General features: G+C 58.5%; 55 protein-coding genes and 2 tRNA genes (1 of these 57 running past the window's edge). 35 read left to right on the forward strand and 22 right to left on the reverse strand.

Translation table 11 applies throughout. The features are described 5' to 3' along the window. On the reverse strand, positions 1-166 hold a 166-nt coding region (locus tag DI396_RS00005; protein WP_162617109.1), incomplete at its 3' end, for a transposase. 274 nt (positions 167-440) lie between these two features. On the opposite strand from DI396_RS00005, the gene DI396_RS00010 reads away from it, so the two are divergent. The 5 genes from DI396_RS00010 to DI396_RS00030 all read left to right on the forward strand — a co-directional run bounded on the left by DI396_RS00010 (position 441) and on the right by DI396_RS00030 (position 6,130). Beyond that, positions 441-1,160, forward strand: coding sequence for an ABC transporter ATP-binding protein (locus DI396_RS00010; protein ID WP_110794143.1), 720 nt, complete (start codon positions 441-443; stop codon positions 1,158-1,160). Positions 1,161-1,195: 35 nt separating this feature from the next. Next, positions 1,196-1,933 carry a transporter substrate-binding domain-containing protein gene (locus tag DI396_RS00015; protein ID WP_110794144.1) on the forward strand — a complete coding sequence of 246 codons (738 nt, stop codon included), beginning with the start codon at positions 1,196-1,198 and terminating at the stop codon, positions 1,931-1,933. 81 nt (positions 1,934-2,014) lie between these two features. Next, on the forward strand, positions 2,015-2,896 hold the full coding sequence (locus DI396_RS00020) for an ABC transporter permease (protein WP_110794145.1): 882 nt from the start codon (positions 2,015-2,017) through the stop codon (positions 2,894-2,896). Next, positions 2,893-3,699, forward strand: a complete 807-nt coding sequence (locus DI396_RS00025; RefSeq protein ID WP_110794146.1) for an ABC transporter permease — start codon at positions 2,893-2,895, stop codon at positions 3,697-3,699. Before DI396_RS00020 ends, DI396_RS00025 begins: the two co-directional genes overlap by 4 nt. Before the next feature lie 229 nt (positions 3,700-3,928). Beyond that, positions 3,929-6,130: an NADP-dependent isocitrate dehydrogenase gene (locus tag DI396_RS00030; RefSeq protein WP_110794147.1), complete on the forward strand. Its 2,202-nt coding sequence runs from the start codon at positions 3,929-3,931 to the stop codon at positions 6,128-6,130. Positions 6,131-6,336: 206 nt separating this feature from the next. Here DI396_RS00030 and DI396_RS00040 read toward each other — a convergent pair. After that, positions 6,337-6,412 (reverse strand) — tRNA-Val (locus DI396_RS00040). A 47-nt stretch (positions 6,413-6,459) separates the two neighbouring features. Here DI396_RS00040 and DI396_RS00045 point away from each other — a divergent pair. Both DI396_RS00045 and DI396_RS00050 read left to right on the forward strand, forming a co-directional pair. Next, complete coding sequence (locus DI396_RS00045) at positions 6,460-7,254, forward strand: HAD-IIB family hydrolase (RefSeq protein WP_110794149.1); 795 nt, start codon at positions 6,460-6,462, stop codon at positions 7,252-7,254. Positions 7,255-7,279: 25 nt separating this feature from the next. Continuing rightward, positions 7,280-8,500, forward strand: a complete 1,221-nt coding sequence (locus DI396_RS00050; RefSeq protein ID WP_110794150.1) for a glycosyltransferase family protein — start codon at positions 7,280-7,282, stop codon at positions 8,498-8,500. Between the two features lie 3 nt (positions 8,501-8,503). Here the strand turns inward: DI396_RS00050 and DI396_RS00055 are convergent, their stop codons facing one another. From DI396_RS00055 to DI396_RS16645, 4 genes are all read right to left on the reverse strand, one after another. Then, on the reverse strand, positions 8,504-8,971 hold the full coding sequence (locus tag DI396_RS00055; protein WP_110794151.1) for a hypothetical protein: 468 nt from the start codon (positions 8,969-8,971) through the stop codon (positions 8,504-8,506). Positions 8,972-9,005: 34 nt separating this feature from the next. Then, positions 9,006-10,760: a sugar phosphorylase gene (locus DI396_RS00060; protein WP_110794152.1), complete on the reverse strand. Its 1,755-nt coding sequence runs from the start codon at positions 10,758-10,760 to the stop codon at positions 9,006-9,008. Between the two features lie 217 nt (positions 10,761-10,977). Next, a tRNA-Val gene (locus DI396_RS00065) sits at positions 10,978-11,052 on the reverse strand. Between the two features lie 43 nt (positions 11,053-11,095). Then, on the reverse strand, positions 11,096-11,596 hold the full coding sequence (locus DI396_RS16645) for an HU family DNA-binding protein (protein WP_235851683.1): 501 nt from the start codon (positions 11,594-11,596) through the stop codon (positions 11,096-11,098). Between the two features lie 149 nt (positions 11,597-11,745). Here DI396_RS16645 and DI396_RS00075 point away from each other — a divergent pair, with 149 nt between their 5' ends. After that, positions 11,746-11,934, forward strand: coding sequence for a hypothetical protein (locus tag DI396_RS00075; RefSeq protein WP_110794153.1), 189 nt, complete (start codon positions 11,746-11,748; stop codon positions 11,932-11,934). Positions 11,935-12,093: 159 nt separating this feature from the next. Here the strand turns inward: DI396_RS00075 and lon are convergent, their stop codons facing one another. From lon to DI396_RS00090, 3 genes are all read right to left on the reverse strand, one after another. After that, positions 12,094-14,499, reverse strand: coding sequence for an endopeptidase La (gene lon, locus DI396_RS00080; RefSeq protein WP_110794769.1), 2,406 nt, complete (start codon positions 14,497-14,499; stop codon positions 12,094-12,096). Between the two features lie 337 nt (positions 14,500-14,836). Further along, positions 14,837-15,355 (reverse strand): VPLPA-CTERM sorting domain-containing protein, encoded by a 519-nt coding sequence (locus tag DI396_RS00085; protein ID WP_110794154.1) that lies wholly within the window; start codon positions 15,353-15,355, stop codon positions 14,837-14,839. A 354-nt stretch (positions 15,356-15,709) separates the two neighbouring features. Continuing rightward, positions 15,710-16,420: a VPLPA-CTERM sorting domain-containing protein gene (locus DI396_RS00090; protein ID WP_162617110.1), complete on the reverse strand. Its 711-nt coding sequence runs from the start codon at positions 16,418-16,420 to the stop codon at positions 15,710-15,712. A gap of 272 nt (positions 16,421-16,692) precedes the next feature. Here DI396_RS00090 and DI396_RS00095 point away from each other — a divergent pair, with 272 nt between their 5' ends. After that, positions 16,693-17,292 (forward strand): VPLPA-CTERM sorting domain-containing protein, encoded by a 600-nt coding sequence (locus tag DI396_RS00095; protein WP_110794156.1) that lies wholly within the window; start codon positions 16,693-16,695, stop codon positions 17,290-17,292. 68 nt (positions 17,293-17,360) lie between these two features. Here DI396_RS00095 and tgt read toward each other — a convergent pair whose 3' ends face one another. Continuing rightward, complete coding sequence (gene tgt / locus DI396_RS00100) at positions 17,361-18,506, reverse strand: tRNA guanosine(34) transglycosylase Tgt (protein ID WP_110794157.1); 1,146 nt, start codon at positions 18,504-18,506, stop codon at positions 17,361-17,363. Between the two features lie 378 nt (positions 18,507-18,884). Between tgt and DI396_RS00105 the strand changes: the two genes are divergently transcribed. The 6 genes from DI396_RS00105 (at position 18,885) to DI396_RS00130 (ending at position 22,648) form a co-directional block, all read left to right on the forward strand. Then, entirely contained in the window at positions 18,885-19,775 is an 891-nt protein-coding gene (locus tag DI396_RS00105) for an SPFH domain-containing protein (RefSeq protein WP_110794158.1), read from the forward strand. Further along, positions 19,775-20,071, forward strand: coding sequence for an NfeD family protein (locus tag DI396_RS00110; RefSeq protein ID WP_328588313.1), 297 nt, complete (start codon positions 19,775-19,777; stop codon positions 20,069-20,071). The genes DI396_RS00105 and DI396_RS00110 overlap by 1 nt, the downstream gene beginning before the upstream one ends. Before the next feature lie 292 nt (positions 20,072-20,363). After that, positions 20,364-20,723 carry an SUF system Fe-S cluster assembly protein gene (locus DI396_RS00115; protein ID WP_110794159.1) on the forward strand — a complete coding sequence of 120 codons (360 nt, stop codon included), beginning with the start codon at positions 20,364-20,366 and terminating at the stop codon, positions 20,721-20,723. A 184-nt stretch (positions 20,724-20,907) separates the two neighbouring features. After that, entirely contained in the window at positions 20,908-21,552 is a 645-nt protein-coding gene (locus DI396_RS00120) for a hypothetical protein (protein WP_110794160.1), read from the forward strand. Continuing rightward, positions 21,549-22,268, forward strand: coding sequence for a DUF3307 domain-containing protein (locus DI396_RS00125; RefSeq protein WP_110794161.1), 720 nt, complete (start codon positions 21,549-21,551; stop codon positions 22,266-22,268). Before DI396_RS00120 ends, DI396_RS00125 begins: the two co-directional genes overlap by 4 nt. A 29-nt stretch (positions 22,269-22,297) precedes the next feature. Further along, positions 22,298-22,648, forward strand: coding sequence for a HesB/IscA family protein (locus tag DI396_RS00130; protein WP_110794162.1), 351 nt, complete (start codon positions 22,298-22,300; stop codon positions 22,646-22,648). A 237-nt stretch (positions 22,649-22,885) separates the two neighbouring features. Here the strand turns inward: DI396_RS00130 and DI396_RS00135 are convergent, their stop codons facing one another. Further along, the gene (locus DI396_RS00135; RefSeq protein ID WP_110794163.1) at positions 22,886-23,797 is read right to left on the reverse strand and encodes an isopenicillin N synthase family dioxygenase; all 912 of its coding nucleotides are present in this window, start codon (positions 23,795-23,797) and stop codon (positions 22,886-22,888) included. A gap of 180 nt (positions 23,798-23,977) precedes the next feature. Here DI396_RS00135 and tpiA point away from each other — a divergent pair, with 180 nt between their 5' ends. From tpiA to DI396_RS00150, 4 genes are all read left to right on the forward strand, one after another. Next, complete coding sequence (gene tpiA, locus DI396_RS00140) at positions 23,978-24,727, forward strand: triose-phosphate isomerase (RefSeq protein ID WP_110794164.1); 750 nt, start codon at positions 23,978-23,980, stop codon at positions 24,725-24,727. A gap of 110 nt (positions 24,728-24,837) precedes the next feature. Beyond that, positions 24,838-27,333 (forward strand): putative bifunctional diguanylate cyclase/phosphodiesterase, encoded by a 2,496-nt coding sequence (locus DI396_RS00145; protein WP_110794165.1) that lies wholly within the window; start codon positions 24,838-24,840, stop codon positions 27,331-27,333. Positions 27,334-27,516: 183 nt separating this feature from the next. Then, entirely contained in the window at positions 27,517-27,693 is a 177-nt protein-coding gene (locus DI396_RS16370; RefSeq protein ID WP_162617111.1) for a hypothetical protein, read from the forward strand. Positions 27,694-27,765: 72 nt separating this feature from the next. Beyond that, complete coding sequence (locus DI396_RS00150; protein WP_110794166.1) at positions 27,766-28,110, forward strand: TfoX/Sxy family protein; 345 nt, start codon at positions 27,766-27,768, stop codon at positions 28,108-28,110. Between the two features lie 21 nt (positions 28,111-28,131). On the opposite strand, the gene ndk is transcribed toward DI396_RS00150, so the two are convergent. Continuing rightward, positions 28,132-28,554, reverse strand: coding sequence for a nucleoside-diphosphate kinase (gene ndk, locus DI396_RS00155; RefSeq protein WP_089946822.1), 423 nt, complete (start codon positions 28,552-28,554; stop codon positions 28,132-28,134). A 160-nt stretch (positions 28,555-28,714) separates the two neighbouring features. Between ndk and DI396_RS00160 the strand changes: the two genes are divergently transcribed. The 4 genes from DI396_RS00160 (at position 28,715) to DI396_RS00175 (ending at position 32,834) form a co-directional block, all read left to right on the forward strand. Continuing rightward, complete coding sequence (locus tag DI396_RS00160) at positions 28,715-30,586, forward strand: ABC-F family ATP-binding cassette domain-containing protein (RefSeq protein WP_110794167.1); 1,872 nt, start codon at positions 28,715-28,717, stop codon at positions 30,584-30,586. A 142-nt stretch (positions 30,587-30,728) separates the two neighbouring features. Beyond that, complete coding sequence (locus DI396_RS00165) at positions 30,729-31,496, forward strand: VPLPA-CTERM sorting domain-containing protein (protein ID WP_110794168.1); 768 nt, start codon at positions 30,729-30,731, stop codon at positions 31,494-31,496. 48 nt (positions 31,497-31,544) lie between these two features. Further along, complete coding sequence (locus DI396_RS00170; RefSeq protein WP_110794169.1) at positions 31,545-32,180, forward strand: MarC family protein; 636 nt, start codon at positions 31,545-31,547, stop codon at positions 32,178-32,180. Positions 32,181-32,228: 48 nt separating this feature from the next. Then, positions 32,229-32,834, forward strand: a complete 606-nt coding sequence (locus DI396_RS00175; RefSeq protein ID WP_235851684.1) for a retropepsin-like aspartic protease family protein — start codon at positions 32,229-32,231, stop codon at positions 32,832-32,834. A 29-nt stretch (positions 32,835-32,863) separates the two neighbouring features. On the opposite strand, the gene DI396_RS00180 is transcribed toward DI396_RS00175, so the two are convergent. From DI396_RS00180 to DI396_RS00190, 3 genes are all read right to left on the reverse strand, one after another. Beyond that, on the reverse strand, positions 32,864-35,401 hold the full coding sequence (locus tag DI396_RS00180) for a methyl-accepting chemotaxis protein (RefSeq protein ID WP_162617112.1): 2,538 nt from the start codon (positions 35,399-35,401) through the stop codon (positions 32,864-32,866). A gap of 71 nt (positions 35,402-35,472) precedes the next feature. Beyond that, entirely contained in the window at positions 35,473-35,946 is a 474-nt protein-coding gene (locus DI396_RS00185) for a DNA polymerase III subunit chi (protein WP_110794171.1), read from the reverse strand. Between the two features lie 9 nt (positions 35,947-35,955). Then, complete coding sequence (locus tag DI396_RS00190; RefSeq protein ID WP_110794172.1) at positions 35,956-37,425, reverse strand: leucyl aminopeptidase; 1,470 nt, start codon at positions 37,423-37,425, stop codon at positions 35,956-35,958. A gap of 229 nt (positions 37,426-37,654) precedes the next feature. Between DI396_RS00190 and DI396_RS00200 the strand changes: the two genes are divergently transcribed. The 6 genes from DI396_RS00200 (at position 37,655) to rsmA (ending at position 45,539) form a co-directional block, all read left to right on the forward strand. Then, positions 37,655-38,965: an LPS export ABC transporter permease LptF gene (locus DI396_RS00200; protein ID WP_110794174.1), complete on the forward strand. Its 1,311-nt coding sequence runs from the start codon at positions 37,655-37,657 to the stop codon at positions 38,963-38,965. Beyond that, complete coding sequence (gene lptG / locus DI396_RS00205) at positions 38,962-40,056, forward strand: LPS export ABC transporter permease LptG (protein ID WP_110794175.1); 1,095 nt, start codon at positions 38,962-38,964, stop codon at positions 40,054-40,056. The genes DI396_RS00200 and lptG overlap by 4 nt, the downstream gene beginning before the upstream one ends. After that, positions 40,056-42,308, forward strand: coding sequence for an LPS-assembly protein LptD (locus tag DI396_RS00210; RefSeq protein ID WP_110794176.1), 2,253 nt, complete (start codon positions 40,056-40,058; stop codon positions 42,306-42,308). The genes lptG and DI396_RS00210 overlap by 1 nt, the downstream gene beginning before the upstream one ends. A 20-nt stretch (positions 42,309-42,328) precedes the next feature. After that, positions 42,329-43,630 carry a peptidylprolyl isomerase gene (locus tag DI396_RS00215; protein WP_235851685.1) on the forward strand — a complete coding sequence of 434 codons (1,302 nt, stop codon included), beginning with the start codon at positions 42,329-42,331 and terminating at the stop codon, positions 43,628-43,630. Then, positions 43,627-44,622, forward strand: a complete 996-nt coding sequence (gene pdxA, locus DI396_RS00220) for a 4-hydroxythreonine-4-phosphate dehydrogenase PdxA (protein ID WP_110794177.1) — start codon at positions 43,627-43,629, stop codon at positions 44,620-44,622. The genes DI396_RS00215 and pdxA overlap by 4 nt, the downstream gene beginning before the upstream one ends. 80 nt (positions 44,623-44,702) lie before the next feature. Beyond that, positions 44,703-45,539 (forward strand): 16S rRNA (adenine(1518)-N(6)/adenine(1519)-N(6))-dimethyltransferase RsmA, encoded by an 837-nt coding sequence (rsmA, locus tag DI396_RS00225; protein ID WP_110794178.1) that lies wholly within the window; start codon positions 44,703-44,705, stop codon positions 45,537-45,539. 261 nt (positions 45,540-45,800) lie between these two features. Here the strand turns inward: rsmA and DI396_RS00230 are convergent, their stop codons facing one another. The 5 genes from DI396_RS00230 to speB form a co-directional block, all read right to left on the reverse strand. Continuing rightward, positions 45,801-46,502: a DUF4167 domain-containing protein gene (locus DI396_RS00230; RefSeq protein ID WP_110794179.1), complete on the reverse strand. Its 702-nt coding sequence runs from the start codon at positions 46,500-46,502 to the stop codon at positions 45,801-45,803. A gap of 283 nt (positions 46,503-46,785) precedes the next feature. Beyond that, positions 46,786-47,673, reverse strand: a complete 888-nt coding sequence (gene prmC / locus DI396_RS00235; protein ID WP_204362763.1) for a peptide chain release factor N(5)-glutamine methyltransferase — start codon at positions 47,671-47,673, stop codon at positions 46,786-46,788. Then, on the reverse strand, positions 47,666-48,715 hold the full coding sequence (gene prfA / locus DI396_RS00240) for a peptide chain release factor 1 (RefSeq protein ID WP_110794181.1): 1,050 nt from the start codon (positions 48,713-48,715) through the stop codon (positions 47,666-47,668). Before prfA ends, prmC begins: the two co-directional genes overlap by 8 nt. A 178-nt stretch (positions 48,716-48,893) precedes the next feature. After that, positions 48,894-49,301 (reverse strand): DUF1499 domain-containing protein, encoded by a 408-nt coding sequence (locus DI396_RS00245; protein WP_110794774.1) that lies wholly within the window; start codon positions 49,299-49,301, stop codon positions 48,894-48,896. A 5-nt stretch (positions 49,302-49,306) separates the two neighbouring features. Continuing rightward, positions 49,307-50,269, reverse strand: coding sequence for an agmatinase (gene speB, locus DI396_RS00250; protein ID WP_110794773.1), 963 nt, complete (start codon positions 50,267-50,269; stop codon positions 49,307-49,309). Positions 50,270-50,373: 104 nt separating this feature from the next. Between speB and mazG the strand changes: the two genes are divergently transcribed. The 5 genes from mazG (at position 50,374) to DI396_RS00275 (ending at position 55,481) form a co-directional block, all read left to right on the forward strand. Then, positions 50,374-51,234, forward strand: coding sequence for a nucleoside triphosphate pyrophosphohydrolase (gene mazG / locus DI396_RS00255; protein ID WP_110794775.1), 861 nt, complete (start codon positions 50,374-50,376; stop codon positions 51,232-51,234). Positions 51,235-51,308: 74 nt separating this feature from the next. Next, complete coding sequence (locus DI396_RS00260; protein WP_407936285.1) at positions 51,309-52,319, forward strand: Fe(3+) ABC transporter substrate-binding protein; 1,011 nt, start codon at positions 51,309-51,311, stop codon at positions 52,317-52,319. 276 nt (positions 52,320-52,595) lie between these two features. Beyond that, on the forward strand, positions 52,596-53,549 hold the full coding sequence (locus DI396_RS00265; protein ID WP_110794776.1) for a nucleoside hydrolase: 954 nt from the start codon (positions 52,596-52,598) through the stop codon (positions 53,547-53,549). Next, on the forward strand, positions 53,546-53,992 hold the full coding sequence (locus DI396_RS00270; RefSeq protein WP_110794183.1) for a GNAT family N-acetyltransferase: 447 nt from the start codon (positions 53,546-53,548) through the stop codon (positions 53,990-53,992). Before DI396_RS00265 ends, DI396_RS00270 begins: the two co-directional genes overlap by 4 nt. 31 nt (positions 53,993-54,023) lie before the next feature. Beyond that, positions 54,024-55,481, forward strand: coding sequence for a protein adenylyltransferase SelO (locus DI396_RS00275; protein WP_110794184.1), 1,458 nt, complete (start codon positions 54,024-54,026; stop codon positions 55,479-55,481). 29 nt (positions 55,482-55,510) lie between these two features. Here DI396_RS00275 and DI396_RS00280 read toward each other — a convergent pair whose 3' ends face one another. Both DI396_RS00280 and DI396_RS00285 read right to left on the reverse strand, forming a co-directional pair. Next, positions 55,511-56,413 carry a DMT family transporter gene (locus tag DI396_RS00280; RefSeq protein WP_110794185.1) on the reverse strand — a complete coding sequence of 301 codons (903 nt, stop codon included), beginning with the start codon at positions 56,411-56,413 and terminating at the stop codon, positions 55,511-55,513. A 51-nt stretch (positions 56,414-56,464) separates the two neighbouring features. Further along, positions 56,465-57,100: a DUF2238 domain-containing protein gene (locus DI396_RS00285; protein WP_110794186.1), complete on the reverse strand. Its 636-nt coding sequence runs from the start codon at positions 57,098-57,100 to the stop codon at positions 56,465-56,467. 152 nt (positions 57,101-57,252) lie between these two features. On the opposite strand from DI396_RS00285, the gene DI396_RS00290 reads away from it, so the two are divergent. Continuing rightward, positions 57,253-57,671: the 5' portion of an endonuclease/exonuclease/phosphatase family protein gene (locus DI396_RS00290; RefSeq protein WP_110794187.1), read on the forward strand. Its footprint extends 280 nt past the window's final position; the window shows 419 of its 699 coding nt (coding positions 1-419); its start codon is at positions 57,253-57,255; its stop codon lies off the right edge, out of view.

Below are 57,671 nucleotides of genomic sequence, written 5' to 3' on the forward strand. Positions count from 1 at the left end.
AATCCTCTTTCGAAACCACATCTGTATCTCGGTGCGCTGTGATCCATTTGTTCAGCGTCGACATCCCGACACCCAAATCATCAGCCACCTGCTTACGCGTTAGCCCACTGGTCAGCGCGATACGCACCGCATCCTGGCGGAATTCGTCCGTCCGTTTCAATCCCATAGTCAGTCTCCTTTGTTGCAGTAAATGCTATCAAAGGAGCGGCATCAAACCGCGACAGGTCCAGTTTGGGTCCGACAAACCGCGTGCAGAGCAGCATCATGGTGAAACCAACTGCCTAACCTTTAGTCACTTTCGCATCCTTGATGTGAGAACCCGTTGCAATTGCGGGCAACTTATCGCCTTATCAGGGACGGAACCAACAAGAGCAAAGACCGTGAGCACCTCTCCTCCCCCAGTCATCCAGATCGACGGACTCCATAAAGCCTATGGCGGTATGGAGGTGCTCAAGGGTGTCAGTCTACGCGCAGAGCGTGGGCAGGTGATTTCGCTCATCGGATCATCGGGATCGGGCAAATCGACCCTGCTGCGCTGTTGCAATCTGCTCGAAGACAGCCAACAGGGCGAGATCCTGTTCAAAGGCGAACCTGTGACCTGGAAGGGGCATGGCCATGATCGCCGCCCCTCGGACGCCAAACAGGTCCTGCGCATCCGCACCAACCTGAGCATGGTGTTTCAACAATTCAACCTTTGGGCGCATATGACAATTTTACAAAACGTCATAGAAGCGCCTTTGACGGTGCTGCGACGGGACCGGGACGAGGTCGACGACGCCGCGCGCGCTTATCTGGACAAGGTCGGGATCGGCGACAAATGCAATGTCTATCCGGCGCAGTTATCCGGCGGACAACAGCAACGCGCCGCGATCGCCCGCGCGCTGTGCATGGAGCCCGAAGCCTTGCTGTTTGACGAGCCGACCTCGGCGCTTGATCCCGAGTTGGAGCAAGAAGTCGTCAAGGTGATCAAGGATTTGGCCACCGAAGGCCGGACCATGATCATCGTCACCCACGACATGAAGTTGGCCGCAGATGTGTCCGACCATGTCATTTTCCTGCATCAGGGATTGATCGAAGAAGAAGGTCCGCCAGAAACCCTATTCAATGCGCCAAAATCCGAAAGGTTGCGCGGCTTTCTATCGGCCACCCTTGCCACTTAAACCATAACACGCACCAGTAAACGGGAGTATGACCCATGAAAACGATCCTTCTTTCCACCGCCGTATTGGCGTTTAGCGCAACCTTTGCCTTGGCCGAAAGCCACGCACAAACCGTTCGTTTGGGCACCGAGGGGGCCTACCCTCCCTATAACTTTCTCAACGATGACGGCGAGGTCGATGGCTATGAGCGCGAGATCGGTGATGAGCTTTGCAAACGTGCCGAACTGACCTGTGAGTGGGTTACAAATGAATGGGACAGCATCATCCCGAACCTCACTTCGGGCAATTATGACGCCATCATCGCGGGCATGTCGATCACCGCAGAACGCGAAGAGGTGATTGACTTTACGCAAAATTACATCCCGCCCGCCTCGTCTTCCTATGCCGCGCTCTCCGAAGATGCCGACATCACCGGCGGCGTGATTGCCGCCCAAACCGGCACGATCCAAGCAGGCCATGTGGCGCAATCAGGTGCAACCTTGCTGGAGTTTGCCACCTATGATGACACCATCGCAGCGGTAACCTCGGGCGAAGCGGACGCCGTTTTCGCCGACAAGGATGCGCTTATCCCGACGGTCGAAGCGTCAAGTGGCGAGATGGTGTTCACGGGCGAGGACGTGCAATTGGGCGGCGGCATCGGCATCGGCCTGCGCAAAAGCGATACCGAATTGAAAGACAAATTTGATGCCGCCATCACCTCGATGAAAGCCGATGGCACGATCAACGCCGCCATCGTCAAATGGTTCGGCCCCGACGCGGTCGTGTATGAGTAAGAGAGATCGGGGTGGGGTGACCGGCCCACCCTATTATCATGCGCCTGATCGTGTGTCCCACCCCGCTGCAATTGCTCCGTAATGTTTGAATATTGCGTTGATCCGCCCTCGCTTGAGGGGCTGGCATGGCTCAGCTGTTATTTGACCACGGGCAAACATATGGCCTTTTATTCGGCCTTCGGCACGGTGTTGTTGTTGTTGGCGATTACGGCACCTGCGGCTTTGGCTTTTGGCTTTGGCGGCGCTATGGCGGCACGGACGCGGATTGCGCCGCTGCGCTGGCTCGGGAAGGGGTATATTGCCGTGGTGCGCGGCGTGCCAGATATCGCGTTCTTTCTGTTCTTCGTCATCGCCCTGGATCAGGGGCTGGAATATCTGCGCCACAAGGTCAAATGCCCGGATTGGCAGGAACCGATCCGCCAAGGCAGCGATTTCATCGTCTGCCAAGCCGCCAAAATCCCCTTGGGCAATAGCCCGCAATGGGTGCATGAGGTATACGGGTTTTCCTTGGCGGTGCTCACATTTGCGATTGTGTTTGGCGCCTTTGCGGCCAACGTTCTTTATGGCGCGATGCGCGCCGTGCCGCGCGGCCAGATCGAGACCGCAGAAGCCTATGGCATGACCCCGCGCCAGACCTTTTGGCGCATCACCGTGCCGCAAATGTGGGTGTTCGCCCTGCCCGGCTTGTCCAACCTTTGGATGGTCCTGATCAAAGCCACGCCGCTTTTGTTTCTTCTGGGCGTCGAAGACATTGTCTATTGGGCCCGCGATCTGGGCAGCGCCAAGACGCCGCGATTTACCGAATATCCCCATGGCGATTGGCGGATCTATTATTTTCTCGTGCTCTTGGTGTTCTACCTCGCCTTCACACGGGTCTCCGAAGTGGTGCTTGACCGGCTTATGGCGCGGCTCACTCGCGGGCAGGCCACCACCGCCGGCGAAGCGCAAAGGAAAACCGCATGAGTTGCCTGCAAACCATTCAGGATTACGGATTGCGCGCGCTGGGCTATGGCGAACGCTTGCTGCCACGGGACGGTTTTACCCTCTGCGAACAGGTGACCTTGATCGGGTCGGGCATGATCTGGAATATCTATTTCGGGGTGTTTGCCTTGGCTTTCGGTTTTTTATTGGCAACGGCCTTGGGTCTCGGCAAAGCCAGTCAAAACCGTTTTGTGCGTAAATCGGCGTCTTGGTTCATTTTCCTGTTTCGTGGCTCGCCGCTGTTTATCCAATTCTTCTTTGGCTACTTCTTGTTCCTGTCGCTGAAACAATATGCGCCGTTGTTCGACAACTTTTCTGCGGCTTGGCTTGGCGCGCTGATTGTACTGTTCCTCAACACCGCCGCCTACACCGGCGAGATTTTCTATGGCGCGCTGCAATCCATTCCCAAGGGCGATGTCGAGGCCGCAGATGCCTACGGTCTCACCGGGTGGAGCCGGTTCCGGCGGGTGATCTGGCCGACCATGCTACGGCTGGCGTGGCCTGCCTATACCAACGAGGCGATCTTTTTGTTTCACGCCACCACCTTGGTATTTTTTAGCGGCTTTCCCGCACGGCAACAGCGCGGCGATGCGCTCTATTACGCCAGCTATTTTGCCGATAAAACCTTTAACCCCTTTATCCCCTACCCGATCCTTGCCGGCTATTTCATTTTGCTGACGCTGGTGATCATCACTATTTTCGGCGCGGTGAACCGACACCTGAACCGCCACCTTCCGCGCACAGACACCCCAAAAATGCGGCTGCGGTTTAACCTGATCCGCTAAGCCGATGAGAGCATCCTGCGCGCCATCTTGGTCGTGCCGATTAAGGTGCGTGTAAAAACCTGCCAAATTCCATTGTATACAACGGCACACATTGACTATCGCGCCCGTCCCATTTAATCGGAAGCCAATGGCGCGGCGTTGGGGCGGATTCCCCGCTTTCGACCTCCCGCGCGGGCCCGTTTTGCCGTTTCAGCGGCGCGGAGCACAGACCTGCGGAGATTGACACCAGATGGCCAAGACCGAAACCCCCGACATCATTTACACCACCGTTGACGAGGCCCCCGAATTGGCCAGCGCCTCTTTGCTGCCGATCATCCGCGCCTTTGCCGGCGCCGCCGATATCAGCGTCGAAACCCGCGACATTTCGGTCGCCGCGCGTATCCTGTCGGCCTTTCCCGATGTCCTGACCGAAGATCAACGCGTGTCGGACGATTTGGCGGAACTCGGCCAATTGGTTAAAACTCCTGAGGCCAACGTGATCAAATTGCCGAACGTGTCGGCATCGGTGCCGCAACTTGTGGCGGCAATCAAGGAATTGCAAAGCCAAGGCTTCGCCCTGCCCGACTACCCCGAGGATCCCCAAACCGACGCGGAAAAAGATGTGCGCAAGCGCTATGACGCGATCAAAGGGTCTGCGGTAAATCCGGTCCTACGCGAAGGCAATTCGGATCGCCGCGCCGCCAAAGCGGTCAAATCCTACGCCATGCAGAACCCGCATTCCATGGGCGATTGGTCCGCAGACAGCAAAACCCATGTTGCTTCGATGGATGGCAATGACTTTTTCGCCAATGAGACTTCGGCGACCATCACCGCCGCACAGGCCGGCGGCGCGAAGATCACCTTTACCGGCTCAGACGGCAGCGAAACGGTTCTCAAAGACGGGCTGTCCTATGCCGAGGGCGAGGTTGTCGATGCAACCTTCCTCAGCGCCACCGCCCTGCGCGATTTCGTCAAAGCCGAAGTCGCCTCGATGGAACCGGGCGTGCTCTTCTCGGTGCACCTCAAAGCCACGATGATGAAAGTGTCCGACCCGATCATTTTCGGCCATTTTGTCTCGGTCTACCTCGAAGACTTTCTGGCCAAACATGGCAGCGCGGTTGAAGCTCTGGGATGGAACCCGAATGCCGGTATCGGGGATCTGGAAGCGCGGATTGCCGATAATGCCGAATTGAAGGCCGATCTGGCCGCTGCATTGGCCGACAAGCCACCGCTCTATATGGTCAATTCCGACAACGGCATCACCAATCTGCACGTGCCCTCCGATGTGATCATCGACGCCTCGATGCCGGCCGTGATCCGCGCCGGCGGTATCGGTTGGGGTCCGGATGGCAAGGCCGCCGACACCAAATGCTGTATCCCCGACAATTGCTATGCGACCGTCTATGACGAGACGATCAATTACTTCAAAGAAAATGGCAAATTGGACGTGACCACATGTGGTGCCGTGTCCAACGTCGGCCTTATGGCGCAAAAAGCCGAAGAATACGGATCGCACCCCACGACCTTTGAAGCGCCTGCAAAGGGCGTGATCCGCATCGTTTTGGACAACGGCGAGGTTCTGCATGCGCATGAGGTCGAAACCGGTGATATCTGGCGTTCGGCCACGGCGAAAAAAGCCCCTATTCTGGATTGGATCAAACTGGGGATTGAACGCACCAAAGCCACCGGAAAAGCCGCCTTTTGGCTGGATGCAAACCGTGCCCACGACGCGGAGATCATCAAATATGTAACGCCTGCTTTGAAAGCGGCAGGCATCGACATCCCGATCATGGCCCCACGCGAAGCCACCCGTTTCACCCTCGACGTGATGACCAAGGGCGAAGATTGCGTGACCATCACCGGCAACGTGTTGCGCGACTATCTCACCGATCTTTTCCCGATTTTGGAATTGGGCACATCGGCGAAAATGTTGTCGATCGTGAAATTGATGAATGGTGGCGGATTGTTTGAAACGGGCGCGGGCGGCTCGGCCCCCAAGCACGTTCAACAGTTGATGGAGCAAAACCACCTGCGTTGGGACAGCCTCGGCGAATTCTGCGCGCTTGGCGAAAGCTTCAAATTCCTCGCCGAATCCAAGGGCAAAAAGGCCGCCGAGATTTTGGGCACCGCGATCGAAGATGCGACGCAGAAGGTGTTGGAAAACGGCAATAGTCCCGAACGCAAAGTCGGGCAGAACGACAACCGGACATCGCATTACTGGTTTGCGCGTTACTGGGCCGAAAGTCTGGCCGCACAGGGCGAAGATGCTGCCTTGGCGGCGCATTTCGCACCGATTGCCGAGAAACTCGCCGCAGGCGAATCCACGATTTTGGCAGAACTCCAAGGCGCCGAAGGCAATGCCGTGGACCTCGGCGGCTACTACCACGGTGATCCGGCCAAGACCGCAGCCGTGATGCGCCCCTCGGCGACGCTGAATGCCATCATCGGCTAAGCACCCGGCCTTATGAATTGAACCGGCGCGTTGCTTTTGGCAGCGCGCCGTTTTTTGTGGCAGATGATGCGGCCAACGCATGCGCCGACACCGGCGCGTTTGGCGACAAAGTATCTAGCATTTCAAACGAATGTGGCATCGCAGCGGGAACCACATCGCCAATATGGCGTTGATCGCGCGATGGTCCGCAAAACATGAAATGAGAATGGTGGGTGATGAGAGGCTCGAACTCCCGACATCTTCGGTGTAAACGAAGCGCTCTACCAACTGAGCTAATCACCCGTGAGGGGGCGTTTAGCGCAAAAGAAGACAGGGGCGCAAGAGGCAAGATGACAAAAAAACGTATCATTGTTTTTTCCGATCTAGATGGCACGCTTTTGGATCATGAAACCTATGATTGGTCCCCTGCGCGCCCTGCGCTTGAGGTTATGAAAAAACAGGGCATTCCCTTGATCCTCGCCTCGTCCAAGACGGCAGCAGAGATCGCGCCGCTGCGGGCGGCCATGGGGTTTGATGCCTGCCCTGCCATCGTTGAAAATGGCGCGGGGTTGCTCGAATCGGGGGCCGCGCCGGATGCGGCTGGCGAGTATGTGAAATTGCGCGCCGCTTTGGATGCCCTGCCCGCCGCCCTGCGCGCGCCTTTCACCGGATTTGGCGATCTCGACGTGGCCGAGGTCGCCGCATTGACCGGACTGCCTCAATCGAATGCAGCCCTTGCCAAGGCGCGCGGTTTTTCCGAACCGGGCGTTTGGAACACCGACATGGCCAAGGCGCACGGCGTAACAGAGGCGGATTTTTTCGCCGCGCTGGCCGATATGGGCATTCGGGCGCGTATGGGGGGGCGGTATTTGACCTTGAGCTTTGGCGCTACCAAAGCCGACCGTATGGCGCAGATCGCAGCACAGTATGGCGCCGATACGATGATTGCCCTTGGCGATGCGCCCAATGACAGCGAGATGCTTGCCGCTGCCGACATCGCCGTGGTGATCAGCAACCCGCATGGCGCACCTCTCCCTGACTTGCCTAAAAATGAGGCACGTCGCACGATAATCAGCCAAAAGGCAGGGCCAAGCGGTTGGAACGCCGTGATGTTAGGGCTAACCTCTGAGCAAGACGAGCAGTAAATACGATCCAAAAGGAGCCCCCCGCGTGGCTGATTTTCACCAGAACGGTAATATCGCAACCCTGCACAACCTGCGCACCCGCAGCGCGGATGAATTGACGCATGAGCTGCAAACCTTTGCAACGACGCGGAAAATCTCGCTCATCCTGCCCTCGCTTTTTTCCGAGCTTGAAGGCGATGCCTTGCCCAATATCTTGAACGAGCTGGCGCAGGTGCCCTATTTGCACCGCATCATCATCGGGCTCGACCGTGCCGACGAAGCGCAATACCGCCATGCACGGCAATTTTTCTCGGTTCTGCCGCAAGAGCATGTGGTGATCTGGAATGACAGCCCGCGAATGAAGGCGATTGATGCGCGTTTGACCGAATTGGGCCTTGCCCCCAAGGAGCCGGGCAAAGGTAAAAACGTGTGGACCTCGCTTGGCTATCTGATGGCGCAACAAGACAGCGCCGTGGCGGCCATTCATGATTGCGATATCTTGACCTATGACCGCGATATGTTGGCGCGGCTGATCTATCCGGTGGTTAACCCCGCCTTCCCCTACCAAGTCGCCAAAGGGTATTATCCTCGCATTGGCGAGGGCAAGATCAACGGGCGGGTTAGCCGGCTTTTGGTCTCGCCGCTTCTGATCGCGCTCAAACGGGTGATCGGGGACCGCGATTATCTCGATTTCCTGCGAAGCTTCCGCTACCCGCTGTCCGGCGAATTTGCCATGCGCACCGGCATCCTGCCCGATCTGCGCATCCCGTCCGATTGGGGTTTGGAGATCGGAGTATTGTCCGAAGCATGGCGCAATCTGGCCCCCAAATCCGTGTGTCAGGTCGAAATTTCCGATGCCTATGACCACAAACATCAGGTCCTGTCGCCCGAGGATGCCTCCAAAGGGTTGTCGCGCATGTCGATCGACATTTGCAAAGCGATCTACCGCAAACTGGCCGCCGATGGCACGGTGTTCACCGAAGAGATTTTCCGCACGCTCAAGGCGACCTATTACCGTTCGGCCCTCGATCTTCTGGATTGCTATTACAACGATGCGAAAATGAACGGGCTTAGCGTTGACCGCCATAGCGAAGAGAAAACCATCGAACTCTTCGCCAATAACATCATCGAGGCCGGACATGTGTTTTTGGAATTCCCCTCGGACACGCCGTTTATCCCGACGTGGAACCGCGTCCATGCCGCCGATCAATCCCTGATGTCCGATATCATCGACGCCGTTGATGCAGATATTGCGGAATTCGGTTAGGGGTTAATCCCCGACGCGGTGATGATCCACCCGCGAATGGAGGGTGCAATCGGCCCCCGTGCCCAACATTTGCGCCATCGCCTGCGGCAAACTCACATTGACCGTGGACAGCTGTCTTAAGTCGATCTCGCTGTCCACATGCAGGTTATGCGTAAACGACATGCGCAGTGCGCCCATCGGCGTGGGCCGGTTTTGTGTTTGCTGGGCACGCCAATGGTTTTCGGCCACGCGCACCCATGTGAAATCGCCGGGAATGGCCGATCCGTCAAAGACATCCGGAAATTCAATCCGGCGCGGCGCATAGCCCATATCGCTTGGGGCACTGGCGGCCATCTCCGGTGGGCATCCGCTATGACCGGTCAACTGCGCCCCACCTTGCCACAGCCCCGTCAGCGGGCGGATATCGGCCTGCGCGGCGGTGGTTTGGACCGTGGCGCCGATGATTGCGGCAATGAAAATTCTGTTTCGCATGAGATACCCCAAAGTGACCCAAGGGCACCCTACCCTAGCCGCGATTGCTGATCCAGCGACATTGATAGGGCGCAAATTCGATTTCTTGCGCGGCAGGGTCAATCACTTCGCCGCTCAGCAAATCCGTCCAAACCGCGCCTTCGATCAGGTTCATTTGCATGGGCGAAAGGCGCAGATGATCGGCGCTGACGTTATGCAGGGCAAATATGGATTGTCGCCGGTCGATGCTTTGCCGCCAGAGGCCAAAGATCCGGTCGTCAAGTTGCAAGGTGAATTGCGTCGCATTGGGATGAAACGCCGCCTGCGCCCCCCGAATACCGATACGGCGGCGCATTTCCGACAGAACCCGCGCTGTGCGGCTGTTTGCATTGGCCAATTCCGCCTGAAGCGCCGGATAATCCAACCGCGCACGGTTGATCGCGCGATTCTGGCCGGTCTTTTCCACCCCCTCGATGTCATTGGACGTGCCAAGCAGCGCGTGAATGTAAAACGCCGGAATCCCTTCAAGCGCCATAACAAGGCTCTGACTGGCGATGAACCGGTCGAATTGATGCTCGTCCTCGCCCGCGAAGGTCCCCTTCATCGCCTCATACCAGGTGATGTTCAACTCATAGGCCGACTGCCCCCCGCCGGGCAGCGCGCGCATCGACACGTTGCCGCCGAATTGCTGCACTGCATCAATCACTTGCAGAGTTTCGTCAGGCGTTAACTTGCCCTCGGCGGGCCGCATCCCGATGCCATCATGCGAGGCGGTGAAATTGAGATAAGCACATCCCATTTGCGCCGGTGGCATCGCGCCTTGCCAGCGTAAAAGGTGCTCGGCTGATCCCGACAACATGGCATGTAAAACCAACGGCGGCAGAGTGAAATTATACACCGCATGCGCCTCTTCACCGCGCCCGAAATAGGACAGGTTCTCGGCATTCGGCACATTGGTTTCAGTGAGCAATATCACCGGTTCGGTGGCGTAATCCGCCAAAAGCCGCATCAATTTCACGATCGCATGGGTTTGCGGCAGATGGATGCAACTGGTGCCGACCTGTTTCCACAAAAACGCCACCGCATCCAATCGGATGATCCGCACGCCTTGGTCGATATGCAATCGCATCACCCGCAAAAATTCGAGCAATACCTCGGGGTTCGAGAAATCGAGATCAACCTGATCATGGCTAAAGGTGCACCAAACATGGCGCGGGCCATTGGCGGTTTCCACCTCGCGCAGCAGGGGTTGCGTGCGCGGGCGCACCACTTGGCTCAGGTCATCGGCGGGATCGGCTTCGAAGAAGAATTTATCATATGGTTCATGGCCTTGCAGGTATTCATTAAACCAAACTGATTGCGACGACACGTGGTTCAACACCAAATCGGACATCAGCAGAAATTCCGATCCGATGCGCGCGATATCCTCCCAGTCGCCCAGCATCGGATTGACCGCACGGTAATCCGTCACGGCAAATCCGTCATCAGAGGTATAGGGAAAGAACGGTAGAATATGCACGCCGTTGACGACACCCGCGAGATGTTCATGTAGAAAATCACGCAGCAAATCGAGCGGTTTATGCACACCATCAACGATGGTATTGCCATAGGTAATCACCATCGCGTCGGCTTCGGACCATTGCCCGTTGCCAGCGGCACGGCGGCGTTTGCGGCGGTGACGTTCTTCGGGCCAAAAGGCTTCGACCACCTGCGAGACGAGGATCGCGCTGTCCACCTGCGGATAGATCTGCCCGACAAGCTGCGCCAACCGTGCCGCGAAACCGGATGCTTGTTCTGTCGCGCCGCACATGTGTTGCTCCCTGCCTGACCTATCCCTTTGATTTCAAATCATAGCATCAGGTTCAACCCTGCAACGCGCAGAGCCGCCTAATATTGCACCAATGCCTGTTATTTACGCAGTCCGAACACCCGTGACCCGCAAAATGAAAACAGTTTGAGACGGCACGGCCGCCAACAGCGTGCAGTGCAAGTCGCAAGACGAGCAAGATGTTTCAAGCCGGATAAAATGGTGGGTGATAAGAGATTTGAACTCCTGACATCTTCGATGTGAACGAAGCGCTCTACCACTGAGCTAATCACCCATTGGCGGGCTATTTAGCCGCCCGCGCGGGCCATGGCAAGCCCTTAGTCATCACTATCATCAATGACGTTACCGCGCCGCTTGCCGCCCAGACTTTGCCGCACACGGCCGATGATCACCTTGCCGTTTCCGGTGTCCTTGATGCGGTTGATCTTGAATTTGCCAAAGGGTTGCAGCTCCAATTCACGCCCTTCGCCCAAAGCCTCACCCATCACCGCCATCATGGCTTCGACCACGGGTTTTGCATCTTTCTTCTTGATGCCGGAACGGGTTACGACCGCTTCGAGCAGCTCCTTTTTTTGCAAGGGTGCAAGGGCCACATTCGGCGCCGCATCGGTGACCAAAACCGGTTTGGGCATCGCGGCGTCTGGCGTATCGGGGCGCAAAACACCGGTGGTGGACATCCCCGCCAACGCCGGATTTTGTTGCGGGGCGGCGGCGGGAGTGCTGGCAGCCGCTGTCTTTTTCATCGGTGTTTTGGATGTTTTGGACGCGGTGGTTTTCTTTGCCGGAGTACGTTTAGGCGAGCTGGGGACCTTGGCCATCGGAATGTCTCTTTCGCTTGGGGTCGCGGGGATTGCTGTTACGCTACAGCTTAGCGTCAATAATTTTCCCAAACCAGTGCAGAGTTGACCCAACACCACATATGCGCATATTGGAGCGCATCTAACCTATATATACAGGGATATTCTATATGCGCCGTTTTCTTGCCGCCACCGTAATTGTCACTGCCTTCACTGCCCCCCTTGCCCATGCCGGCACCCTTTCGGACCCGGTTATGGAAACCGAGATCGTGGCCACAGACGCCGCGACAAGCTCGGTTGATCCGCAAGTGTTCTTGGTGATGCTCACCGCCTTGGTGGCAATTGCAGCCACAAATTAATCCTGACGCGCCTGCCGCGCGCAGAATTTTGATCTCTTCACCGACAAAAGGCGCACCCGATGGGATGCGCCTTTCTTGTTTTATAACAGTGGGTTTGCACTGAACATTAATGCATAAATCAGCGATGCGGCACCACGCCGCGCCGCCGATCATGCTGGATCAATGTGCGGTGGCTTGCGGCCCCTCTTTGGTTGCCAATGCAGCCGCAGCAGCGGCCTCTTCGGCCTCCTCATCCCATTCCACGGGTTCGGGCCGTCGCACCAAAGCATGCTCCAAGACTTCCGACACATGTTTAACCGGAATGAGCTCCAGCCCCTCTTTCACATTGTCCGGAATATCCGCCAGATCTTTGACATTCTCATCGGGGATCAACACGGTTTTGATCCCGCCCCGAAGTGCCGCGAGCAGTTTTTCCTTGAGGCCGCCGATCGCCAAAGCATTGCCGCGCAGGGTCACCTCGCCGGTCATGGCGATATCCTTGCGCACTGGAATACCGGTCAAAACCGAAACGATCGAGGTCACCATTGCAAGGCCGGCGCTTGGCCCGTCTTTGGGGGTCGCGCCTTCGGGCACGTGAACGTGGATATCCCATTTCTCGAACTTTGGCGGCTTTACCCCGATTTGTGGGCTGATCGAACGCACGTAGGAACTCGCCGCGTCGATGCTTTCTTTCATCACATCGCCGAGCTTACCGGTGGTTTTCATCCGCCCCTTACCCGGCAAGCGAAGCGCTTCGATTTGCAACAAATCGCCCCCCGCAGAGGTATAGGCAAGACCGGTGACAACGCCGACCTGATCCTCGGTTTCGGCAAGTCCGTAGCGGAATTTCTTCACCCCGAGATAGTCGTCGAGGTTCTCTTCCGTGACAGATACGGTTTTGACCTCGCCTTTGACGATCTGGGTCACGGCTTTACGGGCCAGTTTCGCCAATTCGCGCTCAAGGTTACGCACGCCCGCCTCGCGGGTGTAGCGGCGGATCATCTCGTTGAGCGCACCATCGGTGACCTCGAACTCGCCCTTCTTCAGGCCATGGTTCTTGATCTGTTTGTCGAGCAAGTGCTGCCGCGCGATTTCACGTTTTTCGTCCTCGGTATAACCGGCCAGAGGGATGATCTCCATCCGGTCCAACAAAGGCCCAGGCATGTTATAGCTGTTCGAGGTGGTCAGGAACATCACGTTCGACAGGTCGTATTCGACCTCCAAATAGTGATCCACAAAAGTAGAGTTCTGTTCCGGATCAAGCACTTCGAGCATGGCCGACGCCGGGTCACCACGGAAATCCTGACCCATCTTGTCGATCTCGTCGAGCAGGATCAGCGGATTGGTGGTCTTGGCTTTTTTCAACGCCTGAATGATCTTGCCGGGCATCGATCCGATATAGGTCCGGCGGTGGCCGCGGATTTCACTTTCATCACGCACGCCGCCAAGCGAGATGCGGATAAACTCGCGCCCCGTGGCTTTGGCAACCGATTTCCCAAGCGAGGTTTTGCCCACACCCGGAGGGCCGACAAGGCACATGATCGGGCCTTTCAGCTTTTGGCTGCGCTGCTGCACCGCAAGATATTCGACGATGCGCTCTTTCACCTTATCAAGACCATAGTGATCAGCATCGAGCACCTCTTGCGCCTTGCTCAGGTCCTTTTTGGTGCGCGATTTAACGCCCCATGGGATCGCCAACATCCAATCGAGATAATTGCGCACGACGGTGGCTTCGGCGCTCATCGGGCTCATGTTCTTGAGCTTTTTGATCTCCGCATCGGCTTTTTCGCGTGCTTCTTTGCTCAGCTTGGTGGCCGCGACGCGCGCCTCCAATTCGGCGACCTCGTTCTGCCCGTCTTCGCCGTCACCCAATTCTTTCTGAATGGCCTTCATTTGCTCATTCAGGTAATATTCGCGCTGGGTGCGCTCCATTTGCGATTTGACGCGGGTTTTGATTTTCTTCTCGACTTGAAGCACAGACATTTCGCCCTGCATCAATCCGTAAACCTGCTCCAGCCGCTCGGATACGGTGAGACTTTCAAGCAGAGCCTGCTTCTGCTCGACCTCAATGCCGAGGTGCCCCGCAACCAAATCGGCCAACTTTTCCGGCTCCGTGCTGGCTTCGACGGCTGACAGCGCCTCTTCGGGGATGTTCTTTTTGACCTTGGCATAGCGTTCGAATTCATTGGCAACCGTGCGCACCAAAGCTTCGATCGTTTCGGGATCGCCCATTTCTTCGGTCAGGTATTCGGCCTTGGCTTCGAAGAAATCATCGTTTTCGATATAATCAGTGATGCGCACACGGGCCTGACCTTCGACCAGAACCTTGACCGTGCCATCGGGCAATTTCAACAATTGCAGCACATTGGCCAAAACGCCGACATCGTAAATACCCTCTGCGTCGGGATCATCGACACCGGGGTCGATTTGGCTCGACAGCAGGATTTGCTTATCATCCGCCATCACCTCTTCGAGCGCACGCACAGATTTCTCGCGGCCGACAAAAAGCGGCACGATCATATGCGGAAACACGACAATGTCGCGCAACGGCAGGACGGGATAGGATGAATTGAGAGACTCTTGCATGCTCATTCCTTCGTTATGGGCAGATGATCCAAAGGTCCCGATTGCGGCAACCTCGTCATCTCCTCTGTTCGCTCTTTGTATTTGGGGCGCGGCCTGTCGGGTTTCAACCGCCCTACCCCAAATCCGGCTTGGCTCCAGAATGCCTTTGCGCGCCGAGGGGTGCAAGCCGTGAAATCGGAGTAATCCTATGGATTGCGTTGACCACGGGTTAAGGAGTGCGACTGCGCCCTGACAGATGCTGCCCTGTCATGAAAAGATAAGCGACCTAACGACAAACATGAAAAAAGCGGCACATCTCAGTGCCGCTTTCCAGTTTTTTAGGCAATCGCGTCAGCGATTACGATTTTTTGCGGCGCTTCATCATGCCAAAGCCAGCCACGCCAAGTGCCAAGAGGGGCAAGGACGCAGGCAGCGGCACGGCAGGTGCACTGTCAAGACGGGCATAGAAGCCAGCGGGTGCGCCACCAGCAGCATCGCCGGTGATGATGATAGTGTAGGTGCCCGCCGTCAGGAGCGTTTCAAAGCTCGCGTAGGCGGACGAGTTCCAGTAGACATCGATCGCAGCATCGCCGAAGGAAGACGCCATCGCATCGCCCGAGCTATTGCCGATCAAGCCGAGGCCGGAGTCGAAAGCAGAGAGGCTATCGCCAACCAGAAAAGCGTCTGTCACGCGGAAGTATGCGTCGCTTGTCAAAGTGAAGCTATAGGGCGACTCCGCCGAAGGTGCATCGGGGTCGGTTTCGTAATCGATGGAATCGTATTCCCAACCCGCATCAAGGGTCAGTGCGGCGGCAGGGCTCACAGCAAGAAGCGCTGCGACGGCCGTGGCACCGAGAAGTGAAAAAGCTTGTTTCATATATCTATCTCCAATGTCTGGTCACTGGCTGTAAGTTAACCCACGGTTAACCTAACCTCCACAACAAAATGTGCCGGAAATGTGGCGGCTGCTACAAAATTATGCATACGGGAGCTAAATGCGCCCCAAAAGCGGCACATTGTCGCCAAATTGGAACCAATATTATGTCACTCGTTTGACCACAGATTCTAAATTCGCATGCTGCGCGTATGATTCGGGCGTGAAACACACGGCGGTGCCAATACGTCACATCCCGTAAAAACGGCCGCCCTTGGGGCCGCCGGGCGGCGACCAACAAGACGCTAACAAGATCAAGATGCTAACACGATAACGTCTTGCCGCGATTCTATGGCTCTACCGGCGCTGGCGGCGACGCAAAACGCACATGCTGCCCAGCCCTAGAGCCAGCAATGGCAAGCTGGCGGGCAAAGGCACATTGGGGACAGGATCGACCGGGAGAGGCGTCACCATAAACCGTGTCACATTTCCATATAGCGGGCCGGCGTATCCATCGGTCAGGCTGCTGATGGAATAGGCGCGCGAATATTCTTGTCCGGTATCGCCTGCGATATTGTAATAGACATCCGGCCCGCCGGGCATCCCGCGCACCCGGACAATATCGACCAGAAGATCGCCCTGTGACGGATCATAAACATAGCTTCCGGAAAATCCGAAATAGCTGTCGGCCAATACCGATCCCGTGAAGCCGCGCAATTCGAACCGGGCCTCTTGTGCGCCGATATTCTCATCCAGTTGCGCGCTCAAAGCGTTGACGCCATTGCTGACCACGCTGAACCGCGCCTCATACTGCGCCTCGCGCCCCCAATACCCGGCACTCGAACTGAGAAAGTCGATACTGTCGATGGTCACGGGGCCGGAGAAAATGTCAGAGGTATAGACCTGTTGGTAGCGCAAAACGCAGGCGAACGTGCAATCGCCCGCCGTCATATGCCCCGATCCGTCTGCGATGACAGTGGCCGCGGCGGCAGTCGTGCCATGCCCCGCAGCGGTCGCCGCCGCCAAAGCCAGTGTCAGAGCAGGAAAGCGCAGGAAGCGTGGGAGCATGATGAGCCTCATTTCGTTCAATTCGAGCCGCGTTTTGGCAACGGCCCGTCGGGTTTAAAACAAACAAGGTTAAGAATGTTATAATGGGGTCAGTATCCCCCCTTCGTTCACAACAGATATCCCATTCCACCCTGCGGTGGCGCGCCGCGTCTTGCGGTCTGCGGCTTCGGCACTGTGATTTGGCTAGCCAGCAGCCTTGACTTGAGGTAGTCTGCTCCTGCCAATTTTCGGCATGCAATATATTCAACGCTTATTATAAAAAGGGGATAACTATGCGTATCCGTTCTATTTTTCTCACAACCACCACGGCTGCCGTGCTTTGCGCCGGTTCGGTCTCTGCGGCCACCATCACCAACCTTGTCGGGGATATCGACGGGTTTGGCGGACAAACTGCGGCGGGCGCGGTTGGCGCCGAGACCGGTTTCGGTTTTAACAACACCACGGGCAGCGATCCGTCCTTCACCGACGCTTGGCTCTACGAGCAAGACGGCGGCGCGGGCGGCTCTCCTGTGGATTACACCCATAGCTATGCGTTGACCGGAACGGCGCTATCCGCCACGCTCAGCCTCATGGAAAGCGGCATGTCCGATGGGCGCGGCCCATGGGAAGTGCGGTTCAATGGCAATCTTCTGGGTGAAATCGCCGACGGCGACGTAAGCACCAGCACGCTGCACAGCTTTGGCGTCGATGTATCGTGGCTGACAGGAAGCGATGTAATCAGCCTGATTTATCTCGACACAAGTTCCGAAGGCTATGCCATCGACTATAGCATGCTCAGCATTGAAACCGCGCCTGCGGTGCCTCTGCCGGCAGCAGGGTTTTTGATGATCGGAGCGCTGGGTGCGCTCGGATTTGCGCGCAAGCGCCGTTAAACCTTGCAGAGCCTTTACACGATCGAAAGCGGCGCCCCTTGTGGCGCCGTTTTTTTTGACGCGCGCGCCTAAATCGGGTCGATGTCCCCCATCGCACGCGTGGCGTGAAATTCGGCTTCCCATGCGCCAAAGGCGTCGATCTCGATTGCGTCGCGCATGCCCTGCATGATCTCTTGGAAGTAATGCAGGTTATGCCATGTCAAAAGCATACCGGAAATCATTTCCTGCGCACGGAAGACGTGGTGCAGATAGGCGCGGCTGTAGTGGCTACAGGCGGGGCATGTGCAATTTTCGTCAATCGGGCGCGGATCGTCTTGGTGGCGGGCGTTTTTAATGTTGAGAACCCCGCGGCGGGTGAAAACCTGCCCCGTGCGGCCGGAACGGGAAGGCAGCACGCAATCCATCATATCGACGCCGCGTTTGACCGCGCCCACGATGTCGTCGGGTTTGCCGACGCCCATCAAATAGCGCGGCTTATCGGCGGGCAGCATATCAGGCGCATAATCAAGCACGCCGAACATCGCCTCTTGTCCCTCGCCCACGGCCAAACCGCCCATCGCATAGCCGTCAAAGCCGATCTCGCGCAGGGCCTCGGCGCTTTCGGCGCGCAAATCCTGTGTCACGCCGCCCTGTTGAATGCCAAACAACGCATGCCCCGGACGGTCGCCAAAGGCGTCTTTGGAACGCTGCGCCCACCGCATCGACATTTGCATCGATTTGGCCACTTCGGCGTCGGTGGCCGGCAAGGCAGGGCATTCGTCGAAACACATCACGATATCAGAGCCAAGCAGGCGTTGGATTTCCATCGAACGTTCCGGCGTCAACTCATGCTTTGACCCGTCGATATGCGATTTGAACGTCACGCCCTTTTCGGTGAGCTTGCGCAATCCGGCGAGGCTCATCACTTGAAACCCACCGCTGTCGGTCAGGATCGGGCGATCCCAATTCATGAATTTATGCAAGCCGCCCAACCGGTCGATGCGTTCCGCCGTGGGGCGCAACATCAAATGATAGGTATTGCCCAAAAGGATATCCGCCCCCGTCGCGCGCACATTCTCGGGCAGCATTGCCTTGACGGTGGCCGCCGTGCCGACGGGCATAAACGCGGGCGTGCGAATATCGCCGCGCGGGGTCGAGATCACGCCGCGCCGGGCTTTGCCGCTTGTGTTCAAGAGGGAAAATTGGAATTTCTGCGAGGTGGTGCGCTCTGTCATATCGTTCCCTGCTCTGCCCGTCTGTGTCCGCTGATCATGCGCGCTGATACCAAAGCCGCATGACTTTGACCATCTGGGAAACTCGACCGCGTCGCCAAATTGATCGGCAGGTGACTTGGTAGGGCCGTGGCTCCGCATCGCCCCCCCCGTCAACAGCAGGGCCGTATATAGAGGGCTGCGCATCCCGTTGGCCCGCCCCAAAACGGCAGATCGCCGCAGATGAAACGCCGACACAAATGGGCCACGGTTGCCCTATCTCATACGCGCAGCAGTAGTTGGCGGCTTGAAATCCCGAACAATACCGCGTGTTGTCTTCTTGTGCCTGCTGATACTGGCCCCATATGTATACAATAGCATACATTTATTTGAGGACTACACATGACCGAAGACCTTCTGCTCTCGCTTCTGGCCAGCAATTTCATTTGGCTGCTGCTGGCCGCATTGATCATCATCACCATTGTCAAAAGCGTCTTTATCGTTCCGCAAGCGCAGAAATTCGTGGTTGAACGCTTTGGCCGGCTGCATTCGGTATTGGGGCCGGGGATCAATTTGATCGTGCCGTTCCTCGATAAAATCGCCCACCGCGTGTCGATCCTGGAACGGCAATTGCCGACCTCGGGCCAAGACGCGATCACCCTTGATAACGTGTCGGTTCAAGTCGAAACCTCGGTGTTTTACCGCATTATCGAGCCGGAAAAGACCGTCTACCGGATCCGCGATATCGACGCGGCAATCTCGACGACCGTGACAGGGATCGTGCGGTCAGAGATTGGCAAAATGGAATTGGATCAGGTGCAATCGAACCGCTCCACCCTGACCGCGACAATCAAGGAACAGCTTTTCGCCGTGGTCGATGATTGGGGGATCGAAGTGACCCGCGCCGAGCTTTTGGATGTGAACCTTGACCAAGCCACGCGGTCGGCCATGTTGCAACAGCTCAACGCCGAACGCGCCCGCCGCGCACAGGTCACCGAGGCCGAAGGCAAGAAACGTTCGGTCGAATTGTCGGCGGATGCGGAATTATACGCCGCCGAACAGATCGCCAAAGCCCGCCGCATCCAAGCCGACGCCGAAGCCTATGCCACCGGCGTTGTGGCGCAGGCGATTGCGGAAAACGGTATTGAGGCCGCGCAATATCAAGTCGCGCTCAAACAGGTTGAGGCGCTTAATGCGCTGGGCGCGGGTGCGGGCAAACAAACCATCCTTGTGCCTTCGGCGGCGCTCGAAGCTTTTGGTGATGCGTTCAAAATGCTCAAAGGCGGTCAGTGATGATGGAATTGACAGAGGCCTTTTGGGCCAATTGGTTGGTGTGGATGGCGGCGGCGCTCATCCTCGGTATTCTTGAGGTCATGGTGCCGGGATCCATCTTTCTCGGCTTCGCCATTGGCGCGGCGCTGACGGGGCTTGTGCTGCTCTTGCTCGGCCTGATCCCTGCGGCCCTCACCGCCCCCGTCATCGCGGTGCTTTTCGCCGCGCTGTCCTTTGCCGCATGGGTTGGCCTCCGCCAACGCTTTCGCATGAAGGGCCGCGACGTAAAGCGGATTGATGATGATATTAATGATTGAAGAGATCAGCAGCGGATTGGTCCTTTATCCGCCGCCATAATGGGCAGGGGGATGTCTACCCTGATCGTCTATGTTACGGTCAAGACGCATATAAATTCAAAAGGCGCGATCGCGGAGCGTCAAAAACGGCGGGAGACGATTGCGCCCCATGTGCTCTTGGCCCTCACAGATGCTGAAACCCAAAACGATGCCCTGTAGAGACGGACAATAAACGCAACTGTCCTCGCCGCCTCTGGACCTTCGGCCACGCAAACCCTATATGAATGCTCAGGATAACGCAGGTGAGACAGACATGACCGATACCGCCCCGATGGAAGGCACGCCCCTTATTGCCCCCTCCACCACCGATCACGCGCTGTATGATGCGGTGGTTGAAGCCTGCCGGACGGTCTATGACCCCGAAATACCGGTCAATATTTATGACCTTGGGTTGATCTACACCATTGATATAAATTCCGAAAACGAAGTGCGCCTGATCATGACGCTCACCGCGCCGGGATGTCCTGTTGCGGGCGAAATGCCCGGATGGCTGGCCGATGCGATTGAACCGCTGGACGGGGTCAAACAGGTAGATGTGCAACTCGTCTGGGAGCCGCCATGGGGCATGGAGATGATGAGCGACGAGGCACGGCTCGAATTGGGATTTATGTAGTCCCCCGCCTGCTCTGCTGCGATGCGCCCAGATCACCAGAATTCAGAACGCGCGTCCCATCGGGACGCGCGTTCGTCGTCGGACCACCGCATGCGACGGTCAGCCCGCAACTCAATCCGCCTGCGCAAGCCTAAAAGCACCCAAAAAAGGTTGCATATACCATAACGCACTCTATTATGGATGCATGAAAAGCGCACAGACACATCATATTGCCGTCCTGACCGGCGACATCGTCGGCTCCACCGCGCTGGGCGCGGCGCGGCTCGAACGGGCGATGAAGGCTTTGGAGGCCGAGGCCGCGCGCCAAGAGGCATGGCACGGGGGCCCCTTGCATTTCACCCGCCACCGCGGCGACGGGTGGCAAGTGGTGCTGATGCGCCCTGCCCTCGCCTTACGATCGGCGCTTGCCTTTCGCGCGGCCTTGAAGGCCGCAGATGAAGGCTTCGACAGCTATATCGGTCTGGCCATCGGTGACCGCCCGCGCCAACTGACTGGCGACCTCAACAGCCAGAACGCGGCGGTTTTCATGGCCTCCGGTCATGCCCTCGACGATATCAAGACCACCGCGACCAGCGTCCGCATGGCGACCAATACCGGTGGCGATTTCAACGCGCTGACCTTGATGATGGATCACAAATCCCAAGATTGGACCCAAGCGCAGGCCAAAGCGGTGATGTTGGCAATCCCGCCCGATGCGGATTTATTCTATACCGACATGGCCAAAACGCTGGATATCTCGCGGCAAGCCGTGACAAAATCGCTTAAAAGCGCCTGGTTCGAAGTGATCGATATGGCGTTGACCAGCAGCGAACAGGCGCGAGAAACATGATCGAAACCATCACCGCTTTGACCCTTGCGCATATGCTAGCCGATTTTCCGCTGCAAAGTGGTTGGATGGTGCGGCGCAAACGCAATATCGGCGTGCTGTTGTTGCATGGGGCGATTGTATTGCTGACCGCGCAGGCGGCGCTTGGCACGGTCTATGCGCCGGAACTGTTGATCCTTGCGGGGGTGCATTTGGTGATTGATGCCGGCAAAACCTATAGCGGAGCGCGCGGATTTTGGCCCTATCTCGCGGATCAGGCGGCGCATTTTGCGGTGATCGTTGCGGTCGCGGGCTATGCGCCGGATCTGTGGTCCGGGGGGCTTTGGGCCGGCTATGATATGGTTTTGCCGCTGATGGCGGTGACGGCCGGATTGGTTGCGACGTTACAAATGGGCGAATATGCCATCGGTTTCCTGATGGCGCCGCATGCCCTGCGCATACGCAATCAGGGGCTCAACAACGGCGGACGGTTGATTGGCACCCTAGAGCGCGCGATGATCTTTACTTTGATTGGAATGGGGCAACCCTTGGGTGTTGGTTTTCTCGTCGCGGCGAAATCGATCCTGCGCTTTGGCACCGCCACGCGCGACCAACGGACTGCCGAATATGTGATTATCGGCACATTGGCCTCGTTTTTATGGGCACTTCTGGCCTCTTATGCGACGTTTGCATGGGTCACATTGTTGCCAGCCATTGAGATTACCGGCGCCCTACCCTAAGTATAGGCCAAGCGAAAAGGACAACACCCATGTTCGGAATCCCCGGAAAACAAGCCCTCACCATGACGCCTGCGGCGGCGGCGCAAATCATGAAGCTGATGCAAAAGGACGGCTCAATGGGGCTGCGCATTGGCGTGAAAAAAGGCGGCTGCGCAGGCATGGAATATACCATGGAATACGTGGACGCCGTTGATCCCGCCGACGAAGTGGTGGAACAGGACGGCGCACGGGTGATGATCGCGCCGATGGCGCAAATGTTCCTGTTCGGCACGCAAATCGATTACAAAACCTCGCTTTTGGAATCCGGTTTTCACTTCAACAATCCCAATGTCACCGAAGCCTGCGGCTGTGGCGAGTCGATCAAATTCGCCGGCATGTAAATGCCCCCCCGCAAGGTGCGGTTACATTGCGGTTCTCTTTGCCAATTCAGGTCCCATACGGGGGTGCCGCCCCATGCGGCCTCCCCAAAAGCGACATGCGCGCTCTAACCAAATCCGATGCCCCCACTGACGGCGACGACATAAGACACCGCACACCCAACTTCGATTAAGCATTTACTATTAAAGACTTACGGATTAAAGCTCGGGCGCAATCGATACGCTGTTTGGCGCATACCTCTACGGGTTTTTCAAGTGCAGATAGGTCTCGTCAAAGCGTTTCTTCAAATGCCGTCCCGCCAGAACCTCTTCGCCCGATCCCAAAGGCGCAACATTGGTGTCATAATTGGGGTTAAAGAACATCGGCACGGAAATCCGCTCCGCGCCGGACCCACGCACGCGGTGCACCGTCGCGGTGACGCGCCCGCGCGTCCACATTTGTAACATTTCGCCAAAGTTGATGATGAAACTGCCCGGGCGGGTTTCGACCGCCCGCCATGTCCCATCGGCGGTCTTGACCTCCAACCCCGGGACACCATCGGTGGCCAAAAGCGTCACGCAGCCGTAATCGGTATGGGCGGCGATCCCGAAATCCTTCTCGCCCGCCCAATCGGGGCGCGCCGGATAGAAATTGCCGCGCAGCAAAGCCATGGGCCGCGAAAACTTGTCATCGAAATATCCGTCATCCTCACCAATCGCCGCTGCGATTGCGCGCAAGAGCGTACGGCAAACCTCTAGCGCCTGATGGTAATAGCCTTCGATCGTGGCGCGAAACTCAGGCATATCGGCAGGCCAAAGGTTCGGCGCATAGACCGACAGGTTTTTCGCCGTTAGCACATCCCCCGCGGGCAATTCGAACCCGCAATCATACACTTCTTTGTAATCGGGATTGGCCATCGGATCGACTTGCTCCGCGCCGCCGGCGCCCCACCCGCGATTTGCGCCGGTGCGGGCCATATTAACGGCCTGTTTGAAGGCCTCGTCCCGATGAAAAAAATCAGCATAAGCGGCGATAACCTCATCGATGCGCGCTGCATCGATCGCCGTGTTATAAAGGATCAAAAACCCGATATCCTCCGCCCCACGGCGCAAATCAACCATGGTTTGCGGATCGCGTTTAACAAGTTTTTGCATGTCTATGCGGGGGATCATCGGCGGCTCCTGCGTGGCAAATCCATCTCCCTTCGCAGGGATCGCCGCCTGTCTAACGACTTGCCCTTGCGGATGCAAAGCGCGCCTGCCAAGGATGGGTCTTGACTGTCCGGTGCCCCTGCGCAGGATGGAACATGAGGCGAAATCATTCACGATCGTTCAATCATAACGGAGTAGGCAATGCGGCGGAAACTGGCAGCGGGCAATTGGAAAATGAACGGGCTGCGCACCGATTTGGCCGAATTGGAGGCCTTGGCAGCGACCTTTGCCGCACCAAAGGTCGATATTTTACTCTGCCCGCCCGCGACCTTGTTGGCGCCAGCCGCAGCCTGCAGCGGCCCGATTGCCATTGGCGCGCAAGATTGCCATGCCCAAGACAGCGGCGCGCATACGGGTGACGTTTCGGCCCCCATGATTAAGGACGCTGGCGCAAATGCGGTCATTTTGGGCCATTCCGAACGTCGCACCGACCATGGCGAAAGCAGCGATGCGGTCCGCGCCAAGGCCGTAGCCGCACAGGCGGCAGGGTTGACCACGGTGATCTGCCTTGGCGAAAGCTTCAAACAACGCGAAGCCGCCAATACGCTCGATATCATCGGCGGACAATTGTCGACCTCTGTGCCCGACGGATCAACCGGCGAGAACCTCGTCATCGCCTATGAACCGATCTGGGCCATCGGCACCGGGCTGGTGCCCAACCTCGATCAGATCGGCGAAGTGCATGATTTCATTCGCACGCGGATCGAACGGCGGTTTGGCGCCGGGGTCGGGCGGTCGGTCCGGTTGCTCTACGGTGGTTCGGTCAAGCCCGACAACGCCGCCGATATCTTTGGCGTGAGCAATGTCGATGGGGCCTTGGTCGGCGGAGCAAGCTTGAAATGTGCCGATTTTTCACAGATCATCAACGCATTGGAACAAAGCACCGAATAAACGTGCAGGATCGGGACACCCCTGCTCTTTTCGCGGCACGGGATCGGGGTGGTTAACCAAAAATTAAGCTACGTTAGCGAGTTTGACGATTGATTGAAGGTGAGGGCCGAATGGCACAAGTGTCGCTGATGACGCGGATCGGCAAGTGGTCCGACCATTTGACTTTTTTGGCGCTGCGGTGGCGCGGTGCAGTCGATCCCTCCTATCAACCCACCGAACCGCTTTTGGCGTCGATCCGCCGCTCGCAGATAGACACGACGTTGGCCCTGACCCCCATGATGGTGCAGGCCAATATCGTCTGCCTGTTTGCATTGATCTTTATGGAGGTGATGGACCCGCGCGGGCAGTATTTCATTTACATCTGGTCCTCAGTGCTCCTGGCGTTTTTGGTGAATTGGATCAGCGCCTATCGCATCGCGCGAACCGACCGAGACTTTGGGCGTAACCGCCAGGCCAAGGCCCATTCCATCGGGGTGCTAATCTGCTCGTGCTTGACCTTTGCCTCGGTGTGGAGTTTTGGCCTGATCATGGCGCTGTCCCGCGCGAATGTACAAGAAACCAGCTTTTTGGGTGCAATGATCGCCGGGATGGTCGCGGGGGGAGCTTGGGCGCTCTATGCCATTCCGCTTGCGGCGGTGGCCTATGGCTTGATTTTATTGGTGCCGGCGGTGGTCGCATATGCGGTGTTGGGCGGCCCGCTTTGGGGGTTTTATATTCTCGTCTCTGTCAGTTTCGCCGCCTTGGTGATTGCGGCGGTCATCCGCCATTCCACACAATTCATCGCCGAACGGATCGGATATGAACAAGCCGCCGCACAACGCGATGTGATATCGTTGTTGATGAATGACATCGAAGCCACGGGAACCTGCTGGCTGTGGCGCGGCGATGCGAAACTCCGGCTCAGCCATGTGTCGGACGGGTTTGCGGTAGCACTCGGATTGCAGCAAAACACCATTCTCGGGCGGCGCTTGCCCGAAATTCTAATGGAATGCGGCGCCCGCGGAGATGATCCGAAAAGCCAGGAAACCTTTGATCTGATTGCCAGTTCCGAAGGCGCGGGGTTGCCAAATTTCGAATTTCGCCTAACCCTCACCCCGCCGGACGGAAGCGAACGGCATCTGGCGTTTTACGGCAGCCGCAGCGACGTGGGGGACGCCGCCCGCGCGCCCTTTGAGGGGTTTGTGCGCGACATCACCGACGCGGTGCGCGATCATGAGAAAATTCAATTTCTTGCGACCCGCGATGCGCTCACCGGTCTTTGGAATGCTTCGGGGTTTATCTCGCGCGCCCAAGAAGAAATCGACAAACGTTTCGGCCACACACGCCCGCGCGGGCTGTCGGCCGCGACCACGGCACTGCCCCTTCCCACCGCCAGCAAAGGGCCCCGGCTGACCGATCCGGCGACGCCGATCTCGATGTTTCTCTATATCGACGCCGACAACCTTAAAGCGGTGAATGACACCTACGGGCACCGTGCCGGGGATGCTTTGCTGATCAAAGTCGGGCGCAGTTTGATCGACGTGGCTGGCGCGAACTGTGTGGTCGGGCGCAAAGGCGGCGATGAATTTCAACTCTTTGGCTTTTTTGACAGCGAAGCGCAGGCACGTAATATCGCGCAGCGCTTGCTACAGCGCCTCAACGCCGATTTCCAGTTTGACACGATCACCATTCGCAAAAGCTGTTCCATCGGGGCGGTGATCCTATCGCGCGGCAATCATTCCATTGGCACGATGGAACAGTGGGCGGATCGCGCGCTCTATTCCGCCAAGAACAAGGGCAAGGCCCGGTTGGAGTATTACAACGAAGAGCTGGGCGCCGAGGTCTTCAAGCAACGCCGGATTACCGCCGATCTGCCCGCGTTTTTGGAACGCGGCGAATTGAGCGTGTGCTACCAGCCTATCGTTTGTGTGGACACGGAGGCCATTGTCGGTTGCGAGGCCTTGCTGCGGTGGACGCATCCCTATTTCGGGCCGGTGTCGCCCGCCGCCATCGTCGAGGCGGCCCGCACCACCGGCAAACAGGCCGAGCTCGGAGATTACATTTTGCGGCAGGCGTTGGAAACGGTTCTTGAGTGGCCCGGATCGACCTATGTTTCCGTCAATGCCACGGCGTTTGAATTGAATGACCCGGATTATTACAGCCGGGTTATCAAGGCTATCGATGACATCGGCTGCGCGCCGGAACGCGTGTGTATCGAGATCACGGAAAGTCAGCTTTTGGAACGCAACCGCACGGTTTTGGCCAATCTTCTGCGGATCCGCAATTGCGGCATCAAAGTCGCGGTGGATGATTTCGGATCTGGCTATTCCTCCTTGTCCTATCTGCCGCAATACCCGTCGAATTTCCTCAAACTCGACCGGTCGCTTCTTGGTCATGACAATCCGGGCACCGGTCGGGCGATTTTACGGGCCGTGGCGACATTGGCGCATGAATTAAAGGTGATGGCCGTGGCAGAGGGTGTAGAGACCGAAGCCGAGTTGCAGATGGTCCGCGATGCGAAGATTTCATTGGTGCAAGGGTTCCATTACCACCAACCAATGAGCCGCAGCGAAATCAAAGTGATGATGGCCGCCAAGGGCGCTGGCACGTTCAAAATGCCATATTAGGCAACATACAGTGGCCGCAATCGCGTCGCCGGTTTGCATCGGTAACCTGATAGATCCCACAGCTTCGCCTTATTGACGCCGTTTTGCGGTGCAAGCCTTGGGGTGTAATTGGATCGGCGCTCACGATGCCGGCCCACCCCGACCGAGCCAGGCACGCAAAAGGATCACGAGCAGGAGCAACATATGCCACAGGAAAAATCACAGGCAAAACCGATGGTCAAATCAACGGCAGCATCCGCCAAAGCCCCCAAAAAACGCGGCGCATCCCCCACCGCGAAATCCACCCGCGCGGCGCAAAAAAACACAAAGCCCGGAAGTGACAAAAGCGGGCCGACCTTTACCGATTACGCCAGCATCTAAACGCAGGGCGCGACACGGCACGTTTCATGATCGCCTCTGGCCTCGGCGCGGCGCAGCAGGTAGATTTGCACCATGAGCCAGACCGCCAACACCCCCGTCACCTCGATCCGCAACATCGGCCCGGCGATGGAGCAAACATTACGCCGCATCGGGATCACCTCAGCCGAGGCGCTGCGCGACTTGGGCGCGGATGCGGCCTACCGGCGGATGTTGGAGAACGGATCGCGTCCGCATTTCATCGCTTATTATGCGCTTGTCATGGCGTTGCAAGGCCGTCCCTGGAATGACTGCAAAGGCAAGGAAAAGGCTGATTTACGTGTGGCCTTCGACGCTTTGGTCAGCGGCGGACATGACAAAGGCCGCTCCGAATTGGAAGCGGCCCTCAATATCATCGGCGTGGTCGAGCGGCGCGATTAACGCCCCGCCCGAACCCATGGTTTAGCCAACCAGTTCAAGACCGGAGAAGAAGAATGCGATTTCTTCTGCTGCGGTTTCTGGCGCGTCCGAACCGTGGACCGAATTTTCACCGATCGACAATGCGAACTCTTTGCGGATGGTGCCTTCGGCGGCATCTGCAGGGTTGGTTGCGCCCATGACTTCGCGGTTCTTCGCGATGGCATCTTCGCCTTCGAGCACCTGCACAACGATCGGCTCGGAGATCATGAATTCGCAAAGCTCGCCAAAGAAGGGACGCTCGGAGTGGACGCCATAGAATTGCTGCGCCTGTGCGAGGGTCAACTGGATGCGCTTGCTTGCAACAATGCGCAGGCCGGCCTCTTCGAATTTCGCGGCGATTTTGCCGGTCAGGTTGCGCTTGGTAGCGTCGGGTTTGATGATCGAGAACGTGCGCTGAATGGCCATGATAAACCTCATAAGATGGTGAAGAGACAGACACCGCGCCCGCCCCGAATTAGATCGCGGCTGCGATACCACGGGGCATAGGGTTTGAAAAGCGGCGATTGCGCGCAATATCACCGGATCGCCAATTGACGCCCCCGCGCGGCTCAGGCATGGGAGAGCCATGTTACGCATCAATGATATCTCCTATTCCGTCGCGGGCCGCAGCCTGATTGAAAACGCCTCTGTCACCATTCCGACAGGGCATAAAGTCGGCATTGTCGGGCGCAACGGCGCCGGCAAAACCACGCTGTTCCGGCTCATTCGCGGCGAATTGGCCTTGGAGGGCGGCGCGATTTCCCTGCCTGAACGGGCCAAGATCGGCGGCGTCGCCCAAGAGGTGCCCGGCAATGAGGTCTCCTTGATCAATACGGTTCTGGCCGCCGACAAAGAGCGCGCCGCGCTGTTGGCCGAAGCCGAAACCGCCACCGATCCGACCCGTATTGCCGAGGTGCAAACCCGCCTTGCCGATATTGACGCATGGTCCGCCGAAGGCCGCGCCTCGTCGATCCTCAAGGGGTTGGGCTTCACCTATGAAGAGCAGCAAATGCCCTGCTCGGCCTTTTCGGGCGGTTGGCGGATGCGGGTGGCTCTGGCTGCGGTTCTGTTTTCCGAACCTGATTATCTGCTGCTTGATGAACCGACCAACTATCTTGATCTCGAAGGCGCTTTGTGGCTCGAAAATTACCTGACGCGCTATCCGCACACGGTCCTCATCGTCAGCCACGACCGCGAATTGCTCAACCGGTCTGTGACCGGTATTTTGCACCTCGAAGAGAAAAAGCTGACCTATTACACGGGCACCTATGACCAATTCGCCGCCGCCCGCGCCCAAGCCCGCGCGGTGCAGGCCGCACAGGCCAAGAAGCAAGAATTGCAGCGCGCGCATTTGCAAAGCTTTGTCGACCGGTTCAAGGCCAAAGCGTCCAAAGCCAAGCAAGCGCAAAGCCGCGTGAAGATGCTTGAAAAAATGACCACGATCACCGCGCCGGAAGACGCCGCGCGGGTGGTGTTTACCTTCCCTGAACCCGAAGAATTGTCCCCTCCGATCATCGCCACCGAAGGCGTGTCGGTCGGCTATGATGGCACGGAAATCCTTGGCAAGTTAAACCTGCGCATTGATCAGGACGACCGCATCGCTCTGCTCGGCCGCAACGGCGAAGGCAAATCCACCTTGTCGAAATTGCTGTCGGGTCGTTTGCAACCGATGGCGGGCAAGATGTCGCAAAGTTCAAAGCTGCGCATCGGGTTCTTTGCCCAGCACCAAGTCGACGAATTGTTCGTTGACGAGACGCCATTGCAGCATTTGATGCGCGAACGCTCCTCCGAGGGGCAGGCACGGTTACGTGCCCGTCTGGCCAGTTTCGGCCTTGGCGCGGATCAAGCCGACACCGAGGTCGGGCGCCTGTCCGGTGGTCAAAAGGCGCGGCTGTCGCTGCTGTTGGCGACGCTCCCTGCCCCGCATTTGCTGATCCTCGATGAACCGACCAACCACCTTGATATCGAAAGCCGCGAGGCCTTGGTTCAAGCGCTCACCGCCTATAGCGGCGCGGTGATTTTGGTCAGCCACGACATGCATTTGCTGTCGCTGGTGGCCGACCGATTGTGGTTGGTGAAAGATGGCCGCGTCAGCCCCTATGAGGAAGATCTGAACGCCTATCGCAAGATGCTGTTGACGCCGGAGAAAACCGATAAAACCGGCGGCAAGGGCAACAAACCGGCCAAAGCCGCGCCCCCGGCACCCAAACGGGCCAGCCGCGAAGACATTCTCGCGCTGCGCGGCGAGGCCCGCAAGGCCGAAGCCCGTGTCGATAAACTCAATGACATGCGGGACAAGCTGGCGAAAAAGTTGGCCGATCCGAATATGTATGAGGGTGCGCGCAAAGACGAAGCCGTGGTGTGGCAAAAGAAATATGCCGAAGTCATGGAAGCGCTCGACCGTGCCGAAGCGCTTTGGGAAGCGGCTATGACCAAATTGGAAAAGGCGGAGGCATAACGCATCGCCTGAAACGATGCGGCGTAACTCGCCTCGTTTCACCAATAGAAACAGTTCTTTTATGCTTGGCGCATTGTCCGGCGGCCTTAATTTTGCCATAAACCCAAAGGGGTTGCCTGTATGAACGGGACTGGTAAATATAATGTCTTTTCAAATATTTAAATTAATAGCGCTGACTGCGGGAGCCGTTTTTGCATCGGCAATAGCGCCGGTGCAGGCCGCAACGGTATCGGGCGGCACAATTTTGGACGGGGCCGGCGCCAATTTGGTGGAAACCGAGATCGGTAGCGCCAGCCTCTTCACCCATACGTGGAGCGGCGAAGGCACCCTCGCCACCTCTGCCAGTTTTCATGCTGCTGCCGATGCCTATGGCCGGACCCTGACGATTTACAACATCCAACACCATTCCGGCGAGGTGCTGCGCGTTGGTGGCTATACCCCTTTAAGATGGGGCGGGGAGTTCCGCAAAGACACCGCATCTTACGATTTTGACTCCGCCGCTTTCGTCTTCAATCTCGACAGTGGCGAGGTGCGGCGCGGCACCGCCGGTGACACTGCATCAATCAATCGCCATGGCGTCTATTTTCCGACCTTTGGATCGGGTCTTGGCCCGATGGGCGCGCGCGGCGTTCTGGGCACCAATAAAGGCGCACGCCAGCAGAGCACCCCCGCAGGGCAAAGTAATTTCCCATCCGGTGATGACACCCAAGGGCAGATCGTGATTGCCGGCGATTCCGGCAATGATGGCGACGATAGGGGCTGGGCGTCTTTCCCCTCGCAGGTTCTCGGCCTTGACGTCTATGGCGTCGAGGATGCCCCCGCTATCCCCCTCCCCGCCGGATGGCCTTTGTTGCTGACCGGCATTGCCGGTTTCGGGGCGCTACGGTTACGGCGGCGCAGCGCGAGGTAACGCGCACAACCTCTTTTCTTCGCCCCCGATCCGTGCTCAGATCGATCTATGGATACTGCATTCCTCATCACGGCCTTTGTGACGTTGTTTGTCATTATTGACCCGATTGGTCTCACGCCGCTCTTCGCGGCGCTGACACAGGGGCTGGGCGCAGCGCAGCGGCGGGTGATGGCCTTGCGTGCCTGTTTGGTGGCAGCGGGGGTTTTGACGCTTTTTGCCCTATTCGGCGAAGCGGTCCTGGGGTTTGTCGGGATTTCGATGCCGGCCTTTCGCATCGCCGGTGGCGTTTTGCTGTTCCTCACAGCGCTTGAAATGCTGTTCGAGAAACGCACCAAACGGCGCTCGGATCAGGCAGATCAAACCGACGGCGGCAGCGCGAGCGGCGATGACGACCCGTCGGTGTTTCCCTTGGGCATTCCCTTGATTGCGGGTCCCGGATCGATCGCCACGGTGATCCTGTTGTCGGGTCAGAAAGCCGGCCTGTTGGGATTGCTGCAGGTGCTCGGGGCGGCCTTTGCGGTTCTTGGATTGGTCTTCGCCATGTTCCTGACCGCGACGATGTTCGAACGCGCGATCGGCAAAACCGGCATCAATGTGCTCACCCGTCTGCTCGGGATGCTCCTCGCCGCGCTGGCGATGCAATTTGTGCTCGATGGTCTGCGCGATTTCAGTTTCGCCGGCTAACTGGTATCGTTGCCGACGCGCCCCTATATGTTGAGGGAGCGCCCCAACATGAGACAAACGATGCCCCCTGCGATGACTGACATTGACCCCGGACAATTGATTTACCTGCTGCTGCTATTGGTGGCAGTGGGCGGTTGGTTTGTGACACAAGGGCGCGGCAATTTGGGCAAACTGAGCCAACAGGCGATGGTCTGGGGCTTGATCTTTGTCGGGGTGATTGCCGCCGTGGGTCTATGGGGCGATATCCGCAACTCCATCGCGCCTCGTCAAAGCGTCATTGCCGAGGCGGGCCGTATCGAATTGCCGCGCGCTCAGGATGGCCATTATTACGTGCAGGCCGAGGTCAACGGCGTGCCGGTGAATTTCGTGGTCGATACCGGCGCCAGCGCCGTGGTGCTGACGCTGCAAGATGCTGTCCGGGCCGGCATCGACACCGATGCTTTGGCCTTTGCAGGCCAAGCCGGCACCGCCAATGGGGTCACGCGCGTCGCTTCGGTGCGGCTCGACAGCCTTGCCATTGGGCCGATTTCCGACAGCGGCCTGCGGGTTTTGGTCAACGCCGGCGAGATGACCAACTCGCTGATGGGGATGAGCTATCTGCAACGCTATGCCTCGATTGAAATTCGCGACGGCATGTTGGTTCTCACGCGTTAGCCCGCGATCGCGGCAAGAGCACGCGCCAGTTACGACACGGCGCGCACTGGCCCGCCAAGGCGCCGCGTAACTTCGTCGCCGGCAAATCCGTCCGCATCCTCGTCGTGCGACAGGCGGAACCGTTCCACCAGATGTTCCAAGGCCGCCGCTTGCGCCGCCAGGTTCGATGCCGCCTCTTCGCAATTGCTCGTCAGCTTGGTGCCCTGCACGACATCCTCGTCAATTGCATTGATCGCAAGGGTCGCTTCGGCGATGGCGCGGTTTTGCTCGGTGCCAGAGACATCGACAGCGCGGATATTTTCCTCAAGCCCATCAATGGCGCGACGGATATCGGTGATTTTGGTGCCCGCCTCATCGGCCAAGGCCACACCGCTGGCAACATTGCGTTGGCTTTCGTCGATCAGACCCTTGATATTGTCGGCCGCATCGGAGGTCTTATGCGCCAAACCGCGCACCTCGGAGGCCACCACCGAAAAGCCCTTTCCTGCCTCACCGGCACGGGCCGCTTCGACCGAAGCGTTCAACGCGAGAATGTTGGTCTGGAAGGCAATTTCTTCAATCGCATTGACGATGGAAACAATTTTGCCCCCGGATTCCGCGATCAATCGCACCGCATCCTTGGTGCGCTGCACCACGGCGCTGCCTGCATCGGACAATTGGCATACCTCTTGGACGCTGGCCATCGCTGCGGCGGCACTGGCGGCATTGTCTTTCACACGCTCATTAATTTGCTCCGCAGTGGCGCTCAACTCGCTCAACGCCGATACCTGCGTGTCGGTTTGACGGGTCAATTGCTGCGCCACGACCCTGATTTCTTCGGCATGTGACGACACCATGGTGCCGCTGTCGCGGATATCGCCGATCATCCCGGACAGGCTTGCGACCGTCCGCATGATGCCGTCTTGGGTTTCACCAAAAGTGCCGGTAAAATGTTTGCTGAAACGGGTGGTCAGATCCGCATCGCTGAAGGCGCCGACCACAAGGTTGATTTCGCGGAAAACGCCGCGCAATTCGCCGGTCAACCTGTTGACGGACGCGGCCACTTGGCCAAGCGCGGGCGTGCTCCATTCTTCGCTCAGAACAACGTCCATATTCCCGTGCGTGACCTGATCGACGATCTCCAAAAGCTCCACCGTCAAAGCATCGGTTTCGCGTTGACGCTCTTCGATTTCGGCGGTTTGGGCCTGCGCCTTCTTGTGTTGCACACGCAATTCTTCGGCAACGCGGCGGCTTTCGGCATCTTTCTGTTCAAGATCCAGAAGCGTGGCGCGGCCCTTCTCTTCAAGCTGCGCCCGGGCGTCGAGCGCGGCATGGAAATCCACCACCACTTCGCGCAAAAGACCAACTTCGTCATTGCTGCTCCACTCTGGCACTGCGACCTGCATGTTGCCCTCGGACAGCGCTGTCAGCGTGCTCGACAGTTCTACCAGACGGTCGATAAACCGACGGCGCAGAATGAAATAGGTTACGAAAGCAACCACCAAAAAGCTTCCTACCCCGATGGCAATCGTTATGACGAGATTCCGTTGCATCGCGGTTTGCACAGCGTGACCCTCATCGACCAAGTTCTGCAAGCTCGCCTCTGTCACGTCGGTCGAGGCGACCACATGTCTGAAGGCGGCAGTAAATTCGGTCTGGATCTGTGCAAACTGCGCTGCGCTCGCCTTAGATTCGCCCTCAATATCCAAGGCCAAATCCGACAGTTGAGTGATCTCGCTTGCCACCGGGCTACCCCCCCGCTCGCCGCCGAACCTTGAGGCCTCATTGACGGCAGCACGCGCCGCTTCGAAGGATGCCTGCGCCTGCTTGAACCCGCCGGATTTACCCCCGTCGCGCGCCTCCCTCACCGCGAGATGCCCGCGCAAGAGCTGTGCGCGCGCCTCACCCAAAAGCGCCTGCGCGCGGGCGTTCTGAGCGACAGTAGGATCGCTTTGCAACGCTGCGACGGCGGCTGCGGTCTTGGCAAATGTCGCATCATAGTTGGCCGCAAGGCTCTGGCCCGTTGCCTCCTTTTGACGCATTGCGAAATAGGTGTCCGACACCCGCTCCAATGCCGCCAAATTCAACATCGCCGTCCCGATCTCACGGGACAGCTGCTGCGCGAACCCGTCGGGCAACACGCCTGCAGGATCGTTTTCCGCCAAGCTGAGCAAGCCGCGTTCAATGCTTTCGCCATGGCTGCGGCTGGCGGCGAAGGCACTGCGTACATTGGTTTCAACAGATGGATCCAAAACCGGCGCAACAAGGCTGTAGACGGCGTGAATCCCGGCTTCGTAAACCCGCAACTGCATCTTCACCGCGTCTTCCGCCAAAGGTGTGATAACATCCTCCACCTCACGGCCCACCGCACTGAGTTGTATCGTCGACAGCAAGGCGCCCCCGCCGCTCAGAAACGCAATCACGGCAAAGGTGGCCAATCCCATCTTTGTTTTGGTCGTAAGCGAGCGGAAGTTGTCCTGCGATGCAGCACCCTTGTTGGCTGTACGGGATACGGTTTCAGGCATATCCGGATCAGTGGAAACAGGGGTATCGGTAGCCGCAGTGGCAAGGCGAGGAAAAAATCGCACAGGAGTGGTCCTTATCAAAACATCGAAGAACCACTACCGTCCATTGATTTCTGAAAGGTTGATGTGAGGCGTTACTCCCGTGGCGCGCTTTGGGCCTTCATCTCCCAGCGGCCGCTTTCTTCGGACCAATATTGCGCTGAAACCCCTGAGCTTGTGAGGCTTTTCCATTGATGGCGGGCGTTTTCCACCGCCGTAGGATTATTTCCATCAAATATGATACAAACCCGCGCCAATGCCTGCGCCTCTGCGGCGGTGGCTTCGGCGCTGTCGAGGGTCATCAGGCAATCAGGCGCATTCACCGCCTCCTGTCCCTCAAGAACCAACAACACAGGTTGATCGGCGGGCTGCGGGCCATCCCACAGCCCATGCGGCAAAAAGCTCTCCGCCGCGCCCTGCCACAAGAGATCATCGAACCGCCTCAGTTGTGCTTCGTCGCGGCCGCGCACGGCCACGCGCCAGCCCGCGCCGCGCGCCTTGCCCAATAACAAAGGCAAGGTATGCTCGACCGGCGCGCGCGTCAGGTGATAAAAATAGGCCGCGCCCATGGGGATACCCTACGCTTCGATCATATCCGAAATCATCCGGTTCAGCGCCAAAACGCCCCAGCCGGTCGCGCCCTTGGGCGAAAAGGTGGTGCCCGATTTGATCGAGGCCACGCCCGCGATATCCAAGTGAATCCACGGCATGTCATCTTTGACAAAGCGTTGGAGGAACATCGCTGCCGTGATCGACCCGGCAGGGCGCCCGCCCGAGTTCGACACATCCGCGACCCGCGATTTGATCAAGCTGTTGTAAGCGTCACCAAGCGGCATGCGCCATGCGCCTTCGCCCTCGGCGTCGGCCGCTTTGAGAAAGCGTTTGCACAGGTCGTCATCATTGGAAAAGACGCCGGCATTTTCATGTCCCAAACCGACGATCACCGCGCCGGTCAATGTGGCCAGATCGATCATGCCGCAGGGTTTGAACCGTTCTTGCGCATACCACATCACATCGGCCAGAACGAGGCGGCCTTCGGCGTCGGTATTGATCACCTCAATCGTGTCGCCCTTCATCGAAGTGACCACATCGCCGGGACGTGTGGCGCGATCCGACGGCATGTTTTCAACGATCCCGACAAGACCGACAACATTGGCCTTCGCCCCGCGCAGCGCCAGCGATTTCATCACGCCAGAGACCACACCCGCGCCGCCCATATCCATGGTCATGTCTTCCATGCCGGCGGCGGGTTTCAGGCTGATCCCGCCGGTGTCGAACACCACGCCTTTGCCGACCAAGGCAAGCGGCGCATCGCCTTTTTCCCCGCCGTTCCATTCCATCACCACCACTTTGGAAGGGCTGATCGATCCATGTCCGACGCTCAAAAGCGCGCCCATGCCGAGCTTCTCAAGGTCTTTCTCCTCAAGCACTTCGACCTTAAGCCCGATATCTTTCATCGCGGCCAAACGGTCCGCAAAATCAGTCGTGGTCAACACATTGGCGGGCTCGTTGACCAGATCACGGGTGAAAAACACCCCTTCTGCCATGGCCAAAAGCGGTTTTGCCTCGGCCTCGACCTCGTCGGCTTTGCTGGCCATGACGGTGACGGCACCGCGCAGATCGGCCTTTTTGGTCATATGGGCATCAAACTCATAGGCCCGCAGCGCGGCGCCCAAGGTCACTTCGGCGGCGCGGCTGTTGTTGGCCAACAACAGCAAAACATCGCTGTCCCCTTGGCGGGCGCTCAAAGCAGCCCCGGCTTTGCGCGCGGTGGCCACATCCGGGCGGCGCGGCAGGCACACAACATCGACCGCCTTGGCGGCCAAACCCGCCGGATAGGCCAAAGATATAACATCTCCGGCCTTCATTTTGGCAATCTCGCCGGCATCGAGCAACCGTTGCACGGCCCCTTTGCTCAGGCGGTTTACACGGCGCGCGCCGGCGTCGAGCTTGCCCTCGGCATCGATAAACACCGCGATGCGTCCGGTGGCGGTGGCAATCGCGTCAATGTCGGTGGCTTTAAAGGTAAAGGAAAGCGGCTCGGTCATGAAAGTCTCCTCAAAGGGCGCTGCGGGGCGCGTGGGTAAATGGGCCGGCACGATCGGCGGGCCGGTGGCAGATCTGCAGCACCCCTTGGCGCGCGCTCTGCTCTGGCCGCACCCGTGGGCAAGCGACCGCCAACACCTAGCGCGCCACCGCGCCATTGACCAGATATCAGTTTTCCCCCCCGCGCAATTGCGGTAACACGGGAGGCAGTTAAGATTTGGGGGATATCGCTTGGCCAGATTCGACAGGTATATGCTGTCGCAACTCATGGTTCTGTTCGGCTTTTTTGCGCTGGTTCTGGTGTCCATCTATTGGATCAATTCCGCAGCGCGCCTGTTCGACCGTTTGGTGGGCGACGGGCAATCGGCCCTGGTGTTTTTGGAATTCACCGCGCTGACCCTGCCCAATGTGATCCGTCTGGTGTTGCCGATGTCTGCCTTTGCGGGCGCGGTTTATGTGACCAACCGACTGAGTTCGGAAAGCGAATTGACGGTGATGCAGGCCACGGGGTTCTCGCCCTGGCGTTTGGCGCGGCCCGTGTTGATTTACGGGATCATCACCGGCATGGTGATGATGACATTGACGCATCTATTGGTGCCGATCAGCCGCGCCATGATGAAAGAGCGCGAAGCCGAGATCTCGCGCAATGTCACTGCCAAACTGCTGACCGAAGGCACATTTTTGCATCCGACCGAGGGCGTGACTTTCTATATCGCTGAAATCGCTTTGGATGGCACACTCAATGATGTGTTCCTCTCCGACCGCTCACAAACCGGATCGGCGGTCACCTATACTGCCAAAAGCGCCTATTTGGTGCGCGCCGCCCCTCCGGAGACCCAAGGCCCGAACACCCCGGCACGCGAAGATGGCAAGGGCACCGGCCAGACCACAAAACTGGTCATGGTCGATGGGATGGTGCAGCAGCTCAATCTCGCCGAAAATCGCCTATCGACTACACATTTTTCCGACTTATCCTATGATATCAGCGGTTTGATTTCTGTGGACACTGTGGACACCCGCAATGTGGTGTATCAACCCAGCCACCGGTTTATCACCGATCCTGCCAAACTTGCGGCCGAAACCGGCCTTCCGCTCAGCGAGGTTTTGGCGCGGCTACATCAACGGTTTGCCGAGCCGCTCTTATGCGTTGTCGGTGCCCTGATCGGGTTTTCGGCACTTTTGGTTGGCGGATTTTCGCGGTTTGGTGTCTGGCGGCAGATCATCATGGCGTTGCTCTTGCTGGTGGTGGTGAAATCCATCGAGGGCGCGGTCACGACACCCGCGCGGCGCAACGACGCGCTTTGGCCCTTGATCTATTTGCCGGAACTGATCGGGTTTGCCATGGCCGGCGGGCTTTTGGCGTGGTCGGGGCGCAAACGCCGACGCGGGCGGCCGCACCGGCCGGCCCCGGACGGTGGCAATGGCAATGGCGGCGAGGGCAATACATACGCCCCCGATCAAGCTGGCCGTGAGACCGGTGCAGCGCCCGAAACACGGGACCAGATGACAACGCGCGGTCCCGCGACGGAGCCGATGACATGAGGCTGCATTTTTATTTCGCACGCAAATTCGCCAAAAGCTTCTTCGGGCTTTCTGCGGTGTTTATCTTGCTGACCACATTGATTGATCTGGTCGAACAATTGCGTCGTTTGGGCGACACTTCGGCCAGCTTCGGACAGGTGGTTGAACTGACGCTTTTGAATGCGCCAGACGGATTTTACACAATCATGCCTTTGGTGATGATCCTCGCCACGGTGGTGCTGTATCTGGGGTTGGCGCGCAGCTCGGAATTGGTTGTCTTGCGGGCCTCGGGGCGGTCGGCACTGACCTCATTGATCGCGCCGGTAATCGTGGCGGCAGCGATTGGCATGGTGGCGATTTCGGTGCTCAATCCGATCGTTGCGGCCACGTCAAAACAGTTTTCGCAACTCTATGAATTCTATTCCACCGGCACCGAAGAAGTGTTGTCGATCTCCTCCGAAGGGCTTTGGTTGCGTCAGGCCGATGCCGAAGGGCAAACCGTGATCCGCGCGGCGCGGGCCAATCCCCAGGCCACGGTGCTCTATGATGTGAGTTTTATCAGCTATGGCATGACGGGCCCGATACGCCGGATCGAAGCGCAATCCGCTACGCTCGGGGCCGGCAACTGGCGGTTGACCGATGCCACTGTCTGGCCTTTGACTGCGGGGATCAACCCCGAAGCACAGGTCCAAAACCATACAGAGCTTACCCTCTCGTCCTCCTTGACCAAAGAGAGAATTTTAGAAGGCTTCGGCAAACCCTCTGCGATCTCGATCTGGAACCTGCCGGCGCATATCGATCAACTCAGCCAAGCCGGGTTTTCCCCGCGTCGCCATGCGGTGTGGTTTCAAATGGAATTGGCCAAACCGGTCTTTTTGATTGCGATGGTTCTGGTTGCGGCGGCCTTTACAATGCGCCATGTGCGGTTCGGAAAAACCGGCGTTTCGGTGCTGAGCGCGGTTATGCTGGGCTTTGGGCTTTATTATGTCCGCAATTTCGCGCAAATCTTGGGAGAGAACGGACAAATCCCCGTTGTTCTGGCGGCCTGGGCGCCGCCCGTGGCCTCGGTGATGTTGGGATTGGGAATTTTGCTGCATATGGAGGACGGATAATGCGCGCGGGTTTGAAGACGGTCAACGCGGCGGCGCTTGCGGCGGCGCTTGCGACATTGCCCGTGTTGCAACCGGCGGCAGCCACGGCGCAAGACACCGCCGCGCCCCCCGCAGCCACGCGCACCACGACGCAAGCCGAATCCGCCCCCTCCGCCATTTTGGTCGCAGACAACGTTTTTTTACGTGATGAGAACACATTGGTGGCCGAAGGCGCCGTCGAGGTGCTTTATGACACAACGCGACTGCGTGCGCGCAAGATCACCTATCTGCGCGGCGAGGGGCAATTGATGATCGAGGGGCCGGTGCGGATCACCGAAACCGGCACAGTCGACGGAGAAGATCACGACAGCATCATCATCGCCGACAGCGCTGAATTGGACCGCGATCTGCAAAACGGGATCATTCGCGGGGCGCGGCTGGTTCTGGATCAGCAATTGCAATTGGCCGCCTTGAACATGAGCCGCGCCAACGGACGGTACAGCCGTCTTTACAAAGCTTCGGTGACCTCTTGTCGTGTGTGCGCTGCCGATGGTGTCGCGCGCGCACCGCTCTGGCAAATCCGTGCCGAAAGCGTGGTACATGACCAAGACGCGCGGCAGCTTCACTTTACCAAAGCACAGCTGCGGGTCTTGGATTTTCCGGTGCTGTACCTGCCGCGCCTGCGCTTACCCGACCCGACCCAAACCCGCGCCACCGGGTTCTTGGTCCCCTCGTCGCATAGCTCGACCTTGTTGGGGTTTGGGGTGCGGGTGCCGTATTTCATCAAGATGGGTGACCACCGCGATCTGACCCTGACGCCATATCTGTCGCGCGACAGCCGGACGCTTGAATGGCGCTATCGGCAATCCTACCGGAATGGTCAAATCGAGATCACTGGCGCTTTCAGTCAAGACAGTTTGCAAGACGACACACGGGCTTATCTATTCGCCAACGGGCAATTCGCCCTGCCCCGCGATTTCACCCTCAGCTTCGACATCGAGGCGGTGAAGGATGACGCCTATCTGGTCGATTACGGATATTCGAGCAAAGACCGTTTGGACAGCGACATCACCCTGAACCGGGTGCGACGCGGCGAGTATATCAATGCAGCGCTGACCAATTACCACACGCTGCGCGAAGACGAACGCAACGCCACGATCCCGTCGATCATTGCTGATTTGAATTATGAGCGACGGCTGTTTCCCTCTGCGTTGGGCGGCGAGCTGCGGTTGTCGGCGGGGCTGCGGCATTTCTACCGGTACTCGGATCTCGATTATGACAGCACCGATAGCGATTTGATCACCGACGGGCGCGATGTCACACAGCTTTCGGCGACAATGCTCTGGTCGCGCGATTGGACATTGGCGGGGGGGCTGCGGCTTGGGGCCACCGGCGCGCTATCCTTTGACAGTTTCATCATCGCCCAAGATTCGAGTTACCCCGGTTCAACCGCACAGATGACGCCGACCGGCGCGCTGCGGTTGAGTTATCCTTTGGAAAAAACCACAGCCAATGGCACCCGCCATGTGGTTGAACCGATGGCCCAGATCAGCTGGACCGGGGGCGAAAAATTAAATGTCCCGAACGAGCAATCCACGCTCAACGAATTTGACAGCGGCAATCTGTTTTCCCTGTCGCGGTTCAACGCAACAGACCGGCGCGAACGCGGCACGGCCTTGGCGCTTGGCACCCGTTGGTCACGCTATGCGGCTTCGGGCAATGAAAGCACCTTTGTTTTGGGTCAGGTGTTCCGCGACGAGGCCGATAGCGATTTCACCCGTTCGTCGGGCCTGTCGGGCAAGACATCGGGTATTTTGGTTGGCAGCCAATGGCGCAGCGCCAACGGACTGGCCCTGACCGGGCGCGGGGTGTTGGATATGGATCTGGACCTGAGCAAGATCGAGGCGCGCGCCGAATGGTTCAAATCCGACGCGGCGAACCTGTCCGCCTCTTATGTCTGGCTGGGGGCCGACACCGTAGAGGATCGCCCCGACACCGTCTCGGAATGGTCGATCGATGGCAGCTACCGCATTGCCCGCCATTGGATCGGATCGGCCAATTGGCGTTATGATGTGGCCGATGACCGCACCGCCGAAGCCGGGATCGGTATCCAATACCGTAACGAATGTGTGGATGTGATGCTTTCGCTCTCGCGCCGCTTCACTTCCTCGCTTATCCTTGCGCCCTCAACCGACATTTCCTTTACGGTCGGGCTGCGAGGCTTTAGCACTGACACTATCGACAAAAGCTATACGCGCAGATGCAAGAATTAAACAGGCAGGACGACACCGCAATGACCCACCCCTTTGCCCAGCCCACTTCCCCGCTTCGCAATACATCGATGGCCGTGGCCCACGATGATCGCACAGTGATGCGCCGCGCATCGACGCTTTTGGCAGTGGCGGCCCTGGGGCTTGCCGTGCTTATGGCGCTGCCGCGGATGGCCGCGGCGCAAGACCTCTTTGCCCCTGTTATCAAGGTCAATGACGCGGTGATCACCGGGTATGAATTGGAGCAACGCGCCCGGTTTTTGACGTTGCTGCGCGCGCCCGGCGATCCCAATGAATTGGCCCGTGAGCAATTGATCGAAGACCGGCTGAAAATGTCTGTGGCCAAATCCGCCGGCATCACCGCGACTCCCGATCAGGTGATGGAAGGCATGGAAGAGTTTTCCGCCCGCGCCAATATGAATGCCGAGCAGTTCATTCGCGCGCTCGAAGGCGCCGGCGTGTCGGAACAAACCTTCCGCGCCTTTGCCGAATCCGGTCTCGTTTGGCGCGAATATGTCCGTGCACGCTTCGCCAGCCGCGTCTCGGTCTCCGAAGATGAATTGGACCGCGCCGAACGCGCGACCGCTGGATCGGACGTGCGGGTGTTGCTGTCGGAAATCATCATGCCGGCCCCGCCACAAGAGGCCGCAGCCGTGCAAGCCCGGGCCGCCGAATTGGCGCGTCTGGAGGGAGAGGCCGCCTTTGCCTCTGCGGCGCGTCAGTATTCCGCTTCGGCCACCCGCTCGCGCGGCGGGCGTCTCGATTGGATGCCTTTGACAAAATTGCCGCCTGCGCTGCGTCCGGTGATCCTTGGCTTGGCCCCCGGACAGGTCAGCGCCCCAATCCCATTGAACGGTGCGGTGGCCTTGTTCCAGATGCGCGCCATTGAAGAAACCGGCGTGACGCAACCTGAGTATTCGGCCATTGACTATGCCGCCTATTACATCCCCGGCGGGCGCAGCAGCGACGCATTGGCCGCAGCGGCCAAAATCAAATCCCGCGTCGATACCTGTGATGATCTCTACGGCATTGCCAAGGACCAACCCGAAGACATTCTAGAGCGGGGCAGCAAGCTGCCCGCCGAAATTCCCTCCGACATCGCGCTGGAGTTGGCCAAGCTTGACGACAACGAAGTGTCGACAGCCTTGACCCGCAGCGATGGTCAAACATTGGTGTTTTTGATGCTTTGCGGGCGTTCAACCGCGTTGACCGAAGGGATCGGTCGCGAAGAACTGTCGCTGCAACTCAAGAATCGCCGTCTTATCGCTTACGCCGAGGGTTTTCTTGCCGAGCTGCGCAGCGCCGCCCGCATTCGCGAGCAATGAGCGCAGCCAAGACCACAGCCCCGGTGGCCATGACCTGCGGTGAACCGGCAGGTGTCGGGCCGGAATTGGCTGTGGCCGCCTGGCAAAGCCTCGGCGCGACATTGCCGTTTTTCTGGATCGGTGACCCCCGGCATCTGCCCGCAGGCACGGCCCTAAGTTTGATAGATGATCCATCCGAAACCCCTGCCGCTTCCGCGCATGGTTTACCGGTTCTGGCCCATGAATTTGCCGGTGATGCACGGCGAGGCAGCGCAGATCCGGCCAATGCCCAAGGCGTGATTGACGTGATTGCCCGCGCTGTGGATCTTACCATGTCCGACGCGGCCTCGGCGATTTGCACCGCGCCGATTCACAAAAAGGCGCTCAAAGACGGGGCCGGTTTCGCCTACCCCGGCCATACCGAATACCTTGCTGCGCTGGCCGGCCGCGACCGTGTGGTGATGATGCTGGCCTCACCGCAATTGCGCGTTGTGCCGGTGACGATCCACATCGCGATCAAGGACGTGCCGGTGGCCCTGAACCCGGCGTTGCTCACCGATACGATATTGATCACCCATGCGGCTTTGCGCCGTGATTTCGGCATTGCGCGCCCGCGCCTTGCCGTGGCCGGATTAAACCCCCATGCGGGCGAAGGTGGCGCGATGGGGATGGAAGAAATCGAGATGATCACCCCGACGCTAGACGCGCTGCGCGGCCAAGGTCTCGATATTGCCGGGCCCCTGCCCGCCGATACGATGTTTCATGCCCCTGCCCGCGCCCGCTATGACGTGGCGATCTGCATGTATCACGACCAAGCCTTGATCCCGATCAAAACGCTAGATTTCGATCGCGGCGTCAATATCACCCTCGGATTGCCGTTCATCCGCACCTCGCCCGATCATGGCACCGCCTTTGATATCGCTGGCAAAGGCATTGCCAATCCCTCTTCGCTGATCGAAGCGCTTAAAGTGGCGGCTTCGATGGGGGCCGCCCGCGCGGCGGCCTCTGGATAGGCGCCCGCGCCTCCCTTGTTTCTACTTTCCTCAAATATCCCCGCCGGAGGCCTCCGCCGCCCGCCAAGGAGCACCGCAACATGAGCGCAATCGACACGCTTCCTTCCCTCGCCCAAGTCATTAAAAACCATGGGCTTGATGCCCGTAAATCCCTGGGACAGAATTTTCTTCTGGATCTCAACCTCACATCCAAAATCGCCCGTATGGCCGGGGACTTGACCCAATGCGATGTTCTGGAAATTGGCCCCGGTCCCGGTGGGTTGACCCGCGGCCTGCTTGGCGAAGGCGCGCGGCGCGTGCTGGCCATCGAAAAAGATGCGCGCTGCATCCCCGCCTTAGCCGAGATCTCAGAGGCCTATGACGGACGGCTCACCGTGATCGAGGGCGATGCGCTCGATATAAACCCGCTTGAACATCTGACGCCGCCGATCCGCATCGCTGCGAACCTGCCCTATAATGTCGGCACCGAATTGTTGGTGCGCTGGCTGACGCCGCCCGAATGGCCGCCCTTTTGGCAAAGTCTGACCTTGATGTTCCAACGCGAGGTTGCCAACCGGATCGTCGCAACCACCGGTTCAAAGGCCTATGGGCGGCTCGGCATTCTCGCGCAATGGCGGTGCGATGCGCAAATCGTCATGTCTTTGCCGCCCGAAGCTTTCACCCCGCCGCCCAAAGTGCATTCCGCCGTGGTGCATCTCAACGCCCTGCCGGAACCGCGATATCCGGCCAAGGCAAAGCTGCTGGAACGCTGTGTTGCGATGGGGTTCAACCAGCGGCGTAAAATGCTGCGCGCCTCGCTCAAAGGGCTTGCGCCGGACATCGAGGACCGGTTGATCGCATCGGGGATCAAGCCCACAGATCGCGCCGAAAACGTCGAGTTGGAGCAATTTTGCGCCCTCGCGCGCACCTTGGAATAATCGGCCACCCCACCGCCTGTCTGCCATAATGAGCAATGTGCGCAGCGTCCCCTGCGGATCACGGGGGTTGGCGCGGTCACCGCCGCAGGCAATGCGTGACGGCAAAGACATCGTAGACGAAGATGGGGCTGCGGCGCGATTTCCATTGCTGGGGCGCGGCCCAGAAACATCACCGGCGGCCAAAACCAATCGAATTTTGCAGACAAAAATGCCCGCCGCGACGAACGCAGGCGGGCATTGTTGTCCAAAGGGACACCTGCGTTATTCTGCGGCGTCTTTCGGATCGTTTTCAGCAGGCGCCGGCGCGGTATCGGCTTTTTTGGCGCGGGGTTTGCGCGGCGCACGTTTGGGTTTGCTTTCCGGCGTCTCGACCAGACCGCTATCAGCGGTATCTGCAGCAGGCGCGGCGACCACATCGGGTTGCGGTGCTGCGCCGGGATCGGTGATGAAAGCGGGCAATTCGTCTTGCGGAGCGGCGCGTTCGCGGCGCGGCCGGCGCTCTTTGCGCGACGATGTTTTGTTCCCATCCGCAGCATTCTCGGGGCTGGTCTGCTGTTCGCCCTCGCCTTGCTGCGTGTTTTGTTCTTGCTGGTTGTTGGCCTCGCGCTGTTCTGCGCGCTGACGGTCGCGTTCGGCATTTTGCCGGTCACGCTCGGCCTGACGGTCACGATTTTCGCGCTCTTGCTGCTCGCGCCGTGCATCAATCTCTTTTTGTGCCGCACTCAGCAAACGCATGTAATGTTCGGCGTGTTGCTGGAAGTTTTCCGTCGCAACACGGTCATTGCTCAACTGCGCATCGCGGGCCAATTGGTTGTATTTTTCGATGATCTGGCTCGGCGTGCCGCGCACTTTGCCTTCGGGGCCGCTGCTATCGAAAACGCGGTTGACGATATTGACGCCCGACCGGTTGTTATTATTGTTCCGGTTGGATTTATTCCGCGAGCGGGATTTAGGAGATCTCATTGTAAGCTGTCCAGCCTTATGCGTTTGGACGTCGCTGTGGCCCGGGGTGCGCAGGAGGCGCGGGTCATTCGGATGAGCGACAATTTGTGGCTTGGCGTCGGGAGGGATCGCAGAACCGCGTCCGCCGTCTCGACAGCCATAGAGTTAAACAGAGCGGGCGGACATGACAAGTGTTAAGTGAGGTTTTTGGCGCGATTAGCGCGAAAAAACCGGGATAACTGCGCATATTCGGCGGTATTTCCCCCAACACCCCCCTCTCGCGGATGGCCCTATGGACCGCACGTCAGGGGGCCGTGGCTGAAACCGCACGGTCGCGTCCCTCAAGATCGGGCCAGATAGCGACATCGCGCCACCCCGACGCCGAGAGGATCGCCGCAACTTGCGGGCCTTGTTGCCAGCCCATCTCGACAATAAGCCGTCCGTTCGGATGCAGATAGCTGCCCGCTTGCGCCGCGATGATACGATAAGGGTCAAGCCCGTCGCCGCCCGGGGTCAGGGCCATCGCCGGGTCATGATCGCGCACCTCGCGGTCCAATTCGGCCATCTCTTCGGCGGCGATATAGGGCGGGTTGGAGACGATCAAATCGAACCGGCCCGTCACCGCATCGAACCAATCGCCATGCAGCCATTGCACACGGTCCACGACGCCAATGGCCGCCGCATTGGCGCGGGCCACATCAAGCGCAGGTTCTGAAAGATCGACACCGACACCCTGTGCCTCACCGCGTTCGGCCAAAAGGCTCAGCAAAATACAACCCGATCCGGTGCCCAGATCAAGGATGCGCTCAAACGGTCGCTCAAGCGCCTTAGCCACGAGGGTTTCAGTGTCCGGACGCGGGTCCAGAACATCGGCTGTGACAATGAAATCATGGTTCCAAAACGCGCGTTTTCCAGTGATTTTCGAGACAGGTTCTCCCAAGCTGCGGCGCGAAAGCGCGTCGGCATAGCACTGCATCAAAGCCGCGTCGAATGCTTCGACATCCAGCATCATCAACCGCGACGGTGTGATCCCTGCTGCATGGGCCAAAAGCGCGCGCGCATCCCTTTCCCGGTCATCGCCCAAGGCCGCGCGGCCGATGGCCAAGGCCATTGCCAAAGCCTGCGTCGGAGTTTGCGCAACAATCGGCCCGTGCCCCTTCCCGCTCTGCGGTGCGCTGCTGGTCCTAGCCATTCATCGCGGCCAATTGTTCGGCCTGTGCATGGGCGGTCAACGCATCTATGATTTCGTCCAAATCCCCCCCCATTACCGCGTCGAGTTTATAAAGCGTCAGGTTGATGCGGTGATCCGTCATGCGCCCTTGCGGAAAATTATAGGTGCGGATCCGTTCGGAGCGATCGCCGCTGCCCACCTGACTTTTGCGGTCCGCAGAACGTTCGCCGTCGATGCGTTGTCGCTCCAGATCATAGAGGCGGGTTTTGAGCACCTGCATGGCAATTTCGCGGTTGCGGTGTTGGGATTTCTCGGACGAGGTGACCACAATCCCGGTGGGCAAATGGGTGATCCGCACCGCCGAATCTGTGGTGTTGACGTGTTGGCCGCCCGCACCGGAGGACCGCATCGTATCAATGCGGATGTCATTGGCGTTGACTTCGATATCGACATCTTCGGCTTCGGGAAGCACCGCAACTGTCGCCGCCGAGGTATGAATGCGCCCGCCGCTTTCGGTTTCCGGTACCCGCTGCACGCGGTGCACGCCGCTTTCGAATTTCAACCGCGCAAAAACATTCTCGCCTTTGATATGGCCGATCACTTCCTTGATGCCGCCCAGATCACTTTCCTGCTCTTCGATGATCTCGAATTTCCAGCCGCGCGCTTCGGCATACCGTTGATACATGCGCAGCAAATCACCGGCAAAAAGCGCCGCCTCATCGCCGCCCGTGCCGGGGCGGATTTCGATAATCGCAGGGCGGGCATCGGCGGCGTCTTTGGGCAAAAGCGCCAATTGCAACGCCGCCTCGGCATCGGGCAAGGCGCGCCTGAGCGCCGGCAATTCTTCTTCGGCCAATTCCTTCATATCCGGATCACCAAGCATTTCCTCGGCGCTTTCAATGTCAGCCAGCAATTGGCGATATTGATCGATTTGCTCGATCAGCGGGCGCAGGTCGGAATACTCCTTGGCCAGCTTGGCGATATCGCTGCTGCCTTCGGCCATCTGTGCTTCAAGAAACTGAAACCGCTGGGTGATCTGCTCTAATGTATGTTGTGGAACCATGTGGGTCTGTCTCTTATCGCGGCGATTTGGTCAAGGGGGCTGTGTTGCGCAAGACGCGGTAACGCAAGACGTGGGCACATCAAATGGCCGATGCCGCCTCACCGCAATAATGTCTACGCCTCAGGATCTTGCACAAATCGCACAGGGAATGGCGCGGGACCCTTTGCCCCGGAGGCCATTACTGCCGCGCAAGGACCGACAACCATCCGTCGACGCGGGTTTTGTTGACCCCCATATCGGATTTTCCGAACCGCAGGCGGGAATAGATTTGCAACGTGTCGCCGAGCTGCCGCACCGTGACATAATCGGGAAACCCCCAGAGCTTTGAGCGGATGATATAGGTCACCATACCGTCTTCGACCGATCCGGCAAGAACCTGCGTGCGCGGGCCGGACATGATAATCCGGTCGAGCAACGATATGCCCTGCGGGCCGGTGGTGCCAATGCGGATGCAACCGCCGTCGAAATCCTGACGTTCCGCACCCTCGGGCATCTGGTGCCAACGGGCCGCGTCCGATGGAGCAAGCCGCACATAGACCGCGAACCCAATCGCGATAAGAGCAACAATAACAATGATGTACAGCATGATCTTCACTTTCGATTATTATAGGCCCAAAGGCAAATCAGCTCCATCGCCACATGGGCGCCGGCCACGGCGGTGGCTCCGGAGGGGTCATAAGGCGGCGAGACCTCGACAACATCACCGCCGACCATATTGATCCCAGCCACATCACGCAGAATAATCGCCGCCTGACCGGAACTTAACCCGCCCCAGACCGGCGTTCCGGTGCCCGGCGCGGTCCCCGGGTCAAGGCAATCAATGTCAAACGTCACATAGGTCGGGCGATCCCCGAGAATGGATTTTATTTTCTGCGCCGCTGCTGCCGCGCCCCCCTCATGCACTTCGCGGGCATCAATGATATTCACCCCCAGAGTGTCATCATTATGGGTGCGAATGCCGACCTGAACCGAGGTCTGCGGATCAATCAGCCCCAGCTTCACCGCCTTGTAAAACATGGTGCCGTGATCAATGCGGGACATATCATCATCAACCCAAGTGTCGGAATGCGCATCAAAATGCAGCAATGACAGCGGCCCGTATTTATCGGCGTAGGCTTTGAGGATCGGAAAGGAAATATAATGATCCCCGCCCAAGCAGATGCTCGCGGCGCCCGCCTCCAATATGCCCTTGATATGAGCAGTCAGCGCATCGGGGAAGGCCGCGACATTGGCGTAATCAAAGGCCAGATCACCATAATCAATCACGGCAAATTCGCTCAAAGGGTCAAAGCCCCAACCATAGGGCGGATCATAGGGTTGCAAGCTCGATGCCTCGCGGATGGCACGCGGGCCAAGACGGGTGCCAGGGCGATTGGTGACCGCTTGGTCAAACGGCACCCCCGTGACGGCAATGTCAACGCCGGTGAGGTCTTTGGTATATCTGCGCCGCAGAAAGCTGAGCGCGCCGCCAAAGGCATTTTCATAACTCAATCCGCGTGCCTCATCCCGGGTAAAGGAATGATCTACTTGCGTTTTCGCGTCTTCCAGAGCCATCAAAACCTGCTTTCCATGCCACATTTTGCGCGCGCGCCCTCCCTATGGACATCCGGGGCTGCACGGCTACCCTGCCATCCAAACGCAATAAGGGAACCGCCGCAATGCCTCAAACGCCCCCAACCGATCCGACGTTCCGTCCCGAGCACAATCCACTGATTTTTGATCCCAAAGGCGGCATGCCGCGTTTGCGGGCGATCATGCGGGCGTTGCGTGATCCTGACCATGGGTGCCCTTGGGATATCGAGCAGGATTTCGCATCGATTGCCCGCTATACCATTGAAGAAGCCTATGAAGTCGCTGATGCGATCGAGCGCGGTGATATGAACGAGCTGAAAAAAGAGCTGGGGGATTTGCTGCTGCAATCAGTGTTTCACGCGCAGATCGCCGAGGATCAGGGGCTTTTTAACTTCGAGGATGTGGCCGATGGGATCAGCGATAAAATGCTCGCCCGCCACCCGCATGTTTTTGGCAATGAAAGCCGCGACAAATCCGCCGCGCAGCAGACCCGCGATTGGGAGGCCATCAAAGCCGCCGAGCGCGCACAAAGCGGCGCAGCCGGTGCGCTTGATGACGTGGCGCTTGGCCTTCCGGCCTTGATGCGGGCGGAAAAATTGCAAAAACGGGCGGCGCGGGTCGGGTTCGATTGGCCCGATATTGCCGATGTCACCGATAAAATCGTCGAGGAAGCGCAGGAATTGGCCGAGGCACGCGAGCGCCTCACCCAAGTTGAAATCGAAGAAGAATATGGCGATCTGTTGTTTGTGATGGCCAATCTCGGGCGGCATCTTGGCCTTGATCCCGAGGTGGCATTGCGCGCCGCCAATGACAAGTTCACCCGCCGGTTTCGCGGCGTCGAAGCGAAATTGGCCGAGATTGGCAAAACCCCGGCACAATCCGACCTTACTGAGATGGACGGGTTTTGGGACGCGGTAAAGCGCGAAGAGAAATCTGACAAGACATGAGCCATTTGGCATTGACCCGACAAAAATAGTCGGGTTTAAGGCAGGCAACAGCAATACTCAAAATGAGGTTTCTCATGTTCACACGACTTGCGATTCTAACGGCCGCCACCCTGCCCGCGCTTTCCGGCGCTGTTCAGGCAGATGAGGTCAATCTTTATTCCTATCGCCAACCCGAGTTGCTTGCGCCGCTGACCGATGCCTTTACCAATGAGACCGGCATCAAGGTCAATGTTGCCTATCTCGCAAAAGGCATGGTCGAACGGCTCGTGGCCGAGGGCAAACGCTCCCCTGCCGACCTGGTGTTGACCGTTGACATCGCGCGGCTTGCTGCCGTGGTCGAAGCCGGTTTGACCCAACCCGTAGAAAGCGCCACGCTGACCGCCAATGTGCCGGCACAATATCATGATCCGGACAACCAATGGTGGGGTCTGACCACCCGGGCACGTATTGTCTATGCCTCGCGCGACCGCGTTGCAGAGGGCGAAGTGACCACATACGAGGACCTTGCCGATCCGAAATGGAAAGGCCGGATTTGCACCCGTTCGGGCACCCATGCCTATAACGTCGCGCTGACCTCGGCCTATTTGTTGCACCATGGCGAGGCGGAAACAAAAACATGGCTTGAGGGGGTCAAAGCCAACCTTGCGCGCAAACCGCAAGGCAATGACCGCGCGCAGGTCAAGGCGATCTGGGCCGGGGAATGCGACATTTCCATTGGCAACACCTATTACATGGGACAGATGGTCAACGATCCCGAGCAAAAGGAATGGGCCGACAGCGTCCGCATCGTGTTCCCGACCTTTGAAAACGGCGGCGCGCATGTGAACATTTCCGGCGTGGCCATGACGAAACATGCGCCGCACCGCGACAATGCCTTGAAAATGATGGAGTTTCTCACCTCTCCCCAAGCACAGAAAATCTATGCCGAGGCGAATTATGAGTATCCCGTCGCAGAAGGCACCAAGGCAGATCCGCTGGTCGAAAGCTGGGGCAGCTTCACCGCAGACCAAGCCGATTTGATGGAACTTGCCCGTCTGCGGCCTGCGGCATTGAAATTGATAGAACAGGTTGATTTCGACGGATAACCCCGCTAATTCGCCCTCATGACGCACCGAGGGTAATCTACAGGCCCCTTGGCGCCCATTGAGGCGGTCCGCACCACTCGCGGGCCGCCTTATCTTTTTCTGGACATCTGCGGCGGGGCGCGCCGCCTCTGGTTATCGGCAAATATCCCCCACCGGGGCGCGCGGGTTCTGGACATCGCACCGCGCGGGCGGCACTGTGCGGCAACGGCGCAGAACCTCGCGCGTTTCGAACACCCTGCCCCACGTCGCCCGCCCCGCAAAAGGATGCCAAGCGCCATGATCTCTGCCCGCCCGTTGCGCCACATCATCATCGATACCGACCCCGGTCAGGACGACGCGATGGCGATTCTTCTAGCCTTGGCCAGCCCCGAAGAAATCGAGATTTTGGGAATCACGGCCGTGGCCGGCAATGTGCCTTTGGCGTTGACGCAGGTGAATGCCCGCAAGGTGTGCGAATTGGCCGGAAAGCCGGATGTGAAAGTCTATGCCGGATGTGACCGCCCGCTGGACCGGACGTTGGTGACGGCAGAGCACGTGCATGGCAAATCCGGTCTTGATGGCCCTGACCTGCCCGATCCGGTGATGCCCTTGCAAGAGGCCCACGCCGTCGATTTCATCATCGACACCCTGCGGGCCGCCAATTCCGGCACCGTGACGCTTTGCGCGCTCGGGCCGCTCACCAATCTTGCCTTGGCCTTTCGCAAGGCCCCCGACATAATCCCCCGCGTGCAAGAAATTGTGATCATGGGCGGCGCTTATTTCGAGGTGGGCAACGTCACACCCACCGCCGAGTTCAACATTTACGTCGATCCGCATGCTGCTGATATTGTTTTTAAATCCGGCATTCCATTGGTGGTGATGCCGCTGGATGTGACCCATAAGGCTCTGGTCACCGCCGCGCGCAATGACGCCTTTCGCGCCTTGGGCAATCCGGTCGGGGTCGCAGCGGCGCAAATGACCGATTTTTTCGAACGCTATGACCGTGAAAAATACGGCTCTTCCGGGGCGCCGCTGCACGATCCCTGCGTCACCGCCTATCTGATCGCGCCGGAGCTTTTCACCGGCCGCCATATCAACGTCGAGATCGAAACCATGTCCGAATTGACCTTGGGCATGACGGTGGCCGATTGGTGGGGCGTCACCGGCCGCGCGCCCAATGCGCTGTTTATGGGCGACCTGGATGCCGACGGTTTTTTTGCCCTGCTGACGGATCGGTTGGCCCGCCTATGACCGCCTTGCATCTTGCCACCCCCGATGACGCGCCACGTTTGTTGCCGATGATGGCTGCCTTTCACCGCGAAGTCGGGATCACGCTCGGCGATGAGGCCCGCGCCGACGCGGTTGCGCCGCTGCTGGCGGGTTCTCCTCTTGGCGTGGCCTATTTGATCGGGCCGCAACGCTCGCCGATCGGCTATGTGGTGATTTGTTTCGGCTGGTCGATTGAATTGGGCGGAATGGACGGGTTTATCGACGAAATCTACATTCGCGCCGGTGTGCGCAGCCGTGGCCTTGGCTCCGAAGTTCTGCTCTCCCTACCCAAGGCCCTTGCCGGTGCGGGCCTCAAGGCGCTCCATCTTGAAGTGCGCCGCGATGATGCCCGTGCGCGCTCGCTCTATAAAAAACTGCATTTCACCCCGCGCGACGACTATTCGTTGATGACCCGCTATCTTTGATTGATCTGTGCGCGGCCCTATCTGGTGCTTCATGAAAATCTCTTTCGACAACAGCTATGCCGCCCTGCCTGCACCGTTTTATGCGCGCCAAATGCCCGCCCACGCACCAGCGCCGCGGCTTTTGGCGTGGAACGACGGGTTGGCTGCGGATCTCGGGATTACACGGGACGCGGAGGAGGATCTGGCGGAGGTTTTTTCCGGCAATGCCCTGCCACAGGGGGCCGATCCGATTGCGCAGGCCTATGCCGGTCACCAGTTTGGCGGCTTCTCGCCGCAACTCGGGGACGGGCGCGCGGTGCTCTTGGGAGAGGTGATTGATCGCCAAGGGACACGGCGCGACATTGCGCTCAAAGGCTCTGGCCGCACGCCGTTTTCACGCGGCGGTGACGGGTTTGCGTGGCTTGGTCCGGTTTTGCGCGAATATTTACTCAGCGAAGCCATGCATGCGCTTGGCGTGCCGACCACACGGGCGCTGGCCGCTGTGGCAACGGGCACGCAGGTCATGCGGGCCACCGGTTCAATGACCGGCGCGTTACCCGGCGCGGTGTTGACCCGTGTGGCCAGCAGCCATCTGCGCGTCGGTACGTTTCAATATTTCGCCGCGCGGCAAATGCTGCCGGAGCTGCGCCAGCTTTATGAATATGCCCGCGCCCGCCATGCGCCGGATGCGGGGGATCCGCATGAGTTCCTCAAATCAGTGATCGCACGGCAGGCCGAATTGGTCGCGCATTGGCTGTCGCTTGGATTTATCCACGGGGTGATGAACACCGATAATACGTCAATCAGCGGCGAGACGATTGATTACGGTCCCTGCGCCTTTATGGATGTATATCATCCGGTTACGGTGTTTAGTTCGATCGATACCCAAGGCCGCTATGCCTATGACAACCAATCGGCGGTGATCCCGTGGAACATGGCGCAACTGGCGTCGTCGTTGATCCCTTTGATGCCGGATCAACAGCTGGCCGTCGAAATATTCACCGAAACCGTCAATGCTATGCCCGCCCTGATCGAGACCGCATGGACGGCAAGGTTCCGCGCCAAATTGGGGCTGCGCGGTGCCGAGGCCGAAGACCATGATTTGATCGCGGATTTTCTGGCCCTGATGCAAGCGAACCAATCGGATTTCACCAATACATTCCGCGCCTTGGGCAGCGGCGCGGTGGAAGATCACATCGCGGACCGCGCGGCATTGGACGCCTGGCGCGCCCGCTGGCACGTTCGACTCGCGCTGCAAGGCGGATTGGACGCACAAGGCGCGCCCAGCCCAGAGACCCGCGCGGCGATGTCGGCGGTCAACCCTGCTTTGATCCCACGCAATCATCGCGTCGAGGCGATGATCGCATCCGCAGTTGAAGGGGATATGAGCCCTTTCCACCGGTTGATGAAAGCCTGTTCCGCCCCCTTCAGCGAAGATGCGCATTTTGCCGATCTGATGCGCCCACCCGCGCCCTCCGAAGTGGTCGGAGCCACCTATTGCGGCACATGATCCGCGCCGCATAGGACGTTGCTTTCAAATCATGATGGCATACGCGGCCTGCGGTTGATCAACACGATCCCCAACGCCACCAAACAAAGCGCCCCCATCACATCAAGGCTCAGCGGCTCACCCAGAACCATCCAGCCGAAGATCACCGAAAACACCGGCGACAGGAAGCTGAAACTGGCCACACCGGAGGCCGGATAGATCGTCAGTAAAAAGAACCAGAACAGGAACCCCATGCTGGCGACCAAGACCACCTGATAGCCGAGACCAAGCAAAAACACCGGCGTGAAGTCGCGGATCAACGGACCAAAGAGCGGCGCCAGCGCCATCAGGCAAACGGATGACACCGCCAGTTGCCAGAAAAGTTGCATTTCGGGGCGCAACGCGGACAGTGCCGAGCGCCGCGCCATCATTGCAATGCCCGCCCATCCGAGCGCCGCAGCAAGCGCGGCAAGATCGCCAATCAGGCTCGCCTGCCCCTGACTCACGCCCGCCGAGCGGTCGAATAAAACCCAAATCACTCCCGCCATGGCCAGCCCCAATCCGGCGGCGCGCATCGGAGTAATCCGCTCGTCGGGAAGCCAGAAATGCGCCATGATGCACAGATGCACGGGCATGGAGTAAAAAATGATGCTGGCGCGGCTGACGCTGGTGTGATCGAGCGCCCAAAACAGGCCGGTGAATTCAGCGGTGAACAACAGCCCCGAAATCACCCCCGCCCCTATTGCGATGCGGGGCGTATGGATTGCGATGCCGCGCAGCCGCATCCAGATCAACAAAACGACAAGCGCCCCGATCGAGCGCAACCCGGCCGAAAACACCGGTTGAATACCAGCATTGGTCAGCTTGATCACCACCTGATTAAAAGCGAGTATGATCGCGAAGGCAATCAACCCCGATGCGCCAAGGGCGTCTACTCTATCGCGTCTTTCCATGGCGCCACAGGAGCCCAGAGGCGCGGCGGCGTCAAGAGCATGCACCCCGGTCTATTTGCGCCAATTGCGGAACAGCTGCGGATTGCGGGCAACGAAATCCTCAATCAACCCGCCCAATCCGCCGTAATCACGCCCCTTGAGATACCCATACCCGCTGCTTGCGCCAATGAAGGCACCGATCGCGTCAACGATGAGATCGGTCATCGTATCCACAAGACCGGATTTTTGCATATTGGTGCCGATCGTCTGATCCATGGAAAATTCGAAAACCTCCCACATCGCACCAATCGTCATGGCGAAACAGAAGGCGAAAAATGCAATGGCAATATGTGGGGCGGCGAAACGATTGCCTTGGAACATCATGAAAACAAGAACAAATCCCGTCAGACCGAAGACCATGGCACTGCCGCCATGCAACAGGATATCCCACCACCAGAACCGGTTATAGAAATCAAATGCCTCGCCCAGAAACAGCGTCCCACCAATGAAGGCGGTGCTGATCACGATGAAAATCCGCGGCATTTCGATCTGCACCCAGCGGGCCAAGGCAATCGGCACCAAAGACAGCAATCCCGTAACAATCGCCACAAAGGCCAATTCCCACCGCCCACTGATCAAAGCATAGGCGGCAAAAAACGCCAGAGCGGCCCAAATCAGTTTCACGAGGGGGCTTTGGTCTTTGAACACGGGATACGGGCCTCCTATTGATCGGCACCTAACCAATATAGGGCCGGTCATGCCCGTAAGTAAGCCTTTTGCGGCACAACAATTATGCAAGGCGGCCCGTGGCGGTTCGGGAGCTCTTGCTCTTGTCTCGTGCTCGTGGTTGATTTGCGCCAATGGAACCCCCCTCGCTTCGCATCGCCAGTTACAATCTACAAAAATGTGTCGGGCTTGACCTGCGGCGCAGGCCCGAGCGTATCCTACAGGTGATTGGCCATATCGGTGCCGAAATCACCGTGTTGCAAGAGGCCGACAAACGCCTGCCGCCGCGCCCTGCCGCCCTGCCCCATGCGATGGTTGAGGACGAAGGATGGCGCGTGGTGGATTTTGGTGAACACGGCGCGTCCTTGGGGTGGCATGGCAATGCGATGCTGCTGCGCGACTCGGTGCAGGTGATAGAAACGGCGCATGTCGACCTGCCCGGATTGGAGCCGCGTGGCGCCATTCGGGCCGATGTGCAAACCTCCATCGGGCCTTTGCGGGTTATCGGGGTGCATTTGGGATTGATCCGGCGCTACCGGGTGATGCAAATTGC

The sequence above is a fragment of the Litorivita pollutaquae genome, assembly GCF_003205515.1.
Lineage (GTDB): Bacteria > Pseudomonadota > Alphaproteobacteria > Rhodobacterales > Rhodobacteraceae > Litorivita > Litorivita pollutaquae.

Coding starts and splice junctions, on each gene's coding strand:
- DI396_RS00010 (WP_110794143.1), top strand. CDS start 441: ATGGAGGTGCTCAAGGGTGTCAGTCTACGCGCAGAGCGTGGGCAGGTG.
- DI396_RS00015 (WP_110794144.1), top strand. CDS start 1,196: ATGAAAACGATCCTTCTTTCCACCGCCGTATTGGCGTTTAGCGCAACC.
- DI396_RS00020 (WP_110794145.1), top strand. CDS start 2,015: ATGTTTGAATATTGCGTTGATCCGCCCTCGCTTGAGGGGCTGGCATGG.
- DI396_RS00025 (WP_110794146.1), top strand. CDS start 2,893: ATGAGTTGCCTGCAAACCATTCAGGATTACGGATTGCGCGCGCTGGGC.
- DI396_RS00030 (WP_110794147.1), top strand. CDS start 3,929: ATGGCCAAGACCGAAACCCCCGACATCATTTACACCACCGTTGACGAG.
- DI396_RS00045 (WP_110794149.1), top strand. CDS start 6,460: ATGACAAAAAAACGTATCATTGTTTTTTCCGATCTAGATGGCACGCTT.
- DI396_RS00055 (WP_110794151.1), bottom strand. CDS start 8,971: ATGCGAAACAGAATTTTCATTGCCGCAATCATCGGCGCCACGGTCCAA.
- DI396_RS00060 (WP_110794152.1), bottom strand. CDS start 10,760: ATGTGCGGCGCGACAGAACAAGCATCCGGTTTCGCGGCACGGTTGGCG.
- DI396_RS16645 (WP_235851683.1), bottom strand. CDS start 11,596: ATGGCCAAGGTCCCCAGCTCGCCTAAACGTACTCCGGCAAAGAAAACC.
- DI396_RS00075 (WP_110794153.1), top strand. CDS start 11,746: ATGCGCCGTTTTCTTGCCGCCACCGTAATTGTCACTGCCTTCACTGCC.
- lon (WP_110794769.1), bottom strand. CDS start 14,499: ATGCAAGAGTCTCTCAATTCATCCTATCCCGTCCTGCCGTTGCGCGAC.
- DI396_RS00085 (WP_110794154.1), bottom strand. CDS start 15,355: ATGAAACAAGCTTTTTCACTTCTCGGTGCCACGGCCGTCGCAGCGCTT.
- DI396_RS00090 (WP_162617110.1), bottom strand. CDS start 16,420: ATGCTCCCACGCTTCCTGCGCTTTCCTGCTCTGACACTGGCTTTGGCG.
- DI396_RS00095 (WP_110794156.1), top strand. CDS start 16,693: ATGCGTATCCGTTCTATTTTTCTCACAACCACCACGGCTGCCGTGCTT.
- tgt (WP_110794157.1), bottom strand. CDS start 18,506: ATGACAGAGCGCACCACCTCGCAGAAATTCCAATTTTCCCTCTTGAAC.
- DI396_RS00105 (WP_110794158.1), top strand. CDS start 18,885: ATGACCGAAGACCTTCTGCTCTCGCTTCTGGCCAGCAATTTCATTTGG.
- DI396_RS00110 (WP_328588313.1), top strand. CDS start 19,775: ATGATGGAATTGACAGAGGCCTTTTGGGCCAATTGGTTGGTGTGGATG.
- DI396_RS00115 (WP_110794159.1), top strand. CDS start 20,364: ATGACCGATACCGCCCCGATGGAAGGCACGCCCCTTATTGCCCCCTCC.
- DI396_RS00120 (WP_110794160.1), top strand. CDS start 20,908: ATGAAAAGCGCACAGACACATCATATTGCCGTCCTGACCGGCGACATC.
- DI396_RS00125 (WP_110794161.1), top strand. CDS start 21,549: ATGATCGAAACCATCACCGCTTTGACCCTTGCGCATATGCTAGCCGAT.
- DI396_RS00130 (WP_110794162.1), top strand. CDS start 22,298: ATGTTCGGAATCCCCGGAAAACAAGCCCTCACCATGACGCCTGCGGCG.
- DI396_RS00135 (WP_110794163.1), bottom strand. CDS start 23,797: ATGATCCCCCGCATAGACATGCAAAAACTTGTTAAACGCGATCCGCAA.
- tpiA (WP_110794164.1), top strand. CDS start 23,978: ATGCGGCGGAAACTGGCAGCGGGCAATTGGAAAATGAACGGGCTGCGC.
- DI396_RS00145 (WP_110794165.1), top strand. CDS start 24,838: ATGGCACAAGTGTCGCTGATGACGCGGATCGGCAAGTGGTCCGACCAT.
- DI396_RS16370 (WP_162617111.1), top strand. CDS start 27,517: ATGCCACAGGAAAAATCACAGGCAAAACCGATGGTCAAATCAACGGCA.
- DI396_RS00150 (WP_110794166.1), top strand. CDS start 27,766: ATGAGCCAGACCGCCAACACCCCCGTCACCTCGATCCGCAACATCGGC.
- ndk (WP_089946822.1), bottom strand. CDS start 28,554: ATGGCCATTCAGCGCACGTTCTCGATCATCAAACCCGACGCTACCAAG.
- DI396_RS00160 (WP_110794167.1), top strand. CDS start 28,715: ATGTTACGCATCAATGATATCTCCTATTCCGTCGCGGGCCGCAGCCTG.
- DI396_RS00165 (WP_110794168.1), top strand. CDS start 30,729: ATGTCTTTTCAAATATTTAAATTAATAGCGCTGACTGCGGGAGCCGTT.
- DI396_RS00170 (WP_110794169.1), top strand. CDS start 31,545: ATGGATACTGCATTCCTCATCACGGCCTTTGTGACGTTGTTTGTCATT.
- DI396_RS00175 (WP_235851684.1), top strand. CDS start 32,229: ATGAGACAAACGATGCCCCCTGCGATGACTGACATTGACCCCGGACAA.
- DI396_RS00185 (WP_110794171.1), bottom strand. CDS start 35,946: ATGGGCGCGGCCTATTTTTATCACCTGACGCGCGCGCCGGTCGAGCAT.
- DI396_RS00190 (WP_110794172.1), bottom strand. CDS start 37,425: ATGACCGAGCCGCTTTCCTTTACCTTTAAAGCCACCGACATTGACGCG.
- lptG (WP_110794175.1), top strand. CDS start 38,962: ATGAGGCTGCATTTTTATTTCGCACGCAAATTCGCCAAAAGCTTCTTC.
- DI396_RS00210 (WP_110794176.1), top strand. CDS start 40,056: ATGCGCGCGGGTTTGAAGACGGTCAACGCGGCGGCGCTTGCGGCGGCG.
- DI396_RS00215 (WP_235851685.1), top strand. CDS start 42,329: ATGACCCACCCCTTTGCCCAGCCCACTTCCCCGCTTCGCAATACATCG.
- pdxA (WP_110794177.1), top strand. CDS start 43,627: ATGAGCGCAGCCAAGACCACAGCCCCGGTGGCCATGACCTGCGGTGAA.
- rsmA (WP_110794178.1), top strand. CDS start 44,703: ATGAGCGCAATCGACACGCTTCCTTCCCTCGCCCAAGTCATTAAAAAC.
- DI396_RS00230 (WP_110794179.1), bottom strand. CDS start 46,502: ATGAGATCTCCTAAATCCCGCTCGCGGAATAAATCCAACCGGAACAAT.
- prmC (WP_204362763.1), bottom strand. CDS start 47,673: ATGGCTAGGACCAGCAGCGCACCGCAGAGCGGGAAGGGGCACGGGCCG.
- prfA (WP_110794181.1), bottom strand. CDS start 48,715: ATGGTTCCACAACATACATTAGAGCAGATCACCCAGCGGTTTCAGTTT.
- DI396_RS00245 (WP_110794774.1), bottom strand. CDS start 49,301: ATGCTGTACATCATTGTTATTGTTGCTCTTATCGCGATTGGGTTCGCG.
- speB (WP_110794773.1), bottom strand. CDS start 50,269: ATGGCTCTGGAAGACGCGAAAACGCAAGTAGATCATTCCTTTACCCGG.
- mazG (WP_110794775.1), top strand. CDS start 50,374: ATGCCTCAAACGCCCCCAACCGATCCGACGTTCCGTCCCGAGCACAAT.
- DI396_RS00260 (WP_407936285.1), top strand. CDS start 51,309: ATGTTCACACGACTTGCGATTCTAACGGCCGCCACCCTGCCCGCGCTT.
- DI396_RS00265 (WP_110794776.1), top strand. CDS start 52,596: ATGATCTCTGCCCGCCCGTTGCGCCACATCATCATCGATACCGACCCC.
- DI396_RS00270 (WP_110794183.1), top strand. CDS start 53,546: ATGACCGCCTTGCATCTTGCCACCCCCGATGACGCGCCACGTTTGTTG.
- DI396_RS00275 (WP_110794184.1), top strand. CDS start 54,024: ATGAAAATCTCTTTCGACAACAGCTATGCCGCCCTGCCTGCACCGTTT.
- DI396_RS00280 (WP_110794185.1), bottom strand. CDS start 56,413: ATGGAAAGACGCGATAGAGTAGACGCCCTTGGCGCATCGGGGTTGATT.